The 57,194-nt window shown below is 70.3% G+C and carries 52 protein-coding genes and 1 tRNA gene (2 of these 53 running past the window's edge); 25 read left to right on the top strand and 28 right to left on the bottom strand.

Annotated elements, in window-relative coordinates; translation table 11 throughout:
• Positions 1-266 carry the end of an oxidoreductase gene (locus J7E22_RS13995; protein ID WP_285439911.1) on the top strand. Its footprint begins 604 nt before the window's first position, so 266 of the gene's 870 nt are visible here — the last part of the coding sequence; the start codon falls outside the window, past its left edge; its stop codon occupies positions 264-266.
• A 153-nt stretch (positions 267-419) separates the two neighbouring features.
• A complete protein-coding gene (locus J7E22_RS13990; RefSeq protein WP_214982421.1) occupies positions 420-2,144 on the top strand; it encodes an alkaline phosphatase family protein in 1,725 nt (574 codons plus the stop codon).
• A gap of 92 nt (positions 2,145-2,236) precedes the next feature.
• On the opposite strand, the gene J7E22_RS18300 is transcribed toward J7E22_RS13990, so the two are convergent.
• Entirely contained in the window at positions 2,237-3,118 is an 882-nt protein-coding gene (locus J7E22_RS18300; protein WP_214982420.1) for an EamA family transporter, read from the bottom strand.
• Positions 3,119-3,159: 41 nt separating this feature from the next.
• Between J7E22_RS18300 and J7E22_RS13980 the strand changes: the two genes are divergently transcribed.
• Entirely contained in the window at positions 3,160-3,633 is a 474-nt protein-coding gene (locus tag J7E22_RS13980; RefSeq protein ID WP_214982419.1) for a MarR family winged helix-turn-helix transcriptional regulator, read from the top strand.
• 302 nt (positions 3,634-3,935) lie between these two features.
• On the opposite strand, the gene J7E22_RS13975 is transcribed toward J7E22_RS13980, so the two are convergent.
• From J7E22_RS13975 to J7E22_RS13955, 5 genes are all read right to left on the bottom strand, one after another.
• Positions 3,936-4,220, bottom strand: coding sequence for a hypothetical protein (locus J7E22_RS13975; protein WP_214982418.1), 285 nt, complete (start codon positions 4,218-4,220; stop codon positions 3,936-3,938).
• A gap of 138 nt (positions 4,221-4,358) precedes the next feature.
• A complete protein-coding gene (locus tag J7E22_RS13970) occupies positions 4,359-6,701 on the bottom strand; it encodes a bifunctional UDP-sugar hydrolase/5'-nucleotidase (protein ID WP_214982417.1) in 2,343 nt (780 codons plus the stop codon).
• Positions 6,702-6,821: 120 nt separating this feature from the next.
• Positions 6,822-8,636, bottom strand: coding sequence for a thiamine pyrophosphate-requiring protein (locus J7E22_RS13965; RefSeq protein WP_214982416.1), 1,815 nt, complete (start codon positions 8,634-8,636; stop codon positions 6,822-6,824).
• A 137-nt stretch (positions 8,637-8,773) separates the two neighbouring features.
• A complete protein-coding gene (locus J7E22_RS13960; RefSeq protein WP_214982415.1) occupies positions 8,774-9,700 on the bottom strand; it encodes a sugar phosphate isomerase/epimerase in 927 nt (308 codons plus the stop codon).
• Positions 9,697-10,866 (bottom strand): Gfo/Idh/MocA family protein, encoded by a 1,170-nt coding sequence (locus tag J7E22_RS13955; RefSeq protein ID WP_251009117.1) that lies wholly within the window; start codon positions 10,864-10,866, stop codon positions 9,697-9,699. The genes J7E22_RS13960 and J7E22_RS13955 overlap by 4 nt, the downstream gene beginning before the upstream one ends.
• Before the next feature lie 81 nt (positions 10,867-10,947).
• On the opposite strand from J7E22_RS13955, the gene J7E22_RS13950 reads away from it, so the two are divergent.
• The 5 genes from J7E22_RS13950 (at position 10,948) to J7E22_RS13930 (ending at position 16,179) form a co-directional block, all read left to right on the top strand.
• On the top strand, positions 10,948-12,369 hold the full coding sequence (locus J7E22_RS13950; protein ID WP_214982414.1) for a glucose-6-phosphate dehydrogenase: 1,422 nt from the start codon (positions 10,948-10,950) through the stop codon (positions 12,367-12,369).
• 28 nt (positions 12,370-12,397) lie between these two features.
• Positions 12,398-13,168, top strand: a complete 771-nt coding sequence (locus J7E22_RS13945) for a dienelactone hydrolase family protein (protein ID WP_214982413.1) — start codon at positions 12,398-12,400, stop codon at positions 13,166-13,168.
• Between the two features lie 140 nt (positions 13,169-13,308).
• Positions 13,309-13,381: transfer RNA gene (locus J7E22_RS13940), tRNA-Arg, on the top strand.
• 892 nt (positions 13,382-14,273) lie between these two features.
• Complete coding sequence (locus J7E22_RS13935; protein WP_214982412.1) at positions 14,274-15,371, top strand: Dyp-type peroxidase; 1,098 nt, start codon at positions 14,274-14,276, stop codon at positions 15,369-15,371.
• 4 nt (positions 15,372-15,375) lie between these two features.
• Complete coding sequence (locus J7E22_RS13930; protein ID WP_214982411.1) at positions 15,376-16,179, top strand: family 1 encapsulin nanocompartment shell protein; 804 nt, start codon at positions 15,376-15,378, stop codon at positions 16,177-16,179.
• Positions 16,180-16,263: 84 nt separating this feature from the next.
• Here the strand turns inward: J7E22_RS13930 and J7E22_RS13925 are convergent, their stop codons facing one another.
• The 5 genes from J7E22_RS13925 to J7E22_RS13905 all read right to left on the bottom strand — a co-directional run bounded on the left by J7E22_RS13925 (position 16,264) and on the right by J7E22_RS13905 (position 22,027).
• Positions 16,264-17,349 carry an alkene reductase gene (locus J7E22_RS13925; protein WP_214982410.1) on the bottom strand — a complete coding sequence of 362 codons (1,086 nt, stop codon included), beginning with the start codon at positions 17,347-17,349 and terminating at the stop codon, positions 16,264-16,266.
• Between the two features lie 63 nt (positions 17,350-17,412).
• Positions 17,413-17,625, bottom strand: coding sequence for a hypothetical protein (locus J7E22_RS13920; RefSeq protein WP_214982409.1), 213 nt, complete (start codon positions 17,623-17,625; stop codon positions 17,413-17,415).
• Between the two features lie 256 nt (positions 17,626-17,881).
• Complete coding sequence (locus J7E22_RS13915; RefSeq protein WP_214982408.1) at positions 17,882-18,325, bottom strand: MarR family winged helix-turn-helix transcriptional regulator; 444 nt, start codon at positions 18,323-18,325, stop codon at positions 17,882-17,884.
• A 358-nt stretch (positions 18,326-18,683) separates the two neighbouring features.
• Positions 18,684-21,314: an MMPL family transporter gene (locus J7E22_RS13910; protein ID WP_214982407.1), complete on the bottom strand. Its 2,631-nt coding sequence runs from the start codon at positions 21,312-21,314 to the stop codon at positions 18,684-18,686.
• 77 nt (positions 21,315-21,391) lie between these two features.
• Positions 21,392-22,027, bottom strand: a complete 636-nt coding sequence (locus J7E22_RS13905; RefSeq protein ID WP_214982406.1) for a TetR/AcrR family transcriptional regulator — start codon at positions 22,025-22,027, stop codon at positions 21,392-21,394.
• Positions 22,028-22,160: 133 nt separating this feature from the next.
• Here J7E22_RS13905 and J7E22_RS13900 point away from each other — a divergent pair, with 133 nt between their 5' ends.
• The 6 genes from J7E22_RS13900 (at position 22,161) to J7E22_RS13875 (ending at position 26,831) form a co-directional block, all read left to right on the top strand.
• Positions 22,161-22,859, top strand: coding sequence for a YafY family protein (locus J7E22_RS13900; RefSeq protein ID WP_214982405.1), 699 nt, complete (start codon positions 22,161-22,163; stop codon positions 22,857-22,859).
• A gap of 104 nt (positions 22,860-22,963) precedes the next feature.
• Entirely contained in the window at positions 22,964-23,341 is a 378-nt protein-coding gene (locus J7E22_RS13895; RefSeq protein WP_214982404.1) for a VOC family protein, read from the top strand.
• Between the two features lie 19 nt (positions 23,342-23,360).
• Positions 23,361-24,326, top strand: a complete 966-nt coding sequence (gene bla, locus J7E22_RS13890) for a class A beta-lactamase (RefSeq protein ID WP_214982403.1) — start codon at positions 23,361-23,363, stop codon at positions 24,324-24,326.
• A 28-nt stretch (positions 24,327-24,354) separates the two neighbouring features.
• Positions 24,355-25,731 carry an endo-1,4-beta-xylanase gene (locus J7E22_RS13885; RefSeq protein ID WP_308159260.1) on the top strand — a complete coding sequence of 459 codons (1,377 nt, stop codon included), beginning with the start codon at positions 24,355-24,357 and terminating at the stop codon, positions 25,729-25,731.
• An 82-nt stretch (positions 25,732-25,813) separates the two neighbouring features.
• Positions 25,814-26,575, top strand: coding sequence for an SDR family NAD(P)-dependent oxidoreductase (locus tag J7E22_RS13880; protein ID WP_214982402.1), 762 nt, complete (start codon positions 25,814-25,816; stop codon positions 26,573-26,575).
• A 70-nt stretch (positions 26,576-26,645) separates the two neighbouring features.
• Positions 26,646-26,831, top strand: a complete 186-nt coding sequence (locus tag J7E22_RS13875; RefSeq protein ID WP_214982401.1) for a hypothetical protein — start codon at positions 26,646-26,648, stop codon at positions 26,829-26,831.
• Between the two features lie 17 nt (positions 26,832-26,848).
• Here the strand turns inward: J7E22_RS13875 and J7E22_RS13870 are convergent, their stop codons facing one another.
• Positions 26,849-28,063 carry a PP2C family protein-serine/threonine phosphatase gene (locus tag J7E22_RS13870; RefSeq protein ID WP_214982400.1) on the bottom strand — a complete coding sequence of 405 codons (1,215 nt, stop codon included), beginning with the start codon at positions 28,061-28,063 and terminating at the stop codon, positions 26,849-26,851.
• 131 nt (positions 28,064-28,194) lie between these two features.
• On the opposite strand from J7E22_RS13870, the gene J7E22_RS13865 reads away from it, so the two are divergent.
• Entirely contained in the window at positions 28,195-28,947 is a 753-nt protein-coding gene (locus J7E22_RS13865) for a hypothetical protein (RefSeq protein ID WP_214982399.1), read from the top strand.
• A 62-nt stretch (positions 28,948-29,009) separates the two neighbouring features.
• Here the strand turns inward: J7E22_RS13865 and J7E22_RS13860 are convergent, their stop codons facing one another.
• From J7E22_RS13860 to J7E22_RS13840, 5 genes are all read right to left on the bottom strand, one after another.
• Positions 29,010-29,999, bottom strand: coding sequence for an alpha/beta hydrolase (locus tag J7E22_RS13860; RefSeq protein ID WP_214982398.1), 990 nt, complete (start codon positions 29,997-29,999; stop codon positions 29,010-29,012).
• 117 nt (positions 30,000-30,116) lie between these two features.
• Positions 30,117-31,136 carry an ABC transporter substrate-binding protein gene (locus J7E22_RS13855; RefSeq protein ID WP_214982397.1) on the bottom strand — a complete coding sequence of 340 codons (1,020 nt, stop codon included), beginning with the start codon at positions 31,134-31,136 and terminating at the stop codon, positions 30,117-30,119.
• A gap of 669 nt (positions 31,137-31,805) precedes the next feature.
• Positions 31,806-32,720 carry a carbohydrate ABC transporter permease gene (locus tag J7E22_RS13850; RefSeq protein ID WP_214982396.1) on the bottom strand — a complete coding sequence of 305 codons (915 nt, stop codon included), beginning with the start codon at positions 32,718-32,720 and terminating at the stop codon, positions 31,806-31,808.
• Between the two features lies 1 nt (position 32,721).
• Positions 32,722-33,687, bottom strand: coding sequence for a carbohydrate ABC transporter permease (locus J7E22_RS13845; protein ID WP_214982395.1), 966 nt, complete (start codon positions 33,685-33,687; stop codon positions 32,722-32,724).
• 39 nt (positions 33,688-33,726) lie between these two features.
• Positions 33,727-35,097: an extracellular solute-binding protein gene (locus tag J7E22_RS13840; protein ID WP_214982394.1), complete on the bottom strand. Its 1,371-nt coding sequence runs from the start codon at positions 35,095-35,097 to the stop codon at positions 33,727-33,729.
• Positions 35,098-35,296: 199 nt separating this feature from the next.
• Between J7E22_RS13840 and J7E22_RS13835 the strand changes: the two genes are divergently transcribed.
• Positions 35,297-36,799, top strand: a complete 1,503-nt coding sequence (locus tag J7E22_RS13835) for an alpha-N-arabinofuranosidase (protein ID WP_214982393.1) — start codon at positions 35,297-35,299, stop codon at positions 36,797-36,799.
• A gap of 385 nt (positions 36,800-37,184) precedes the next feature.
• Positions 37,185-38,288 (top strand): acyl-CoA desaturase, encoded by a 1,104-nt coding sequence (locus tag J7E22_RS13830; protein WP_214982392.1) that lies wholly within the window; start codon positions 37,185-37,187, stop codon positions 38,286-38,288.
• Between the two features lie 53 nt (positions 38,289-38,341).
• Here the strand turns inward: J7E22_RS13830 and J7E22_RS13825 are convergent, their stop codons facing one another.
• Positions 38,342-39,334: a LacI family DNA-binding transcriptional regulator gene (locus J7E22_RS13825; RefSeq protein WP_214982478.1), complete on the bottom strand. Its 993-nt coding sequence runs from the start codon at positions 39,332-39,334 to the stop codon at positions 38,342-38,344.
• A gap of 244 nt (positions 39,335-39,578) precedes the next feature.
• On the opposite strand from J7E22_RS13825, the gene J7E22_RS13820 reads away from it, so the two are divergent.
• The 4 genes from J7E22_RS13820 to J7E22_RS13805 all read left to right on the top strand — a co-directional run bounded on the left by J7E22_RS13820 (position 39,579) and on the right by J7E22_RS13805 (position 44,773).
• Complete coding sequence (locus tag J7E22_RS13820; RefSeq protein ID WP_214982391.1) at positions 39,579-40,517, top strand: carbohydrate ABC transporter permease; 939 nt, start codon at positions 39,579-39,581, stop codon at positions 40,515-40,517.
• A complete protein-coding gene (locus tag J7E22_RS13815) occupies positions 40,514-41,485 on the top strand; it encodes a carbohydrate ABC transporter permease (protein ID WP_214982390.1) in 972 nt (323 codons plus the stop codon). The genes J7E22_RS13820 and J7E22_RS13815 overlap by 4 nt, the downstream gene beginning before the upstream one ends.
• 48 nt (positions 41,486-41,533) lie before the next feature.
• Complete coding sequence (locus tag J7E22_RS13810) at positions 41,534-42,868, top strand: sugar ABC transporter substrate-binding protein (RefSeq protein ID WP_214982389.1); 1,335 nt, start codon at positions 41,534-41,536, stop codon at positions 42,866-42,868.
• Between the two features lie 75 nt (positions 42,869-42,943).
• On the top strand, positions 42,944-44,773 hold the full coding sequence (locus tag J7E22_RS13805; protein ID WP_214982388.1) for a beta-galactosidase family protein: 1,830 nt from the start codon (positions 42,944-42,946) through the stop codon (positions 44,771-44,773).
• A 24-nt stretch (positions 44,774-44,797) separates the two neighbouring features.
• Here the strand turns inward: J7E22_RS13805 and J7E22_RS13800 are convergent, their stop codons facing one another.
• From J7E22_RS13800 to J7E22_RS13790, 3 genes are all read right to left on the bottom strand, one after another.
• The gene (locus J7E22_RS13800) at positions 44,798-45,565 is read right to left on the bottom strand and encodes an SGNH/GDSL hydrolase family protein (protein ID WP_214982387.1); all 768 of its coding nucleotides are present in this window, start codon (positions 45,563-45,565) and stop codon (positions 44,798-44,800) included.
• An 88-nt stretch (positions 45,566-45,653) separates the two neighbouring features.
• Positions 45,654-46,103, bottom strand: a complete 450-nt coding sequence (locus J7E22_RS13795; RefSeq protein WP_214982386.1) for a hypothetical protein — start codon at positions 46,101-46,103, stop codon at positions 45,654-45,656.
• Positions 46,100-46,411, bottom strand: a complete 312-nt coding sequence (locus J7E22_RS13790; RefSeq protein ID WP_214982385.1) for a biopolymer transporter Tol — start codon at positions 46,409-46,411, stop codon at positions 46,100-46,102. Before J7E22_RS13790 ends, J7E22_RS13795 begins: the two co-directional genes overlap by 4 nt.
• A gap of 119 nt (positions 46,412-46,530) precedes the next feature.
• Between J7E22_RS13790 and J7E22_RS13785 the strand changes: the two genes are divergently transcribed.
• Together J7E22_RS13785 and J7E22_RS13780 are read left to right on the top strand one after the other, a co-directional pair.
• Positions 46,531-47,124, top strand: a complete 594-nt coding sequence (locus J7E22_RS13785) for a nucleotidyltransferase domain-containing protein (protein ID WP_214982384.1) — start codon at positions 46,531-46,533, stop codon at positions 47,122-47,124.
• Positions 47,124-47,522 (top strand): hypothetical protein, encoded by a 399-nt coding sequence (locus J7E22_RS13780; protein ID WP_214982383.1) that lies wholly within the window; start codon positions 47,124-47,126, stop codon positions 47,520-47,522. Before J7E22_RS13785 ends, J7E22_RS13780 begins: the two co-directional genes overlap by 1 nt.
• Before the next feature lie 20 nt (positions 47,523-47,542).
• Here the strand turns inward: J7E22_RS13780 and J7E22_RS13775 are convergent, their stop codons facing one another.
• A complete protein-coding gene (locus J7E22_RS13775; protein ID WP_214982382.1) occupies positions 47,543-47,941 on the bottom strand; it encodes a DUF3253 domain-containing protein in 399 nt (132 codons plus the stop codon).
• 124 nt (positions 47,942-48,065) lie between these two features.
• Between J7E22_RS13775 and J7E22_RS13770 the strand changes: the two genes are divergently transcribed.
• Positions 48,066-49,361: an alpha-amylase family glycosyl hydrolase gene (locus J7E22_RS13770; RefSeq protein WP_251009171.1), complete on the top strand. Its 1,296-nt coding sequence runs from the start codon at positions 48,066-48,068 to the stop codon at positions 49,359-49,361.
• A 124-nt stretch (positions 49,362-49,485) separates the two neighbouring features.
• Here the strand turns inward: J7E22_RS13770 and mmsB are convergent, their stop codons facing one another.
• From mmsB to chvE, 3 genes are all read right to left on the bottom strand, one after another.
• Entirely contained in the window at positions 49,486-50,667 is a 1,182-nt protein-coding gene (gene mmsB / locus J7E22_RS13765) for a multiple monosaccharide ABC transporter permease (protein WP_214982380.1), read from the bottom strand.
• Complete coding sequence (gene mmsA / locus J7E22_RS13760) at positions 50,654-52,204, bottom strand: multiple monosaccharide ABC transporter ATP-binding protein (protein WP_214982379.1); 1,551 nt, start codon at positions 52,202-52,204, stop codon at positions 50,654-50,656. Before mmsA ends, mmsB begins: the two co-directional genes overlap by 14 nt.
• Before the next feature lie 147 nt (positions 52,205-52,351).
• Positions 52,352-53,482: a multiple monosaccharide ABC transporter substrate-binding protein gene (gene chvE / locus J7E22_RS13755; protein WP_214982378.1), complete on the bottom strand. Its 1,131-nt coding sequence runs from the start codon at positions 53,480-53,482 to the stop codon at positions 52,352-52,354.
• 183 nt (positions 53,483-53,665) lie between these two features.
• Between chvE and J7E22_RS13750 the strand changes: the two genes are divergently transcribed.
• On the top strand, positions 53,666-54,706 hold the full coding sequence (locus tag J7E22_RS13750) for a substrate-binding domain-containing protein (protein WP_214982377.1): 1,041 nt from the start codon (positions 53,666-53,668) through the stop codon (positions 54,704-54,706).
• A gap of 174 nt (positions 54,707-54,880) precedes the next feature.
• Here J7E22_RS13750 and J7E22_RS13745 read toward each other — a convergent pair whose 3' ends face one another.
• From J7E22_RS13745 to J7E22_RS13735, 3 genes are all read right to left on the bottom strand, one after another.
• Complete coding sequence (locus tag J7E22_RS13745; RefSeq protein ID WP_214982376.1) at positions 54,881-55,825, bottom strand: carbohydrate ABC transporter permease; 945 nt, start codon at positions 55,823-55,825, stop codon at positions 54,881-54,883.
• 2 nt (positions 55,826-55,827) lie between these two features.
• Complete coding sequence (locus J7E22_RS13740) at positions 55,828-56,781, bottom strand: carbohydrate ABC transporter permease (RefSeq protein ID WP_214982375.1); 954 nt, start codon at positions 56,779-56,781, stop codon at positions 55,828-55,830.
• A 166-nt stretch (positions 56,782-56,947) separates the two neighbouring features.
• On the bottom strand, positions 56,948-57,194 hold the final stretch of the coding sequence (locus tag J7E22_RS13735; protein WP_214982374.1) for a sugar ABC transporter substrate-binding protein. The gene runs 1,061 nt beyond the window's last position; 247 of the gene's 1,308 nt are visible here — the last part of the coding sequence; the start codon falls outside the window, past its right edge; the stop codon is at positions 56,948-56,950.

Genomic DNA, 57,194 nt, shown 5'->3' with positions numbered 1-57,194 from the left:
ACCTCGCTGACGCGGGGATCGCCTACATCCCGTTCTTCCCCCTCGGCGGGTTCACCCCGCTCCAGTCGGGCGTGCTCTCCGCCGTCGCCGAGCGGCTCGACGCCACACCGATGTCGGTCGCGCTCGCGTGGCTCCTGCACCGGTCGCCGAACATCCTGCTGATCCCGGGCACCAAATCCGTCGCGCACCTCCGGGAGAACATCGCTGGCGCAGCGCTCACCCTGTCGTCCGACGACCTCCGCGAGCTGGACCACCTGGCGGGGTGAGCGGCGCGGCGCCTGGGGGCATTCCTGCCAGATCCCTCATCCGCAGGATCGGGATCGTTGCCCCTCGTTCACGGGGTGGCCACCGACGCGCAACGTAGATCGCGCTGAATCAGACCACCGCTTGCACAGGGGCAAGCGCCAAGGAGGATCTCAGTGAAACGACCGATCATCATCGCCGGTGCCGCCCTCAGCGCAGCCGCGCTCTGTGGCGCGTTCCTGGTCACCCCGGCTTCCGCCACGCCTTCGCGCGGTGGCGACCGGGGCACCGCGAAGCACGTCATCGTCATCTCGGTGGACGGCATGCACCGGAGCGACCTCAGCGCGTTCGTGCGGAGCCACCCGCACTCGACCATGGCCCAGCTCGCCGGCCACGGCACCCAGTACACGAACGCCCAGACGACGTTCCCGTCGGACTCGTTCCCGGGCCTGGTGGCGCAGTTCACCGGCGCGACCCCGGCCGCGAGCGGCGTCTGGTACGACGACACCTACAACCGCGACCTGCTCGCACCCGGCACGCGCGACTGCACCACGGCGACGCCGGGTACCGAGGTCGCACTGACCGAGGCGATCGACCGGTCGCAGTCGCCGATCCAGCTCGACGCCGGCCAGGGTCTGACGGACCCGGCCCTGACGGCGCTGGCGACGAACACGAAGGCGCAGACCCTCGCGAGCGCCGACGCGATCACCAAGGCCATCCTGAAGATGACGCCGACCCCGCAGACGCTCATCAACCAGGACGCGCTGCCCGTCGACCCGGCCACGTGCCTGCCGATCCAGCCCGGTCAGTACCTGAAGACGAACACCGTCTTCGAGGTGGCCCGGTCGCACGGTCTGCGCACCGCGTGGTCCGACAAGCACCCGGCGTACGCGATCCTCGACGGCAAGTCCGGGACCGGTGTCCAGGACCTGTTCACCCCCGAGATCAACTCGGTCGCCGACAACGCCGGTGACGACTGGAGCACCGACAACGCCCTGACGCAGGTCTACGACGCCACGAAGGTCGCCGCCGTCCTCAACGAGATCGACGGGTACGACCACTCGCGGACCCACCACGTGGGGACGCCGGCGGTCTTCGGCATGAACTTCCAGACGCTCAGCACCGCGCAGAAGCTCCCGACGTCCGACGGGCTCAGCGGCGGCTACCAGAGCAACGGCACGCCCGGCCCGCTGGTGTCCCGCGCGCTCGACTCCGTCGACGCCCAGCTCGGCGCGATCGTGCACGAGGTCGTCGCCGACGGTCTCGCCGGGAACACGACGATCATCCTGTCCGCCAAGCACGGGCAGTCGCCGATCGACCCGGCCACGCTCCGCCGCGTGGACGACAGCGCGATCATCGGCTCGATCAACGATGCGTGGAAGAAGACGCACCCGCAGGCACCGGCACTGGTCACGTTCTCGACGGACGACGACGGCATGCTCCTCTGGCTGAGCGACCGCAGCGCCGCCGCCGAGTCCTTCGCGCGCTCCTGGTTGCTCGGTCACACCGCACCGGCGAACACCGCGCAGGACCCCAAGGGCGTGTTCTCCACGACGGTGGGTCACTCCGGCCTGAGCGCCGTGTACACCGGGGGCGCCGCGAAGGCGTACGTCGGTGCCGCCGGCTCCGACGACCGGGTGCCGGACCTCATCGGTGTCGCGCAGTCCGGTGTGGTCTTCACGGGTGGCGTGAAGAAGATCGCCGAGCACGGGGGCGCGTCCGTGGCGGACCGCAACGTGCCGCTCGTGGTCGCCTCGCTGCGCGATCGTCACGCGCAGGTCGTGAAGACGACGGTCCAGACGACGCAGATCGCCCCGACGATCCTGCACGAGCTCGGCATCAACCCGTCGGAGCTCCGCGCCGTCCGAGAGCAGCACGTGAGCACGCTGCCCGTGCGGTGAGCACGAGCTGACGGAGCAACGACGTCGTCCCGCCGCGGTTGCGCGGCGGGACGACGTCGTTCCTCCCGCTCCCGAGTGCCGAAGACCAGACGTCACCCCGGACGGTGATCGCCCGGCGCAGGTTCAGCACGGCGGAGGACGGTGGAGCCGACGGCCCCGACGACCAACGTGACGCCGAGACCTTGGATCGCCGTCAGGTGCTCACCGGCGGCGACGAGCCCGATGGTCAAGGCGACGACCGGACTCAGGAGCCCCAGGAACGCCGGGATGCGGGCGGGCAGGACCGCCAGCCCGCGGAACCAGACGAAGTAGGCGAAGGCAGTTCCCGCGACGGCGAGGTAGACGAAGCCAACGACCTCGGTCACGTCTGGGTGCGCTCGTGGCAACGGCTCTGCGACGAGTGTGAGGACGGCGAGGAGGATGCCGCCCGCGATGAGCTGCCACGACGTGGTCACGAGCGGAGGGACCTCGTCGGCCCAGCGCTTCGAGAGCACGATCCCGATGGCCATCGACATCGCACCGAGGAGCGCAGCACCGACGCCCACCGGATCGAGCGCCGCGGAGGCGCGCAGGACCACGAGTGCCACCCCGACGACGCCGACCGTGCCGCTGACGATCGTTCGCGTCGTCAGTTCCTCGCGGATGAGCTTGGACGCGAGGACCGCGACCAAGAGCGGCTGGATCCCGCCGGTCACTGCCGCGACGCCGCCCGGAAGTCGATCGGCCGCGATGAACAGGAACGCGAAGAACGCGGCGATGTTGAGGGAGCCGAGCACGGCGGAGCGCCACCACCACGACCCCCGCGGAAGGCGGCGACCCAGCGCGAGGAGGACGATGCCGGCCGGGAGTGCCCGCAGCGTCGCGATGAGGAGCGGGTGTCCCGTCGGGAGGAATGCCGTCGAGGTGATGTAGGTCGTCCCCCACAGCGCGGGAGCGAGCGCGGTCACGGCGACGATGCGGAGGTTGTCTGGCACGACGCCAAGATACCTTAGCGCTAAGCGATTATGCTGATCGCATGGACCACGTCGATCGCATCCTCGAACAGTGGCGGGCCGAGCGGCCGGACGTCGACCCGGCGCCGATGGCGGTGATCGGCCGGCTCAGCCGAGTGGCCGCCAAGACCGACGCGGTCCTGGCGAGCACGTTCGCCCGGCACGGTGTGGACGCTTCGGCCTTCGACGTGCTCGCAACACTCCGTCGACAGGGTCGCCCGTACCGGCTCACACCCGCGGGACTCGCCGTCGACGCGATGATCACGTCCGGCGCTGTCGCACAGCGACTCAACCGACTCGAACTCGCGGGCTTGATCCGCCGATTGCCGAACCCGGATGACGGCCGTGGCAAGCTCGTCGAGCTGACCGCGGCCGGGATGACCCTCGTTGACCGCGTCCTCCCCGAGCACCTCGCAGCCGAACGCCGTCTGCTGGCGCCGCTCGACGACGCGGAACGTGCCACCCTGGCCGCGTTGCTCGCACGGCTCGACGCCTGATCGCCGAGCCGTTCTCCGTCGTCGACGAGGGCGTCGACGTCTGGGTGGGGGTCGTCAGATCGCACCGAGGAGCGCAGCGACGACGAGCCCGACGCCGACCACAGCCGCGATGCCCCCGCCGACGATGGTGACCAGACGCTGCTTCTCCCTCGTGTCCATGCCGTCAGCCTGGCACCGGCCCGACCTCGCTGTCCGCGAGCTGACCGCAGAACGAGGGGACGCGTGCGCGCGTCCCGCACGCGACATCACCGAGCACCGCTTCTGCCCCTGCCCCCTCGGAAGGGATTCGCGAACCGCCGGCGTCAGCGATCGCCCACGGGCAGCGCAGGATCCGTTCGCTCGCTCTCCGGTGCACGCCCGGCGTACCGCCCGCGGCCGTGTCGGTGATCCCACCGTGCCACCAGCAGCGACGCCAGACCGAGGGCGAGCCACGCCACCCCGGCGATCCAGCGCCAAAGGTGCCCGTCACCCGTGACGGCGAGCACGAGCCAGACCAGCCCGAGGCCGATCATGCCGACGCCCTGCCACCGGTACGGGCGCCCGACCAGGAACCGCCAGGTGTCCTCCGTGCGCTGCGTCTCCGTCATGGCGGCAGGCTACGCGCCGGCACGAGCTGCCGGAAGGCTCGTCGCACACCATGCTGAACCGGTGACGGGCCGCCCCATCCGGTCGGGGCGGCCCGTCATGGTGTCCCGGCACCGTGTCGACGGGCCGGGAGGCACGCATCAGTCCGTCAGGACCGTCGCGTCACGCGCGGCGCGCTTCCGGCGCACGAGGAGCAGCGTGGTGAACCCGGCGAGCAGCAGGAGCCCGGCGGCGATGCCGGGGGCGACCAGGTCTGCGCCCGTGAACGCGAGCGCACCGGTCGGAGCCGTGTCGGCGGGGTCACCGGCGGCTCCGGGGACATCCGAACCGTTCCCGGTGCCCGGCCCCGTGCCCCCGACGCCCGGTGTCGGGTTGGTCCCGGGGTCGGTACCCGGGCCGTTCCCCGGTCCGGTGCCCGGCCCGTTCCCCGGGTCGACCGCGGCCGCCACCGGGATCGTCACGCCGAGGGTGATGGTCTGCCCGTTGGACAGCGTGAGGACGAGCGGCTCGTTCGTCACGGCAGCGGGAGCGACCGCCGAGACCGCAGCGGCCCGTGCGGTGGGGGCGCCCGGAGCAACCGTCGCGCTCGGCACCGTGAACCGCAGCGTCGCCCGCCCCTGCTCGTCGGTCTTGTCGATGATCGTCGGGTCGACGTCGGCCGTCGCGAGCACCCGGTCGCCGGCACGCACCGAGACGGTCCCGGCCGCAGCGGGGTCGGCACTGCTGAACACGAGCGAGGAGAGTCCGATCGACACCTCGTCGCCCGGCTGGAACCCGCCCGCGGGGGTCGGTGTGATCGTGACCCCCACCGCGCGCTGGTCGGTCGGCGGCGTCACGGTCGGGTGCGCGAGGAACGAGTCCACCTGCGCCTGCAGGTCGACCACGCCGGAGTCGGCCTTGTTCGTCCCGGTGGCGAAGGCGGCGAAGTTGTCCCCACCGGTCGACAGGAACGAGTTCACCGTGACGGTCAGGCTGTCCGTGAGTGCGATCGGCTTGCCGTCGAGGGACATCGACGTGATGCGCTCGCCACGCCCGCGGGTCGGGTCGTACGTGTAGGCGAAGCCGTCGGAGACGCCGAGCTTCAGGAACGGACGCTCCAGGCCGTCGGGCTGCCACTGCTGTTCGAGGGCGTCCTTGATCTGCTTGCCGGTCATGTCCTCGGTGACCAGGGTGTTCGCGAACGGCTGGACGAGCGCGGCTTCCTTGTAGGAGACGGAGCCGTCCGGGTCGCCGGGGCCGCTCGACGCGTAGAGCAGGTCGGTCCGGAGTCCGCCCGGGTTCATGAAGGCGACCTGCGACCCCTTGCGTGCCGTCGCCCAGCGCTGCACCTCGGCGATGTCGTTCCCGAGCACGGACTCGCCACCGCGGTTCTCGGCCTTGCGGTCGGACTGCACGGCGCGACGGAGGTCACCGGTGATCTGCCCGAGCTTCTTGCTGCCCTCGACGTCGGCGACGGCCTTGGCGGCGGTCACGATGCCGGTGACGGCCTGGACGGACGACCGGTCGACGGGCACCCGGGTCTCGGCGTTGACCGACTTCACCTCGCTCGTGATGCCCGTCAGGCGCTTGTCGGCCCCGACCGTGAGCTGCAGGTGCCCGAAGTTGACGCCGTAGGAGCCGGTCTGGATGACCGGACGCCTGGTCCCGTCCGGGCCCGCGATCGAGTGGTTGTACGTGGCGTGCGTGTGTGCGGAGACGATCGCCGAGACCTTCGACGAGACACCCGCGGTGATCTTCCCGAAGGCGCCGGTGCCGGTCGCGTCGGCGATGGCGCCGGTGGTCGCGCCCTCGTGCACGAGCAGGACCAGGACGTCGGCCTCGCCGTTCGCGGCGTTGCCGTCGGTCAGCTGGTCCGCGTACCGGTTCACCTGGCTGACGATCGGGGCCATCGCGAGGCCCTCGACGCCGCCGGGGCTGACGAGTCCGGGGATGAGGTCCTCGGTGGTCGCGCCGATGAAGCCGACCTTCACGCCACCCTTCTCGACGATCGAGTACGGGGTGAACGCGGGGTCGGTCGTGCCCTTCCGCACGATGTTCGCTGAGATGTACGGCCAGTCCGCACGCTGGTCGATGCGGCCGGTCAGGTCCGCCTGGCCCTTGTCGAGCTCGTGGTTGCCGATCGCGCTGACGTCGAGGTGCATCGCGTTCAACGCGTCGATCGTCGGGGCGTCCTGCTGGATCAACGAGGTGAACGTCGAGGCCCCGACGTTGTCACCGGCGCTGGCGAAGATCGTGTTCGGGTTGGCCTCGCGGTAGGACTGCACCACGGCGGCGAGCTTCGCGGCACCGGCGGCCTTGTCGGCAGCCGTCCCCTCGGACTCGATGCGACCGTGGAAGTCGTTGACGTCGAGGATGTCGATCGTGGTGTCGCCGTCGGCCGCGAAGGCGGCGGACGGGACGGACAGGGCGACCAGGACCCCGGCCGTGGCGAGGGCCGCGGCGCCGGTGAACCGTCGTGAGCGTGTGGTGGTGTGCGCGTTCATCACGCTCGAACCTATGCAGACCCACAGGTGCCACGCCAGTGTGCGCCGCAACACGTCACGCGCTGTTCACACGGAGTCCGGGTCGCACGACCCCGACGTCGCCCGCGGGCCTGCCTCCGGTCAGTCGCGACCGAACGCTCCCCGCACGCGCTCGACGGCCTCGGCGGCCATCGCCTTCGCGGAGTCCTTGACCACGCCGGCCTCGACCGGGTCGCCCTTCAACAGGCTCTTCGCGGTGTTGATCGCGTACTCGGCACTGATGTGCGGCGGCAGCGGCGGCACGTTCCGGCTGACGTACGCGTCGATGACGGTGACGCCCGGGTTCGCGAACGCCCGCTCGACGGCCGCTTCGACCTCGTCGTCCCCGTGCACCGCGATGCCGGTGAACCCGAGCAGCTCCGCGTACCCGGCGTAGTCCATCGTCTCGACGTCCTGCGACCCGCGCCACATCGGGTTGCCGTCCTCGGTCCGCATCTCCCAGGAGACCTGGCCGAGGTCGTCGTTGTGCATGATCACGATGACGAGCTGCTTGTTCTCCCACCCGCCCATGTACTTCTTCACGGTGATGAGCTCGTTCATCCCGAGCATCTGGAACGCCCCATCGCCGATGGTGCAGACGGCGGGCCGGTCCGGGAAGGCGAACTTCGCGGTGACGGCGTACGGCATCGCCGCGAGCATCGTCGCCAGGCGCCCGGACATGTCGCCGCGCATCCCGCGACGCAGCCGGATGTGGTGGCCGTACCAGTCCGCGGTGGTGCCCGCGTCGCACGTCACCGTGACGCCCTCGGGCAGGTGCTGGTTCACCGCGTGGATCACCCGGCGCGGGTTCACGCCGTCGTCGTACCGGACCGCTGCCTGGCGGGCCATCTCGGCTTCCCACTCGCGCATCTCGCCCGCGAGCTTCTCCTGCCAGCTCGTGTCGGTCGTCTGCTCGAGCAGGGGCAGCAGAGCGTCGAGCGTCGCGCCGACGTCACCCCACAGGTTCAGTTCGTTCGGGTACCGCAGCCCGAGCTGCTCCGGACGGATGTCCACCTGGACGCCGCGGGCCTGACCGGTGGCGGGCAAGTACTCGCCGTACGGGTAGTTCGTCCCGAGGAGCACGATCGTGTCGCAGTGCTTCATCTGCGTGAGGCTCGCGCGGGACCCCAGGAGCCCGACCTGCTGGGTGTGGTACGGCACGTCCGAGGGGATGACGTCCTTGCCACGGAGCGCCGTGATGATGCCGGCGCCGGACTTCTCGGCGGCCGCGAGCACCTGGTCGGTGGCACCGCGGGCGCCGGCGCCGACCAGGAACGTCACGCGCTCACCGGCGTTGATGATCTCCGCCATGCGTGCGATCTCGTCGGCGGGCGGTGTGATGCGGGTCGACGCGGCGACCGCGCTCGAGCGCGAGACCCAGTGCTCGGCACCGGGCTCCTCGTACTTCAGGGACTGCACGTCGTGGGGCAAGATCACGACCGCGGGCTGCTTGTGGAGCATCGCCGTGCGGAACGCCGTGTCGATCACGACGCCGACTGCGTCCGGGGACGCCACCGTCTCGACGTAGCAGGCGACGTCCGCGAACACCCGCTCGAGGTTCGACTCCTGCTGCGTGAACGACCCCATCGCGGCCAGGCCCTGCTGCCCGAGGATCGCCACGACGGGCTGGTTGTCCATCTGCGCGTCGTACAGACCGTTGAGCATGTGGAAGGCGCCCGGGCTGGAGGTCGCGATGCAGACGCCGACCTCGCCGGTGAACTTCGCGTGCGCGGTCGCCATCAGCGCCGCGATCTCCTCGTGCGTGGGACGGACGTACTCCAACCCCTCGCCCTTCCGCTCTGCCTTGCCCAGGGCGCCGTCGAACGCGCCGATGCCGTCCCCCGGGTAGCCGAACACGCGGGAGACGCCCCACGCCTGGATGCGGTCGATGACGAAGTCGCTCACGGTCCTGCTCATGCGTCCAGCGTGCCCCGCCCGCAGGTGCGGTCTCCCAGACTGGAGGCCCGGATCACGCGACCGACGTCGGTGACGTGATCCGCGCCTCCAGTCCGGCGATGCGCCGGCCGGCGATCAGCCTGCGGGTGGCGAGCAGATCAGGGCTCGATCGCGATGAGCGGTCGGAGCGTCCGGTGCGCGATCCGCAGGCCCTCCAGGACCTTCTCGTCCGTACCGCCCCAGAGCGGGTCCTCGTGCTCGACGCTCAGCGTGCCGTCGAATCCAGCTTCGTACAGCCGGTCGACCACGTGCGGCCAGTCCACGACACCGCGACCGGGCACCCGGAAGCGCCACCAGCCCATGTCCCACGGGTCGTCGCCCTTGTCGACCTTGCCGAAGAAGCCGTACCGGTTCCGGTCCCGGGGGAACAGCTCCAGGTCCTTCGCCTGCGCGTGCACGATGTGCTCCGCGAACGGCAGGATCGTCTCGAGCGGGTCGATCCCGATCCACGTCAGGTGCGACGGGTCCCAGTTCAGGCCGAAGCCGAGCCCGGTCACCCAGTCCCAGAGTTCGGGCGAGTACGCGATGTTGCCCGGGTAGCCGTCGGGGTGCCAGCCCTCCATCACGCAGTTCTCGATGATCAGCTGCACGCCGCGCTCGCCGGCGTAGTCGACGAGTTCCGGCAGCACCCGGTCACCCTCGCGCATGTTGTCGCGCACCGACTTGGTGTTGTCGCGGCCGATGAAGGTGCCGACGTACGGCACGCCGAGTCGCTGAGCGGCGTCGACGGCGTGGAACAGGTGCGTGCGGACCTCGGCGCGGCGGTCGAGGTCCTGGTGCAGGTTGTTCTCGTAGTACGCCAGCGCGCTGATCTCCAGGCCGTGCTCGTCGAGGAGCGCCCGGGTCGCCTGGGCGTCCCCATCGGTGAAGGTGGCGACCGGCAGGTGCGCCGCCTCGAAGTCCCGACCGCCGGTGCCGGGCCACACCGCGACCTCGAGCCGCTCGTAGCCCTGACCGGCCGCGAACTCCGCGATCCGCGCCAGGTCCCACCCGGGCAGGCACGCCGTCAGCATCCCCAACTTCATCGGATACCCCTCCACGCGCCGTCGGCGGCGCTGCCGATCACGGCGTCGATGATGTTCGCGGCCCGGGCGCCGTCCGCGAAGGTCGGCAGCCCGTCCGGCCAGCCCGACGGGTCGCCACCGATGCGGACGGCCGCGTGGGTGTCCGCGACGAACGCGACGAAGGCGTCGAGGTACCCCTGCGGGTGTCCCGCCGGCACGATCGCCAGACGTCGCTGGTCCGGGCTGCCCTGCGACGGGTCCCGCACGATGATCTGCGCCCCACGTTCGTTCCCGAACCACGCGGACTCCGGCTGCTCTTGGTCGAACGCGGCGGACCCCAGGCTGCCGTCGACCTCGAACCAGAGTCGGTTCTTCCGGCCGGCCGAGACCTGCGAGATGACGACGTTCCCGATCCGGCCGGTGCTGGTGCGGAAGGTCGCGACCGCGGTGTCCTCGGTCGTCACCGCCGCCCGCTCGGCCGCGTCGGCGAGGGGATCGGGGTCGGGAGAGCCGGAGAACGAGGGGCCGGACGCTGCCGGTCGCGTCGGGTACACGATGTCGGTCACGGCGGAGACGGACGCGAACCGGTCGCCCGTCACGAACTCGACCAGGTCGCACCAGTGCGAGCCGATGTCGGCGAACGCGCGCGACAGGCCGCTCGCGGTCGGGTCGACCCGCCACGACGAGGCGTCCTCGTCGAGCATCCAGTCCTGCAGGTAGTGGCCGTGCACGGCGAGCACGCGGCCCAGGTCGCCCTCGGCGATGCGGGCCCGGATCTCGCGGACGACCGGGTGGTACCGGTACACGAAGGGGACGGTCGCGACGACGCCCGCGCGCGCTGCCGCCTCGACGAGCTCGTCCGCCTGCGCCGGGTCGAGCGCGAGGGGCTTCTCGCAGACGACGTGGATGCCGGCCGCGATCACCGCCATCGCCTGGGGGTGGTGCTGGCCGTTCGGGGTGCAGATGTGCACGACGTCCGGGGCGTCCGCGATGACCTCGTCGAGCGAGCCGTAGCCGCGCGGGACGTCGAGCTGGGCCGCGACCTGCCGGGAGCGCTCCGGGGTCCGACCGAGGATGCCGAGGACGTCCGCTCCCGCGGCCCGCGCTGCACGGACGTGGACGCCGGCGATCATGCCGGTCCCGACCACGGCGACGCGCAGACGTCGTCCCTCGTACCCACTGCTCATGGTGCTCCCTCGCGCCGGACTGCCACCACCGTAGTGGCGAGACCCGGCCACGTGTCGGAACGGCTGAGTACGTTCTGGGGCATGTCGAGCCTCCAGACCACCCTGCTCATCCTCGGAGCCAGTGGCGACCTGTCCAAGCGCCTGCTCCTGCCCGGCCTCGCGACCCTCCTCGAGGTCAAGGCGGACTGGGACATCCAGCTCGTCGGAGCCGGCGCCGAGGACCTCGACGACGCCGCGTGGAAGCAGCTCGTGCACGATGCCTTCGAAGACGCGCAGGCGTCGAAGAACGAGGAGGACGAGGGCGCGTCCGGCCACGCGACGCTCAGTGAGCGGCTGCAGCGCGTCGTCGACGCGTCGCACTACCGGAAGGCCGACGTCACGAGCGCCGACGACCTGACGACCCTGCTCGGCGAGTGCGACCACGACCCGGCGATCTACTTCGCCCTGCCGCCGGCCGTCACCGAGAAGAGCTGCGAACAGCTCGCCCACCTGGACCTGCCGGCGACCACCCGCCTCGCGCTCGAGAAGCCGTTCGGCACCGACGCCGCCAGCGCCGAGCACCTCAACGACCTGCTGCACTCGTTCATCCCCGAGGAGCGCATCCACCGCGTCGACCACTTCCTCGGCCGCTCGACGGTGCTCAACCTGCTCGGCCTCCGCTTCGCCAATCGGGTCATCGAACCGCTGCTGTCCTCCCAGCACGTCGAGCGCGTCGACATCGTCTACGACGAGACCCTCGGGCTCGAGAACCGCGCGCGCTACTACGACAAGGCCGGCGCGCTCACCGACATGATCCAGAGCCACCTGCTGCAGGTGCTCGCGGTCGTCGCGATGGAGGCCCCGGCGTCGATCGAGGCCGACGACCTGCGCTCGCAGAAGGAACTCGTGCTGCGGGCCGTCCGTCCCTGGAAGGGCGACGTCATCGCCTCGGGCAAGCGTGCGCGGTACACGGCCGGCACGATCGACGGCCGATCGCTGCCGTCCTACGTCGACGAGGACGGGGTCGACCCCTCGCTCGGCACCGAGACCCTCGCGCAGCTGACCCTCGAGATCGCGAACTGGCGCTGGGCGGGCGTGCCGTTCACCCTGCGCTCCGGCAAGGCCCTCGGGAAGCAGCGTCGGGAGATCCTCATCACGTTCAAGGACTCGCCGCACCTGCCGGTCGGGCTGAGCGGCGCCGAGCGCCCCGACCGCCTCCGCATCTGGATCGCGCCCGACGAGATGCAGCTCGAGATCAACGTGAACGGCGCGGGCGACCCGTACACGATCGACCACACCACCCTGTCGACCACGCTCAACCCCGGGCGGCTCAGTGCGTACGGGGAGGTGCTGGCCGGCGTGCTCGAGGGCGACGCGACGCTCTCGGTCCGCGGTGACAGCGCCGTGCAGGGCTGGAAGATCGTCGAGCCCTTCCTCACTGCCTGGCGATCGGGGGACGCGCCGCTCGACGAGTACCCCGCCGGGTCGGAAGGGCCTGAGAACTGGGACAACATCGAGGCATGAGCGTCGTCGCGGCGTAGCGTCCGATGACGTGAACACGATCGACGACGTCCTCCAGACCGTTCCCGAACCCGCCGGCGCCGACATCCGCGTCGACACCGTCACCTACGACCACGAGGGCACCGCCCTCGAAGGCGTCCTCGCGAAGGACGCCGCCATCAGCGGACCCCGCCCGGCGGTGCTCGTCGTGCACGACTGGCACGGCGTGAACGAGCACGTCGAGGCCCGCGTCACGATGCTCGCCCGACTCGGCTACGTCGCGTTCGGTGCGGACATCTACGGCGCCGGCATCCGACCCGGCGACGACACCGCCGGCCAGGTCGCCGGCGGTTTCTACCAGGACCTGCCCCTGCTGCGTGCGCGCGCGACGGCGGGCCTCGACCGGCTCCGGGCCGACCCGGACGTCGACCCCGCGCGGATCGTCGTGATGGGCTACTGCTTCGGCGGGTCGACCGCGCTCGAGCTCGCCCGGACCGGCGCCGAGCTCGTCGGTGCGGTCTCCTTCCACGGTGGCCTCATCGCGCACGAGCCGGCCGACGTCTCGTCGATCACCGCGAAGCTCCTCGTGCTCACCGGCGGCGCGGACCCCGTCGTGCCGGACTCCGCGGTGCAGGCGTGGCAGGACGAGATGCGCACCGTGCCCTCGATCGACTGGGAGGTCGTGACCTACTCGGGCGCGATGCACGCGTTCGCGGTGCCGGGGACTGACTCGCCCGACCACGGGGCGCAGTACCAGGAGCGGGCGGACCGTCGGTCGTGGCGGGCGCTCGAGGCGTTCCTGGACGAGGTCTTCGCGGCCTGACACCTGGGTCACTTCGCCCTCCGCCCGCTCGGCTCGGCCCTCCGCCCGCTCGGCGACACGCCGGGTCGGGCGGGTCGGGCGGCTCGATTGGCATTGCGGGCGCGACCTGCTGTAGAGTCTTCCACGGCTCGCAAGGCCACGCGCTCGTAGCTCAATGGATAGAGCATCTGACTACGGATCAGAAGGTTGGGGGTTCGAGTCCCTTCGAGCGCACAGTGTCGGTCCCGGGTCACCGGAGCCCGTCGCAGAACACCGAACAGACGAAGGCCCCGCTGCAGTGCAGCGGGGCCTTCGTCGTGCGTGGGGAGCGGTGGGTCGGGCGGAACGGGGGCGTGCGGGCAGGCCGGCCGCGAGACGCCCGCGTCTGCGTGGGACGCCGCCAGGTCGTCGAGACGCCGCCGAATAGGGCACCGTCTCGCTGACACCGCGGCGTCGCCCGTGGACGGGCCCGTCTCGGCGTCGGGCCGCGGGCAGGCCGCGAGACGCCGGCGTCTTCGTGAGACGCCGCCAAGTCGCCGAGACGCCGCCGGACACGGCTCCGTCTCGCTGACACCGCGGCGTCTCCCGGAGGCGGGCCCGTCTCGGCGTCGGGCGGCGGGTCGGCTGCGAGACGCCGGCGTCTGCGTGAGACGACGGCGTCTTCGTGAGACGCCGCCAGGTCGTCGAGGCGCCGCCGGATACGGCTCCGTCTCGCTGATACCGCGGCGTCTCCCGGAGACGGGCCCGTCTCGGCGTCGGGCCCGCCGCGACACGGCCGCGTCTGCGTGAGACGGCGGCGTCTGCGTGGGACGCCGCGAGGTCGTAGAGACGCCGCCGGATACGGCTCCGTCTCGCTGATACCGCGGTGTCTCCCGGAGACGGGCCCGTCTCGACGTCAGGCGTCGGGCGGCGGACCGGCCGCGAGACGCGGGCGTCTTCGTGAGACGGGGGCGTCTCGAGCGCACGGGGGCGTCCCGGCGTCCCGAGCCCCCACCTCCGCCCCGGGACCCTGAGGGTCTGTGCGGGGGTCTCCCACGGCACGCCACTGCCAGGGCATCCTGGACACACGCAGCGACAGGGGCACCCACCCCGCCGCACCGCGGACCCACCACCCGGAAGGACACCGATGCGCCCGACGACCGGGGACCGCGTCCCCATCGACGCCCAGAGCGTCCTCGCCCCGCTCACCCGCTCCGCCGTGTTCCTCACGATGACGATCGGCCCGGACCCGGAGGACCTCGCGACCGTCCTCGACGTCGTCACCGAGATCGACGACCTCATCAAGACGGTCGGCTTCCGGTTCCTCGCCGGTCACCTGACGTGCGTGGTCGGGATCGGCGCGGAGGCGTGGGCCCGGATCTCCCCGTCGGCCCGCCCCGCGGAACTCCACCCGTTCACCCCCGTGGTCGGGCCCGCGCACACCGCGCCGTCCACCCCCGGCGACCTGCTGTTCCACATCCGTGCGGACCGCGAGGACCTCTGCTTCGAGTTCGAGCGGCTGCTCCTCGACGCGCTCGGGACCAACGCAGCCGTCGTCGACGAGGTCGCCGGCTTCCGGTACTTCGACACGCGTGACCTGCTCGGGTTCGTCGACGGCACCGCGAACCCCGTCGAGCAGGAGCTCGCGGGCGCAGCGCTCATCGGTGACGACGACCCGGACTGGGCCGGCGGCAGCTACGTCGTCGTGCAGAAGTACCTGCACGACCTCGGCGCGTGGGGAACCCTGACGACCGACCAGCAGGAGGCGATCATCGGTCGCTCGAAGGCCGACAACGTCGAACGTGACAGCGAGACCGAGGCCCGGCCGTCGCACAAGAGCCTCGCGACCGTCGTCGACGACGCCGGGGTCGAGCACGACATCCTCCGCGACAACATGCCGTTCGGTCGCCCGGGTCACGGTGAGTACGGCACGTACTTCATCGGCTACACGGGGCACCTCTGGGTGCTGGAGCGGATGCTCGAGCGGATGTTCGTCGGGGATCCTCCCGGCCGCTACGACCGGATGCTCGACTTCTCGACCGCGACGACCGGAACCACGTTCTTCGCACCGTCCCGTTCCCAGCTCGCCGCCCTCGCCGATGCGCCGCCGACCCCCGACTCGTCCGAGACAGAACACACTCCCGACACCGCGAACAACACCGCCCCCTCGGACACCACCACCCCCACACCCAGCACTGACGGGACCGGCCTCGGCCTCGGGTCCCTCCGACCCGGAAGGGCATGACGCCATGGACCACCTGCTCCGCCACCTCGCCCCGTTCGACCCCGCCGCCTGGGAGATGCTCGACCAGGAGGCCCGCGCGCGCCTCACGACCGCGCTCAGTGCCCGTCGGATCGTCGACTTCGACGGCCCCCTCGGCTGGCAGCGATCGTCCGTCGACCTCGGGCGCACCGAACCCGTCAGCGCGACCGTGACCGGCATCGCCGCGCGCCGTCGCCGGGTGCTCCCGCTCGCCGAGGTCCGCGCGGACTTCACGATCCCGCTGGCCGAACTCGTCGACTTCTCCCGCGGCGCGGACGACGTCGACGTCAGCACCCTCGACGCCGCAGCCCTCACGGTGGCGGCGTTCGAGAACCGCGTCGTCTTCGAGGGCTGGGACGCCGCGGGCATCGTCGGCGTCGTGCCGTCCTCCACGCACCAGGGCCAGGACCACGACGGCACGCCGGCGTCGTTCCGGATGGCGGTCACGGCTGCGGTCGCCTCCCTCCGCAGCGCGGGCGTCGCCGGGCCCTACGTGTTGGCGGCGGGCCCGGAGGACTGGGTCGACATCGTGCAGACCGAGGACGCGGGCTCGTCGCTCCTCGGGCAACTCGAGGCGATCCTCGGCGGCCGCGTCGAGTGGACGCCCGGCATCAGTGGCTCGGTGGTCCTCAGTGCTCGCGGCGGCGACTTCTCGCTCACCGTCGGGCAGGACCTGGCCCTCGGCTACACGGCCCACGACGCCCAGGACGTGCACCTCTACGTCGAGGAATCGCTCACGTTCCGGGTGGTGACGCCGGAGGCGGCCGTCCCGCTCCGCACCCTGCTGTAGCGCAGACGGACGGGAGGCCCGGTGCCAGCTGGCACCGGGCCTCCCGTCCGCGTGGTGGTCGCGGAATGCGACCGGCGCGACCGCTTACGCGGCGCGCGACTCGGAGAGCGTGGGGTAGTCGACGTAGCCCTCACCGGTGTTGCCGTAGAACAGCTCCGGACGCGGCTCGTTGAGCTCGGCGTCCTGCTCCCATCGCTCGGCGAGGTCCGGGTTCGCGATCACCGGTCGACCGACGGCGACGGCGTCCGCGTGACCGGCGTCGAGCAGAGCGATGGCCTCGTCACGCGTGGTCATCGACGCGAAGCCGGAGTTCACCACGAACGGTGCGCCGGCCGTGCGGCGGATGTGCTGCACGAGGTCGCCCGCGACGTCGGCGTTGAGGACGTCGACGAACGCGAGTCCGAGCGGTGCGAGTCCCTCGGCGAGCGCGGTGTAGGTCGCGAGGACGTCGGCGTCGTCCTCTTCCAGGACGCCCTGGATGTTGTGCTGCGGGGACAGGCGGATGCCCGTGCGGTCGGCACCGATGGCCTCGGCGACGGCGGTCGCGACCTCGATCGCGAAGCGTGCGCGGTTCTCCGGGGTGCCGCCGTAGACGTCATCGCGGACGTTCGACACGGGGGAGAGGAACTCGTGTACTAGGTAGCCGTTGGCGCCGTGGATCTCGACTCCGTCGAGCCCGGCGGCGATCGCGTTCCGGGCGGCCTGGACGAACCCCTGCACGGTGTCGCGGACCTCGTCCGTGGTGAGCGCGTGCGGGACGGGCATGGCTGCCTTGCCGGTCGCGGTGTGGGTCTCGCCGGGGGCCGCGATGGCGGAGGGGGCGACGATGCGCGGGGTCTGCGAGATGTCGGTGTGCGAGACGCGACCGCCGTGCATGAGCTGCATCACGATGGTGCCGCCGCGCTCGTGCACGGCGTCGGTGACGCGGCGCCAGCCGGCGATCTGCTCGTCGGTCTCGATGCCGGGTTGCCCGGGGTAGGAGCGGCCTTCCTGCACGGGCCAGGTGCCCTCGGTGATGATCATGCCGAGGGAGGCACGCTGGGCGTAGTGCTCGACGAGCAGGTCGTTCGGGATCCCGCGTTCGCCGGCGCGCGTGCGGGTGAGCGGCGCCATGACGATGCGGTTACGAAGGTGGAGTGCGCCGAGGTCGGCGGGTTCGAAGAGCTTCACGCTTCGATCGAACACCGTGTTGCTCGGTGCAATTCCGCCGTGGTGTCGATCTGGAGGAGATCTTCAGTCGCGCGGGCACACCAGCGTCGAGGAGCGGACCTGGCCCTCGGGGCGGATGACGGTGTGCAGCGAGAGGGGCTTGCCGCAGATCGGGCAGCCGCGGTCGACGGAGCGGTCGTCGATCCCCTCGGGGTGGCCGGCGCCGATCTGGGACGGGCCCATCTTGGCGATGAGGGTGTTGTTCCACCGCTCGTACCAACTGCCGGAGCGTCGCATGATTCGTCCTTTCGTTCGTGCACCAATGATTATGGCACGAATGACTGCGGAGCGCACCCGGTGCAGGTGCGAGACGGCGGCGTGAGTGCGAGACGGCGGCGTTCGTGCGGGACGGTCGCGCATGTCCCCGGCGTGACACGGCGGCGTCGGTGCGAGACGGCGGCGTGAGTGCGAGACGCCGGCTCAGCCGCGAGACGGCCCCGATCGCAGCGGCGTCTCGCGGAGATGGTGGTGTCTCACGAGGACACCGGCGTCCTCACACCTCGTCGACGAGTTCGAGCAGGGCCGTGAGCTCGTCCTTCAGGGCTTCGAGTCGCGCCAGCGGCCACCCCAGGCGATCGGCAACGGCGAGGGGGACGGCCCGGGCCCGCTCGCGGAGTGCTCGGCCCGCGGTGGTGAGTGAGACCTCGAGTTGGCGTTCGTCCGCGGTGCTGCGGGTGCGTCGGACGTACCCGGAGGCCTCGAGTCGTTTGAGCAGCGGGCTGAGGGTCGCCGAGTCGAGCCGGAGTTCGCGGGCGATCTCGCGGACCGATCGAGGGTCCTGCTCCCACAGCGCGAGCATCACGAGGTACTGCGGGTGTGTGAGGCCGAGGGGGTCGAGCAGGTCGCGGTAGAGCCCGATGACGCTCCGGCTCGTCGCCGCGAGCGCAAAGCAGAGCTGCCGGTCGAGGGCCAGGGGGTCGAGGTCGGTCTCGTGCATCCGCCCATCATACCGTTCGTGCACGAAGGGTGTGGGGAGGAGTGCGGTGGGCACCGCGGGCTTCGGCTGGCCGGCGCCGGTCGCGGTGCTTGCGTGCGCATGCATCGACCGATCACCCGTCGTTCGGCGAGTGCGTCGTCGGAACATGCACCCGCATCCGCTGCGTGGGCATGTTCCGACGAACCACGAGTCGATCGACACGTGGTTCGTCGGAGGATGCGGGGCAATGTTCCGGCCGGCGGACTGCGGGTCGAGCGAGTGGCGAGCGACGCGGCGCGCCGCGACGGCCGGGAGGCCCGGTGCCGGTCCCAGGGACCAGCACCGGGCCTCCCGGCCACGCGACCGAGCAGCGCGCCCGCTACGCGCGGTGCGCCGGCGCGTGCCCCTCGTGCGGGTGCGCGTCCGGCTCCACGGGAGCGGCGTGCGAACCGTGGTGCTCGTCCCCGTGGCCGGCCGGGTGCGTCCGCTCGAGCTGGGCGCCCTCGACGTCGACGTCCGGCAGGATCCGGTCGAGCCACTTCGGGATCCACCAGGCGCTCCGGCCGAGCAGGTGCATCACCGCGGGGATGAGCAGCATGCGGACGACGAACGCGTCGAGCAGGACGCCGAACGCCAGCCCGAACCCGATCGGCTTGATCGTGGACGAGTCCGAGAAGATGAACCCGGCGAACACCGAGATCATGATGATCGCGGCCGCCGTGACCACCGCTCGACCGGCGTGCAGACCGCGCTGGACCGCGACCTTGGCCGAGGCGCCGTGGGCGTAGGCCTCCCGCATGCCGGACACCAGGAACAGCTGGTAGTCCATCGCGAGGCCGAACAGGATGCCGATCTCGATGATGGGCAGGAAGCTCAGGATCGGCGCCGGGTCGTGCACGCCGAACACGGAGCCGAACCAGCCCCACTGGTAGATCGCCGTCAGGCCACCGAACGAGGCGAGCACCGACAGGATGAAGCCCGCCGTCGCGGTGATCGGGACGAGGAACGAGCGGAACACGATGATCAGGATGATGAGCGACAGTCCGACCACCACCGCCAGGTAGAGCGGCAGCACGTTCGAGAGCTTCTCGGACACGTCGATGTTCGCGCTCGCGTTGCCCGCGACGCCGAGCGTCACCGTGCCGTCCGAGGTGGTCACGGTCTGCGCACGCAGGTCCCGGACGAGGGTCTCGGTGGAGATGCTGTCCGGCCCGCCCGAGGGCTTGATCTGGAACGCGATGATGCTGCGGTCGTTCGAGGCGCCGATGGGCAGCACGGCCTTGACGTCGTGGTTCTTCGCCAAGGCCTGGCCGATCGTGACCTCCCTCGCGAGGACGTCGTCCTTGCTGATCGACTTCGGCAGGTCGGCGACGACCAGGAGCGGACCGTTCTGACCGGCGCCGAAGTCCTTGTCGAGCGTCTTGTACGCCTTGTACTGCGCGGAGTCGGTGGCCTCGGACGAGCCGCTCGGCAGGCCGAGACGCATCTGCGTCGCCGGCAGCGCGATGGTGCCGAGGACGGCGACACCGAGCACGAGCGTCACGACCGCACGGAGGGTCGACATCGGCTTGTTCGGCACCCGGGTGGAGCCGGTGTTGCCGATGCGCTCGCGCTCCTTGCGGCGCAGGATCCGCATGCCGATCACGGACAGCAGCGCCGGGGTGAACGACGTGGCGATGAGGATCGCGAACAGGACCGCGACGGCGCCGACGGTGCCCATCAGGCCGAGGAACGGGATGCCCGTGATGTTCAGCGCGAGCAGGGCGACGATGACCGTCGTGCCCGCGAAGACCACCGCGTTGCCGGACGTGCCGTTCGCGAGCCCGATGGACTCGTGCACGCTCATGCCTTGGCGCAGCTGTGTCCGGTGTCGGTTCAGGATGAACAGCGAGTAGTCGATGCCGACCGCCAACCCGAGCATCACCCCCAGCACGGGCGTGACCGAGATGAACTCGACCAGGCTCGAGAACGACAGGGACGCCAGGGTGGCGACGCCGACGCCGAGGACTGCCGAGAGGAGCGGGATCGCGGCGCCGATGACGGTGCGGAGCATCAGGAACAGCACGAGCGCGGCGACGATGACACCGATGATCTCGCCGGGGCCGAGGATCGACGGCACACCCTGCGCGATGTCGTTCGACACGTAGACGTCGACGCCCGAGATGTCGGCGTGGTCGGCCCGGTCCGAGATCGCCTGCTTCGTGGACTGCGGGACCTCGTACGTGGACTTCGTGAACTGCACGGTGCCGATCGCGGCGGCCCCGTTCGACGAGACGAAGCGGATGTCCTTCGACAGGTCGAGGAGCTTCGAGCCCTGTTCGAGCTGTCGCGCCTGGTCGTCGATCTTCGCGGTGTTCGCGGTGATCGTCTGCTGCGCCGCTGCGAGCTGGGCCTCCGCAGCGGTGATCGGCTGCTGCTGCGCATCGATCTGCGCCTGGGCCGCGGCGAGTTGCGCCTGGGCTGCGGCTGCCGCGGCGGGACCGGCGGACTGCACCTGGGCCTTCTTGGCGTCGAGCTGCTGCTGGGCGGCGGCGATCTGGGCCTTGCCCGCGGTCAGCTTCGCCTTCTGCGCGTCGAGCTGCTGCTGTCCGCTCGCGATCTTCGCGCGGGCGTCGCTGAGCTGCTTGCGGCCGTCGACCACCTTCTGCCGCTGGGCGTCCAGCGTGGCCTGCGTGGTGAACCCGTCGGTGGAGCCCTTGACGCCCTGCAGGTCCTCGGTGTTCTTGAGGAACGTCTTGACCTCGGACTTCTGGGCGTCGGTGAACACCTTGCCGTCGCTCGTCCGGAACACGATCGTCCCGTTGCCGCCGTTCGCCGACGGGAACTTCTTCGCGAGCTGGTCCTGCACCTGGCTGGTCTTGGTGCCGGGGATGCTGATCGACGACGAGATCGTGCCCGCGAACAGGCTGTACGTCAGCCCGGCGATGCCCATGATCACGATCCAGGCGATGATCACGAGCCAGTGGCGCCGGGCGGAGAATCGCCCGAGTCGGTAGAGGAGGCCGGCCATGCGGTTGCCCCGTTCCTTTCGTCGTCAGTGCAGTGGAGAGGTGCGGGGTGCGCCGGTGGACCCCTGGGGAGGGAAGATCAGTCGGTCGGCAGGTAGCCGGAGCGGACGCTGTGCACGAGTCTGCTCAGCAGCGCATCCCAGTCGTCCAAGGCGGCCTGGTCGAGGCTCGAGCCGTGCTGGTCGAGCCAGTACTCGGCGATCACGACGATGCCGCTCATGAGCGACTCGACCAGGAGCGCGGCGTCGAGGGCGTCCGCGGCGGGGTGTCGACGAGCGACCTCGGCACGCAGCCGTTCCGTGACCCGGCCGAATGCGGTCTGCGTGAGCACCGCCGCCTTCGGGTCGTCCTTGCCGGGGGCGCCGAGGATCCGGTACATGCCGGCGATCGCCGGCGCCAGGTCGGCTCCGCGGGCCGCGGACTCGAGCTCGTCGAACATCGACGAGCGGCTGCCGTCGCCCACCGGCGTCCGGGCCATGTCGGCGAGGAACCGGTCGATGATCACCGACAGTTCCTCGTCGCAGACGGCCAGCAGGACCTCGTCCAGCGACGCGAAGTGGTTGAACACGGTTCGTCGCGCGACGTCGGCCCGTGCGGCGAGGTCGTCGACGCTGAACCCGCGACCGCGGTCCTGGATCAGGTCGCGTGCCGCCTGCAGGATCGCAGCACGGTGCTTCGCCTTGAGGGCGGCGCGTCGATCGACGGACAGGGTCACGAACAGGACACTAGGTGCATCGATGCACTCGGTGCAACGACTAGGAGAGCATGTTCAGGTTCGTCCCCCGTCGGCGGACGGGAGGCGCGGTGTGGGGCCGCCCCGCGCCTCCCGTCTGCCGTATGGTCACCTCGTGAACCGGACCGATCGGCTGTACGCGCTCGTCGAGGAGCTTCGCGCCGTCGCGCCCGCTCGGCGGAGCGCGCGACGGCTCGCCGAGCACTTCGGCGTCAGCGTCCGCACCGCGGAACGCGACCTGCGCTCCCTGCAGGAGGCCGGCGTCCCGATCTGGGCGGAGCCCGGACGCACCGGCGGGTACACGATCGACGCCCGGGCGACGCTGCCACCGCTCGGGTTCTCGGTGGACGAGGCGCTCGCCGTCGCGATCGGGCTGGCCATGCTGGGACGGAGCCCGTTCCGCGGCGCGGCGCACACGGCGGCCCGCAAGGTGACGGCGGTGCTGCACGACGACGACGCCCGACGCGCGGCACGGCTGGCGAGCCGCGTGCACCTGCTGGAGTCGGGCGACCGGCCGCCGGGGCCGACCGCGCTCGCGCAGGCGCTCACCCACGGACGGGTCGTGCGGATGCGGTACCGCGATGCCGCCGGTCGCGACACGGACCGCACCGTGGAGCCGCTCGGGTACATCGGCAAGGGCGAGGACTGGTACCTCGTCGCGTGGTGCCGGCTGCGTGACGGGGTGCGGGCGTTCCGGGGCGACCGGGTGATCGCGGTCGAGGAGACGGACGAGGTCGCACCGCAGCGCGTGGTGCACCTCGACGAGCTGGACATCCCGCACGGGGTGCTCCGGCCGGTCCTCGGTGGCGACTGAACCCCCCCGCCTGGTCGATCTCGGCGAAACCCCGACACAGGGCTGTCGCGCGGACGGGCGATCCTGATCGGGTCGGCCACGGCGGTCGGCGAGAGAGGATCACCATGCAGTTCGCATCCGTCCGCGTCATCACCGACGACCTCGACGGCATGACCGCGTTCTACGAGCGGCTCACCCGCACTGAAGCCCGGCGACCGGCGCCCGTGTTCGCCGAGATCGTGACCGGCGGGATCGTCCTGGCCCTCGCGGCGCCGGTGACCGTGGCGTCCCTGGGTGACGGCGCCCCGAGTCCCCGCGCCGCGGGCAGTGCGATCGTCGAGTTCCTGGTCGACGACGTCGATGCCGAGTTCGAGCGGCTCCAGCCGGCGGCGGAGGCGGTCGTCCTGCCGCCGACGACGATGCCGTGGGGGAACCGGTCGACGATCCTGCGCGACCCGGACGGCAACCTGGTGAACCTGTTCAGCCGCCCGGCTCCGGAGTGACGCGGTGCATGCTTGAACCATGCGCGGGGTGATCGTGGTGGGGGCAGTGGTGACGGCCGTCGTGCTCGGGGTGACCGGCTGCAGCGGGACGGCGCCGTCGGGCACCGCGTCCCCCGGTCACGTCGGGTCCCCGAGCGGGCACGCGGCGAGCGCTGCGCCCGCGACCGGTCAGCCGACCCCGTCGGCTGACGTTGCTGCCACCCGGCGCTTCGCCGCGCTCGAACAGCACTACGGCGCGCGCCTCGGCGTCACAGCGGTGGACACGGGCAGCGGCAACACCATCGAGTACCGAGCGGGGGAGCGGTTCCCGTTCGCGTCCACCAACAAGGTGTTCATCGCCGCAGCGGTCCTGCGCGCCTCGAGCGCGGCAGACCTCGACACGGTCGTCCACTTCGGCCGGAGCGACCTGCTCGAGTACGCACCGATCACGAGCCAGCACGTCGACAGCGGGATGACCGTCCGAGCGCTCATCGATGCCGCACTCCGGTACAGCGACAACACCGCGGCGAATCTCCTGGTCGTGCGGCTCGGCGGCGTCAGCGCGGTCGAGCGGTACCTGCGGAGCATCGGTGATCGGACGACGAACGTCGACCGTGTCGAGCCCGATCTCAACCAGTCGACCCCGGGCGACCCGCGCGACACCTCGACACCGGCGCAGTTCGCGGCCGATCTGCGCGCGGTGGTGCTGGGGACTGCTCTCGACCCCGCTAACCGGCAGGTGCTGCGGGGCGCGATGCTGCAGAACACGACCGGCGGAGCGACGATCCGGGCCGGGGTCGACGCTGGCTGGCCCGTCGCCGACAAGACCGGCACGGGGTCGTACGGTGTCCGGAACGACATCGCCGTGGTGTACCCGCCCGGTCGGGAGCCGATCGTCGTCGTCGTGATGACGCGGCGGGACGTGCAGGGCGCCGAAGGGTCGGACGCACTGGTCGCTGCGACGGCGAAGGCAGCCGTTGGACAGTTGCTCGGCACCGCGAAGTGACGGTCTTCCGTCGGCGAAGGCACTCCACGTGCGAGATCGGACACGCATCCACGCCGCCCGTCGCGATGGTGTTATGTTCGGCGCAGCAACAAATAGCGCCGCCCACCCCGACAACGCCGTCCGGAAAGCCGAGCCACCCGTGCACACGATCTCCACCAGTCCCGCCGCTCCCGCCCATCGTCTCGGTGAGGCCGTCCTCACGGTCGTCGACGAGGCCGGCGCACCCATTCCAGGCGTGCCGGTCACCGTCGAACAGACCCGGCACGCCTTCACGTTCGGGAACATCGGCTTCGACTTCATCCCGCTCGCGAACGGCGAAGCAGGCGCAGACGGCGAACCCGACCCGATCGGGACCGAGGCGCTCGCCGACCTGTACGCCGACGTCTTCACCACCGCGACCCTCCCGTTCTACTGGGGACGCTTCGAGCCGCAGCGCGGCGCTCCCGACACCACGCGCCTCCAGGCCACCGCCCGGTGGCTCCGCGCACGCGGGATCGACCTGAAGGGCCACCCACTCGTCTGGCACACCGTGCAGCCGGACTGGCTGCTCGACCTGCCGCTCGACGAGATCGAGCGCCTGCAGCGCGAACGCATCCGCCGGGAGGTCGCCGACTTCGCGGGGCTCATCGACACGTGGGACGCGATCAACGAGGTCGTCATCATGCCGGTGTTCGCGAACGGCGACAACGGCATCACACGGCTGGCGGCCGACCGCGGCCGACTGCACATGATCCGGTTGGCCTTCGAGGAGGCCCGCGCCACGAACCCCCGAGCACGCCTGCTGCTGAACGACTTCGACCTGTCGAGCGACTACGAGCGGCTCATCGAGCAGGTGCTCGAGGCCGGCATCCAACTCGACGCGATCGGCCTGCAGACGCACATGCACCAGGGCTACTGGGGCGAGGACACGATGCTCGCGATGGTCGACCGCTTCGCGCGGTTCGGTCTGCCGCTGCACATGACGGAGACCTCCCTGGTGTCCGGGGACCTCATGCCGCCGGAGATCGTCGACCTGAACGACTACCAGGTCACGTCCTGGCCCTCGACGCCCGAGGGGGAGGCACGCCAGGCCGACGAACTCGAGCGGCACTACCGGAGCCTGGTGGGCCACCCGGCGATCGAGGCGATCACCTACTGGGGCATCACCGACGCGGGCGCGTGGCTCGGGGCGCCGATCGGGCTGGTCCGCGCCGACGGCTCGCCGAAGCCCGCGTACGACGCACTCCGTCGCCTGGTCAAGGAAGCGTGGTGGATCGCGCCGACGACGGTGGCCACGGACGACCAGGGGCAGGTCCGGGTGCGTGGGTTCCGTGGTCAGTACGCTGCGACGGTCGCGGGCGCCACGACGGCGTTCGCCGTCGCTGGACCCGAGGAACGGGTCCAGCTGGTATCACCGGGACGGTGACGGCCTGGAGGCACGGTGCCGGTCCGACAAGCGCCTCGCCGCCCGGCGGGCGCCGTTCCACACACACACGACAGGACATGCCATGGACACCACGCCACTGACCGGCTCGGTCGCACTCGTCACTGCGGCGTCGCGGGGGATCGGCCGATCGATCGCGCTCGACCTGGCTGCCAACGGCGCCGACGTCGCGCTCGGGGTGCGGGACCCGGAGGCGGCCGGAGCGCTCGCCGACGAGATCCGTGCGCTCGGGCGCCGCGTGACGACCGTCGCGATGGACGTCACGGACCTGGCGGCGTGCCGGCGGGCGGTCGACGCGGTCATCGAGGAACTCGGCACGATCGACGTCCTGGTGAACAACGCCGGCGGGGGCATCGACGAGCCTGCGTTCGACGTGACGGAGGAGCACTTCGACGCGGTGTGGGCCCTGAACACGAAGTCGACGTTCTTCATATCACAGCACGTCGCCCGCCACATGCGGACCGCCGGTGGGGGGTCGATCGTGAACATCGCCTCCCAGGCCGGCCTGGTCGCGCTCCCCGGCGAGGTCTCGTACTGCACGAGCAAGGCCGCCGTGATCCACCTCACGAAGTGCCTCGCCGTCGAGTGGGGGCAGGACGGCATCCGGGTCAACGCCGTTGCACCGACGTTCATCGAGACGGAGGGCACCGCGCCCGCCCTGTCCGACCGGGCGTTCCGCGAGGACACCGTGGAGCGGATCGCCGCCCTGCACCGCATCGGCGAGCCGCAGGAGGTCGCGGCTGCCGTCACCTTCCTGGCCGGGCCGGGGGCGTCGTTGATCACCGGGACGGCGCTGCCGATCGACGGGGGGTGGACTGCCCGCTGATCGCGGGGGCGGGGTGGCCAGCGCGCGCGAACGCTGGTGCGACGCGCAGCTCGTGTCCTACTCTCGTCCCGTGGACCAGACCGACCCGCAGGGGCACGACGAGCCGAGCGGCCTCACCCCAGCGACTGCCGCGGCCTTCGACGCCGACGTGCCCGGTGTCGCCATCGCGCCCGGCGGTGAGTTCCTGCCGGATGCCGAGGTGCCCCCGGCGGTCGTCCACGCCGGGGGCGGCGACGACGTGATGTTCGACGCGTAGCAGTCCGGCCGGATCGCTCAGGCCGAGTTCATCGGCGAATCGGCCCGCGCCAGGACCACGACGGTGACGTCGTCCTCCGCGCGCTCCGCCGCCCGGAGCCGCACGGTCTCCAGGAAGGCCTCGATGCTCGACGCGCGCCGCAGCGTCTCGCCGAGGTCGGCGAGGGTGTCGATGGTCCCGTCGCCGAGGTCGAGCGCGCCGTCGCTCGTCAGGATGAGCGCATCGCCCGGTTCGAGGACGACCGAGCTCCCGCGGCGCGGACCGCTCTCGGGCGGTCGCAGGCCGATGGGGAGGTCGTGGGATCGGAGGACGCCACCGCCTCCGCTGGCACGGAGGTGCAGGACGAGCCCGTGACCGGCGTCGACGTACTCCACGCGGCCGTTGGCCCGGTCGAGTCGGCCGTGGAAGAGGGTGCCGAACGCTGACGCCCGGAGCAGGTCTTCGCAGATGCGGGGCTCCATCGCGGCGACCGCGTCGACCGGCTCGAGCCGATCGTGCTGCCGGAGCGCCGCACGGAGCCCGGCCGCCAGCAGCGCTGCCGGCTGTTCCTTGCCCATGATGTCCGCGAGGCTCACCGTGATGCCGGTCTCGTCCGCGGTCCAGTCGTAGACGTCCCCGCTCAGGTCGCCGTACGGCACGCTCAGGCCCGTGATCCGGTACCCGGCGGCGTCCAGCGGCTGTGGTGTGAGGGCGGCGACGACCTCGAGCAGCCGGTCCTGCTGGAGGCCGTGGGCCAGCACGACCTCGGCCCACCGCCCGAGGTCCATGAGCGCGGCCTCGTCCTGCAAGGTGAACTCGCGCGGCTCGGTGTCGATCAGGCAGAGGCTCCCGATGCGGATCCCGCCCGGCATGGTCAGCGGCACGCCCGCGTAGAAGCGGATCCCCCGGTGGCTCACGCCGGGGAGCTCGGCCGTGCGCGGGTCCAGGAGGGTGTCAGGGACGATGGTCGGCTCGGCCTGCTCGATCGTCAACTGGCAGAACGACCACTCGATCGGACCCGAGGTCGGCTCGTTGGGCACGTTCTGCGTCAGCGTGTGCAGCAGCGTGTCGTCGAGCACGTTGACGTACGAGAACGGCACGTTGAAGAGCTCGCGAGCGATGCGCACGATCCGCTGGAACCGTTCCGAGGGCGCGGCGACGACCACGTCGAGCGCAGCGACCAGGGCGGCCCGAGCCGCCCGCGCACCATCGAAGTCCATCCATGCCCCCTGACCGAGCTCCCCGTCGATCATGCCACCACCACCCATGACGTCCGCCGAACCCGCCACCATCGATGTCCGTGCGTCGGCGGGCGGATGTGTCCCGGGACACAGCGCCGCTCGTCCGGTCGTTGCGCCCGGTGACCACCACGAGACTGGGCGGCATGCGCATCCGGGGATCGATCGTCGTGCTCGCCGCGCTCTGCACCGGACTGCTCACGGGCTGCGCTCCGGCGGAGGGCCTGGCGCGGAGCCTCGCGCACCAGGACGGCGCGAGCGAGAGCGCACCGTGCCCTGCCGATCCCGAGAGCACGTCGGAGTCGCCCACCTCGCACCCGGCGCCGTCCCTCGACCCGACCGTCGCGGGCGAGGTCCGCGATGCACTGCGGGCGGTGCGCAGCCTTCCGGGTGTCGAGCACGCGGACGAGACGACCACGAACGGGACGAGCGCGGTGCCCGACCCGGCGTGCCCCACCCGCCTCGTGACCGCGAACCACTTCGCCTCGGCGTTCGTGGTCACCACCACACCGCAGGCCACGCCCGAGCAGGCCGGTGCCGTCCCCGCTACCATGTCCGAGCACCTGTCCTGGACCGGTGTCGACCTGACCCTGACCGTCCCGGCGGGGGAAGGGCACGTCGCGACCTCCGTGGCGTACCGGGGCACGTTCGACCAGCAGATCCCCGAGGCGACGTCCACCGCCGTCGCGCGTGGGCTGGCCACGCTCGCGGCCACCCCGCACGTCGCCGGGCTGAACGCCGAGATCCCGATGACCATGCGCGTGGACTACGGCTCGCTCACGATCGGCGTCGACAGTCGAGACGAGGGCGTCCTCGCGGGTGTGCGCGCCGTCATCGACCGCACGGTCTTCGCCCACACGACCCTCCACGGCTCGTTCGGGAACGGCGCGAAGCCCTGACCCCACGGGGTCCTGACCGCGGGCACCGCCCGCACCGGGCCGCACCGCACGCCCCGTCGGGATCAGCGCGGCAGCGTCGCCGCCCACCGCCCGATCGCGTCGTACGCCTGGTCGCGCACCTCCGGGACCGACAGCACCACGTCGTGCAACGCACCGTGCAACCGCCGGACGGTGACCTCGTCGCCGAGCGACAGCGCCCGGTGCGCGACCACGTCGACGTTGAGCGCGACGTCCGCCCGTGTCATGCCGTCGTCCCACCGGGGCTGCAGCATGCTCTTGTCGCTCAGCATCACGAGCGTCGGCACCTCGATGTCGAGGCCCCGCTCGACACGGGCCTGGCCGTCGAACACCGCGGCGAGCCAACCGGGGTGCAGCGGGAACCCGCGCTCGGGCCGCCAGCGCTGGTCGTAGGTCCACGACCCCTCGCCCGCGGCCGAGACGGTCCGCGTGTAGAAGCCGGGGTCGACGGCGGGCATCGGGGCCAGCGGGTTCCGCCGTGCACCGAGCTTGATCACCGGCGCGACGAGCGCGCGGCCGACAGCGCTCGCCTGGAACTCCAGCCAGGGGCTGTTCAGGATGAGGCCGTGCACCAGCTCGGGGTGGCGCGCTGCCCAGAGGGACAGGGTCAGCCCGCCCGTGGAGTGCCCCATCGGCACGAGCAGGCGGCCGCCGGCGTGGTGCTCGGTCGACATCGCGTCGAGTGCGGCGGCGATGTCCTCGTCGTAGGTCGCGAGGTCGTCGATGTTGCCCGGCGTCTGGTGGGGGAGCAGGCTCCGCCCGTACTTCCGGAGGTCGAGGGCGTGGAACCGGGCGCCCAACCGCTCGATGCGCTCGGCGAGTTCCACCTGGAAGAAGTAGTCGGACCACCCGTGCACGTACAGGACGTCGACGTTGTGCAACGGTCCCCGGCCCTGCAGGAGCAGGTCGGTCGGCGTGTGCCGTCGGCGGACCAGTGTCGCGACGATCGGTCCCTCGGCATCCGACCCGAGTGGCAGGGTCAGCTGCTCGAAGGGTGCCCCGAGCACGTCCTCACGCCACCCCGCGTCCGCCATCACCCGAGCGTATCCGTCGCGCCTGTCCGGCGGCGCTCGCGTGCGTCGCGACCCGGTGTCGGACGGGAGGCGCGTGGCGGACCCGCCACGCGCCTCCCGTCCGACGTCCGGTCCGTCCTAGGACAGCTTCTTGCTGTCGTCGAGCCAGCCCGCCAGCTTCGTCATGTACGCGGCCTGTGACGCGTAGTCGAGCGCGGGGAACGTCCAGCTGTGCACCTGCCCGGCCGTGAGGGCCGGGTTGTCCGCGAAGGTCGGCTGCTGCTCGAGGTCGGCGACCTGGTACCCCTGCTGCGAGAGCAGGATCACGTCACCGGTGACCTGGCCGGCGTTCTCCCACGAGGAGATGCCCCAGTAGAAGCCCTTCGGCTTCGGGTCCACGAAGTCGACCCCGAAGGACGAGTACATCTGCAGCGTGGGCTCGTCGCTCGGTCGCGTGACGTACACGCCGTCGCCGTCGGCGTACATCGACACCACGGACAGGTCGTTCCGCTTCGCGGCCTTCGTCAGGGTGGCGTGCGCGGTGTCGAAGCGGTGCTCGGCGGCCTCGACCGTCGACTCCTTCGCGCCGAGCGACTCGGCGAGGTCCGCGATGTGCTCGATGACGTCCTCGCCCTTGCCGCCCCACTTGACCTGGGCGACGGGGGCGATCGCCTCGATCTGCCGCTCCTGCTCGAGGTCCTTGAAGCCGTAGCCCGGCTGCTTCGTGTCGAGGGTTCCCTGGGCGTCCTTCGGGTAGATCGACGTCACGACGAGGTCGGGGCGCAGGGCGGCGAGGCGCTCGAGGTCGATCTCGCCGTAGGACTGCCCCAACTGGGTGATGCCGTTCGTGTCGAGGCCCCGGAAGCGCGCGTCCTTGGCCATCGGCAGCTGGCCGAACGTGCCGACCGGCTTGAGGCCGTACTCGATGAACGAGATCGCGATGTCGTTCAGGACGACGACGCGCTTCGGGGTGTGGTCGACCCGGACGGTCGTGCCGGTGGCGTCCTGGTACGACCACGGGCCGTTGGTCGCGGTCGTCCCCGTGGCGGCCTTGTCGTCGGTCGTTCCGCCGCCCGAGCAGCCGGTGAGCAGCAGTGCCGAGGCGGCGATGGTCGTCACGATGGCGGCGCGCAGGGAGCCGGGGCGGGGAGGGGGCACGTCGGGAGAGGCTAATCGGACGACCTGTCACTCACCAGGGGTGGTCGACGACGGGTGGTCGACGACGGGCGTTCGACGACGGGTGTCGGGCTGCTGGTGGTCCGTCAGTCGACCGTGCCGACCTTCCAACCGGGGCGGACGCTCATGCTGTCCCACTTCGCCCGGCCGGACCGCTCCGTGGTGGATGGTCGGAGCGCCACGCCGGATCCCTTCGGGACGACGATGCGGAGGCGACCGGGTGCCGGACAGGAGGTGCGCTGAAACGCGCACCGAGCCTCCAGTGCGCGTTTCTTCCCATAACGGGTGCGAGGCAAAGCGTTTCCGCGCGTGCTTGCCCTGCCAGACCCGTCGGCTACGCGCGATCCCGTCAGGTACGCGCGATCCCGGTCCGCGGGGTCGGGCGGCAACGGACGGACGGCGCGCTGCCAACGCGCGGGGCGCCTCCCGTGCGCGTTTCATCCCATGGCCGGTGCGATGCAAAGCATTTTCGCGCGTAGCTGGTGCGGTGGTTTCGAGCGGTACGCGCGAATTGGGTGAGTACGCGCGGATTCGCCGTCCCGCGGCCGCCCGCAGCCGGCCGCCCCGCCCGCCGCCCCGCCACACACACACACACACACGGGAGGCGCGGAGCCCGCTGGCACCGCGCCTCCCGTCCGGGGTGTGGTGGCATCAGCCCTTGAGGCCGGAGCCGGTCACACCCTCGACGATCTGCCGCTGGAAGATCAGGTACAGGATGATCAGCGGCAGCGCCGCCAGGATCGCCCCGGCCTGGATGTCCGCGTAGCGCTGGCCGAAGCTGCCCTGGACCGTGGCGAGCCCGACCGGGATCGTCATGAGGTCCGGGTTCGACAGCACGAACAGCGGCAGCAGCAGGTTGTTCCACACCCCGACGAACGTCAGGATCGTCACTGCCGCGATCACGGGACGCGACAGCGGAAGGATGACCGACCAGTACACCCGCCAGATGCCGGCGCCGTCGATGCGCGCGGCCTCCTCGAGTTCCTTCGGGATGCCGTCGAAGAACTGCTTGAAGATGAACACCGCGATCACCGCGGGGACCTGCGGGAAGATCACCGACCAGTAGGTGTTCAGCAGGTTGACGGAGTTGAGCTCCTGGAAGATCGGGATGATCAGGACCTGCGTCGGGATCATGATGCCCAGGATGATGAGCAGGAACGCGATGTTCCGGCCGCGGAACACCAGCCGGGACAGCGCGAACGCCGCCATCGACGCGAAGAACACCGTCAGGATGGCCGTGACCACGCTGGTGATGCCGCTCGCGAGGTACCAGTTCCAGATGTCGCCGGACTGGAACAGGGACGCGTAGGAGTGCAGCGTCGGGTTCCAGTTCGACAGGATGGCGTTCGCGCCCAGGGCCGCGACGCCGTTGTCGGACAGCGAGGTCTTCAGGGCGAACAGGCTCGGGATGAGCCAGATGATCGCGAACACCGTCAGGATGATCGCGGCGACCGTGTTGAAGCCCCTGCCGGAGACGCCGATCTTCGCAGCGCTCGTGGGGGCGGCCGACGAGACGCCGGTGCGGAGCTTGCCGCGGCCGGTGGTGATGCTCTCGGTGGCGGTCATGTCAGGCACCGATCTCTCGCTTGGCGGCAGCGCGCTCGACGAGCTGCCGGATGACTGCGATCGCGACGATCACGATGAACAGGAGCACCGACGCGGCCGATGCGGCGCCGAGTCGGTTGTCGGTGAAGCCGACGCCCGTGATGAGCTGCAGCGAGACCTGGGTGGAGATGCCCGGGCCGCCGTTCGTCATCAGGTAGACCTGGTCGAAGATCTTCAGGCTCGCGATGATCTGCAGCAGGATCACCAGGGTGGTGGTCCGGCCGAGCAGCGGGAGCGTGATCGACTTGATCTGCTGCCAGCTCGACGCCCCGTCGACGGCGGCTGCTTCGTACAGTTCGCGCGGGATCTCCTGCAGGCCGGCCAGGTAGAGCACGAAGTTGAAGCCGAGCGTCCACCACACGGTGGCGATCGCGACACCGATCATCGCGGTGTTCGGGCTCGACAGCATGCCGGAACCCGGGGTCATGCCGAGCAGGGACTGCAGGCTGGCCCAGAGCCCCGTCGCCGGGGTGAAGATGAACACCCAGATCAGCGAGATCGTCGCCGACGGCAGGATGAACGGCAGGAAGAACGCCAGACGGAAGAACCACTGGCCCTTGTTCATCCGGTTCGTCAGCACGGCGAAGAAGAACGCCAGGATGACGAGCGGCGGCGTCGTGTACAGCGTGAACTGCAGGGTGTGCCAGAGCGACGACCAGAAGTCGGGCCGCCCCAGCATCTCCGCGTAGTTCGCGAACCCGGCGAAGCTGCCGAGCCCGGTGCGGACGGTCGAGGTGTTGAAGAAGCTCGTGACCAGCATCCAGATGGTCGGGCCGAGCAGGAAGGCCACGTAGAACAGGCCGAACGGGGCGAGGAACAGCCAGCCGCTGCGGCCCTGGCTGCGGCCGAGTGCACCCGAGGAGGAGCGGAGCCGACGCGGCGCCAGGGTGGCGTCCGTCGGACGGGTCAGGACTGGTGAAGCGGTCACGTCATCGTGCCTTTCGCGCGGTGTTCACGTTCAGCCCGCTCACAGTGGGCTCGGGGTGTTGAGGTAGGTCGCCAATTGACTCTTCATCGAGTTGAGCGCCTGGGCGGGGGTGGAACTGCCCTGCTGCACGAGGGCGAGTTGCGCGCCCACGATGCCCTCGAAGGTCGAGCCGGAACCGCCGTACCAGGCCGCGTCGTCGAACACCGCCGTCTCGGCAGCGGCCGCGTAGTTCGACTGCGGCTTGAGGTTCTTGTACGCGGTGCTGTGGAACGTCGGCATGTAGGCCGGCACGTGGCCGCCCTCCGCCCACGTCATGCTCTGCTCGAGCATCTGCTTGATGAAGAGCATCGCCTGCTTGCGCTGCGCCGGCGTCCGGTCCTTGCGGGGGAGCACGAACGTGTGCGAGTCGGCCTGGGTGGCGGGCTTGTCGTAGAGCTGCGGGATCGGCGCCATGCCGAACTTCAGCCCCTTGATCGACTGCGCCGTGCTGATCTCCCACTCGCCCTGCATGAAGAAGCCGACCTTGCCGGTGAACATCAGCGACTCCGCCGTGGCGTAGTCGAGGGCCTTGTTGAGCCAGCCCTGCTTCACCCACTTCTGCGTGCGGTTCGTGACCTCGTTGTAGGCGTCCTCGTTGACGGTGAGCTTGCCGCCGCCGCCACTGATGAACGGCGTCGCACCGTTGATCTGGTTGTACAGCGTCCAGAAGAAGCGCCAGGGGGTCGCGGTCTCCGGCACGACGTTCGCGACGTTGATGGCGTTCCCGCCGGTGACCTTCGACACCGCGGCGAGGGCCCGTTCGAAGTTGTCCATGCCGGACAGGTCCTTGAGCTGGCCGTCGCTGTCGAGCAAGCCCGCCTTCTGGCAGACGTCAACGTTGTAGAAGAGGACGAAGGGGTGGGTGTCGAGCGGGATCGCGATGTTCTTCCCGCTCGTCTTCTGCGCCGCCCAGGCCTTCTGGTTGAAGTCCGCCGCGCTCAACCCGACGCTCGCCAGGTCTTCGGACGTGATCGGGTCGAGCAGGTCGCCGTCCCAGAGCGGCTTCGCCCGGGTCAGGTGTGCGATGGCGACGTCCGGCGGCTTGTTCCCGACGGTGGCCAGTGTCAGCTTCGAGTAGTACGGGTTGCCCCACGCGAACGTGGTGGCCTGCAGGGAACTGGAGCCGCCGTGCTGCTTCGCGTAGCCGGCCTCCATCGCCTGCATGCGGGCACCGTCACCACCGCCGAACAGGTTCCAGAAGACCAGGGTCTCCGGGTTGAGGGCGGCCCCGGCGAGCCCGGCGGCAACCGGACTCGAGCAGGCTGCGAGGGGCAGGACCGTGGCGGCCGCGGCTCCGGCGGCGAGCAGACTCCGCCGGGTGAAGGCACCGCCTCGGGGGGTCGAAGCGGGTAGGGCTGATCGGATCGGCATGGCATCACTCCATCGGGACGGCCGAGTTTCGGGGCAGGGTCGGTGCTCCGTGAGCGCTCACATTAGCGCTCGCCCCCATCATCCGCCACCCCTTCCGCGCCGGTTCGAAAGCCGGTAGCGTTTCTGATGGGTGAGCGCTCACTTTGCGTGACGCGACACTCGCCCGCGGCACCTGCCCAAGCACGATCGAAGGAGATCCATGCCCCGCACACACCTGGTCCTCGACGCCGCGTTCACCGTGGGGCCGGTGCGACGTCGCCTGTTCGGCGGGTTCGTCGAGCACCTCGGACGCCACGTCTACGACGGCATCCACGAGCCCGCCCACGAGACCGCCGACGAGAACGGTTTCCGCAAGGACGTCATCGACCTCGTCAAGGAGCTCGGCGTCACCACCATCCGCTACCCCGGCGGCAACTTCGTCTCCGGGTACAAGTGGGAAGACGGTGTCGGCCCGGTCGAGGAGCGCCCGCGTCGGCTCGACCTCGCGTGGCACTCCACCGAGACGAACGAGGTCGGCCTGCACGAGTTCCAGCAGTGGCTCGACCAGGTCGGCTCCGAGCTCATGCTCGCCGTGAACCTCGGCACCCGCGGCACCGCCGAGGCCATCGAACTGCTCGAGTACGCGAACATCAGCGGCGGCACCGCCCTGTCCGATGCGCGCAAGACGAACGGTCGAGACGAGCCCTTCGGCGTCACGATGTGGTGCCTCGGCAACGAGATGGACGGCCCGTGGCAGCTCGGCCACAAGAACGCCGAGGACTACGGCAAGCTCGCCGCGATGACCGCCAAGGCCATGCGGCAGATCCAGCCCGACCTCGAGCTCGTGGCCTGCGGCTCCTCGGGGGCGTCGATGCCGACGTTCGGCGAGTGGGAGCGCACCGTCCTCGAGCACGCCTACGAGGACGTGGACTACATCTCGGCCCACGCCTACTACGAGGAGGGCGACGACCTCGCCTCCTTCCTCGCGGCCGGCGTGAACATGGACCACTTCATCAAGACCGTCACCACCGCGGCCGACCACGTGCAGGCGCACAAGGGGTCGGACAAGCGGATCGACATCTCGTTCGACGAGTGGAACGTCTGGTCCATCACGAAGTGGGAGGCCCAGGCGAAGACCTTCACGCTCGACGAGTGGCCGGTCGCCCCGCGCCTGCTCGAGGACGTCTACACAGTCGCCGACGCGGTCGTCGTCGGGGGACTCCTCATCTCGCTGCTCCGCCACGCGGACCGGGTCGCCTCGGCGTCGCTCGCGCAGCTCGTCAACGTGATCGGCCCGATCATGACCGAGCCCGGTGGGCCGGCCTGGCGCCAGACCACCTTCTTCCCCTTCTCGCTCACGTCGAAGCTCGCGCACGGCACGTCGCTGCAGGTCAAGTCGAGCGGTGACACCGTCGACGGCGGCAAGTACGGCGAGGTCCCGGTCGTGGACTCGGCGGCCACGGTCTCCGACGACGGTGCAGCCGTGTTCCTGGTGAACCGCCACACCACCGAGAGCACCACCGTCACGATCGACCTCGCCGGCCTGACCGTCGACGGGGACGTCCGTGCCGAGGGCGTGTGGGAGGACGACATCCACCTGGTGAACGACCTGTCCGGCACCGAGCGCGTCGGCCTGCGGGTCAACGACACGGTCCGCCGCGAGGGTGACACCATCACCATCGAGCTCCCGCCGGTCTCCTGGACCGCGGTCTCGATCGGCTGATGGGAAGATGAGACGCCTCGGCGCACACTCCGGTGGGTGTCGAGTGAGCACAGAGGACGTCGGGGCGCTCGCGCCCCGGCGTCCTCTGCCGTCCCGCCAGACCGCACCAGCAGCCGACGCGACCAGCGGTCGGACGGGAGGCACGGTGCGGACCCGTCCCGCGCCTCCCGTCCGGTGGACGGTGGACCGGGTGTTGTCCCCCGGCCACGTGTTCGGGATGCCGAGATCCGCGCTCCGCGCGGCCGGATCTGCCAACCCGCCCACAGTCAGCCGTGCGCTCGCCGGGCCGTTCGTCGCGCGGGACGCCCTCGCGTACGCTCGCCACAATCGCGAATGCGGGAACTCGACGTTCGGCCGAAGGGCTGTTCCGCACGGAAGCAGCCGCATGGCGAATTCGTCCACCCTGTACCGCCCGACGGTCGCCCGCCAGCCGGGTGTCCGCTCCGGCACCTCGACCTACAAGGACCTGTTGCAGCAGGTCAAGGACGCCGGCCTGCTCCAGCGCCGGACGGGCTTCTACTGGACCGTCTTCGCGGTGCTGATCGCCGTCGGCGCCCTCGCCTTCACGGCGACAGCGTTCCTCGGGCACAGCTGGTTCGCGCTCATCCCGGCCGCTGTCCTCGGCGTCGTCTTCACCCAGTTCGCGTTCCTGTCGCACGAGGCCGCGCACCGGCAGATCTTCGCCTCGCACCGCTGGAACGACCACGCGGGCCGCTTCGTCGGGGTCTTCCTCGTCGGCATGTCGTACTCGTGGTGGATGAACAAGCACACCCGGCACCACGGCAACCCGAACACCATCGGCAAGGACCCGGACATCGCGCAGGACACGGTGTCGTTCCTGGAAGAGGACGCCGCGCGCCGCACCGGCCTGCTGCGGCTCCTGACCCGGGTGCAGGGGTGGGCGTTCTTCCCGCTGCTGACGATGGAGGGCTTCAACCTGCACTGGCTGTCGATCCGCGCCGTCGTGACGGGCGAGCACGTGAAGGGGACCTCACGCGACCGTGCGGTCGAGGCCGTGCTGTTCGTCGCCCGGTTCGCGCTCTACTTCTGGGCCGTGTTCACGTTCCTGCCCGTCGGCATCGGGTTCGCGTTCGTCGGCGTGCAGCTCGCGGTCTTCGGTGTGATGATGGGCGCCTCGTTCGCGCCGAACCACAAGGGCATGCCGGTCATCGCCGAGAACGCCCGCATCGATTTCTTCTCGCGGCAGGTCCGCACGTCGCGGAACATCGTCGGCGGCAAGTGGGTCGACCACCTGCTCGGTGGGCTGAACCACCAGGCCGAGCACCACCTGTTCCCGAGCATGGCGCGGCCGAACCTGCGTCTCGTGAAGCCCCTCGTGAAGGCGCACTGCGAGACGCTCGGAGTGCCCTACACCGAGACGACGCTGCTGCGGTCGTACGGGATCGTGGTCGCGCACCTCAACAAGGTCGGCCTCGCCGCGCGGGACCCGTTCGCCTGCCCGATGGTCACGTCGATGCGGCTGCACTGAGCCTGTTCGGGCTGCGCTGAGGTCGTCCGGACTGGGCTGGGCCTGCTCGCGGGTCAGCCCCGCGTCGGCGCGGGCCCCGTGCTCGCACGCACGACCAGGCGCACCGGCACCAGGTCCGGCGCGGACGGCGGCGTCTCGCCGTCGATCTGCGCGAGCAGGTTCGCCACCGCCAGCCGTCCGACCTCGTCGAAGGACTGGTGCACGGTCGTCAGCGGCGGCCAGAACGAGTCGGACTCGGGGGAGTCGTCGAACCCCACCACGCTCAGTGTCTCGGGGACCGGCCGGCCGAGTTCGTGCGCCGCACGCAGGACACCGAGCGCCGTCTGGTCGTTCGCGGCGAACACCGCGGTGATGTCCGGGCGGCCGGCGATCTCGAGCCCCGCCTGGTAGCCCGACTCGCTGCTCCACTCGCCGTGGAACACCGGCGGCACCGGGCGGCCGGCGCGTTCGAGCGTCGCCTGCCAGGCCGCCAGGCGCCGAGCCGCCGAGTACGACGACGCGGGGCCGGCGACGTGCCACACCGTCTCGTGCCCGAGGTCGAGCAGGTGCTGCGTGGCCTGACGGGCGCCGTCGGCCTGGTCGGTGTCGATCGCCGGGTGGTCGGTGGTGCCCGTCGAGTCGACGATGATCATCGGGACGCCGTCCGGCAGCACGACCTCGGCCGTGTCGATGATGTGTGACTCGATGATGATGACCACGCCGTCGACGGCCTGTTCGTTCAGTCGCGAGAAGGCGGAGCGCACGCCCTCTTCGGTGCGGGACGCCATCGGCAGCAGCGTGATCGTGAAGTCCGCGGCTCCGGCGGCCTCGGCGATGGCCTCGAGCGTCCGCATGTTGCCGAACGACGCGAGCGTGAACATGATCACGCCGATGGTCCGGAACCGTCCGGAGCGCAGGGCCCTGGCCGCCCGGTTCGGGCGGTACCCGAGGGCGTCCATCGCACGCTGCACGCGGTCGCGGGTGTCGGGGCTGACGTTGTCGAAGCCCCGCGCCACGCGGGAGACCGTCTGCATCGAGACGCCGGCGGCTTCGGCCACGGCGGCCATCGAGGGGGCCCGACGTGCGGCGGGCGACAGCTCGGTCGTCACGACGGCTCCTTCGGGTCCAGCGGAGCAGGAACGCCCCCACCGCCCGAACGCTAGCGCATGTTGACGTTGCCATGCTATCGTCGCGACGTTCGATGTTGACGTCAACATCTCGATGCCTCTCCAGGCCGCAACACCGCTGACGCGGACGACTCGAACCCAGCACGACCCGAAGCAGCAGCACGCAGCCCGACGAAGGAGTCACATGAGCACGCTCGCAGCGCGCCCGGCCGAGGCGGCCACCCCCGCCCCGAGCCCCGCCCGCCGACGCCTGAGAGCGCGGGGGCGCTGGACCGGCTGGCTCTTCGTCGGCCCGTTCGTCGTCGTCCTCGTCGCGATGCTCATCGTGCCGATCGGCTACGCCCTGTGGCTCAGCCTGTTCCGCGACCAGCTCATCGGCGGCAACCAGTTCGTCTGGTTCGCCAACTACGTGCAGCTCTTCCAGGACACCAAGTTCTGGGCCGGGTTCGGCCGGGTGGCGGTGTTCCTGCTCATCCAGGTGCCGATCATGCTCGGCCTCGCCCTGGTGGCCGCCCTCGCGCTGGACAGCGCTCGGCTGTGGGGAACGAGCTTCTTCCGCATCGCGGTGTTCCTGCCGTACGCGGTCCCCGGTGTCGTGGCCGCGCTGATCTGGGGCTTCATCTACGGCAACCAGTTCGGCCTGACCGGGGCGGCGAACCACGCGCTCGGCATCGACCTGCTGCAGCCGTTCAGCCCGACGTGGGTCCTGACCTCGATCGGGAACGTGGTCACGTGGGAGTTCCTCGGCTACAACATGCTGATCTTCTACGCCGCACTCCGCACCGTGCCCGGTGACCTGTACGAGGCCGCCGAGCTCGACGGCGCCGGCCCGATGCGCACCGTCTTCTCGATCAAGCTCCCCGCCCTCCGCGGCCCGATGGTGATCGCGACGATCTTCTCGATCATCGGCAGCTTCCAGCTCTTCAACGAGCCGAACCTGCTGAAGACCCTCGCCCCGAACGTCATCGGCAGCGCCTTCACCCCGAACATGTACGCCTACTCGCTGTCCTTCAGCGGGCAGCAGTTCAACTACTCCGCCACGGTCGCGATCGTCATGGGTGTCATCACCGCCGTGATCGCCTACGTCGTCCAGGTCCGCGGAACCCGCCAGGAGAACCGATGAGCGCCCTGCAGACCCCCGCACGCGCCACCGTGACGGAGGCGACCACGACGTTCGGCGACGCGCGCACCCGCTCGGGCCGCGCCTCCCGGCCGACCCGACGCGTCCGCAACGCCGAGGGCGGACGCCGGATCAAGCGGTCCGGACTGCTGACGGCGGTCATGGTCGTGTTCGTCGTGTACTCGTTCGCACCGCTGTTCTACCTGCTCGTGAACAGCACGAAGACGCAGTCGTCGTTGCTGTCGACCTTCGGTCTGTGGTTCGGCGGCCACTTCAACCTGTGGCAGAACATCGTCGACACGCTGACCTACAACGACGGCATCTTCCTGCAGTGGTTCGGGAACACGCTGCTCTACGTCGTGGTCGGCGCGGGCGGTGCGACCCTGCTCGCCACGGTCGCGGGGTACGGCATGGCGAAGTTCCAGTTCCCCGGCCGTCGCGCCGTCTTCGCCGTCGTGCTCGGTGCGATCGCGGTACCCGGGACCGCCCTCGCCGTCCCGACGTTCCTGCTCTTCTCGCAGGTCGGGCTGACGAACACCCCGTGGGCGATCATCCTGCCGTCGCTCATCAGCCCGTTCGGGATGTACCTGATCTGGACCTACGCGGTGGACGCGATCCCGGCGGAGCTCCTCGAGGCCGCCCGCATGGACGGCGCGGGGGAGTTCCGGATCTTCTTCACCATCGCGCTCCGCCTGCTCGCCCCCGGTGTCGTCACGGTCCTGCTGTTCGCCGTCGTCGCCACCTGGAACAACTACTTCCTGCCGCTCATCATGCTGAGCGACCCGAAGTGGTACCCGCTCACCGTCGGGCTCAACCAGTGGAACGCGCAGGCCACCGGTTCCGGGGCGCAGCCGATCTACAACCTCGTCGTCACCGGATCGCTCCTCACGATCATCCCGATCGTGGTCGCGTTCCTCTTCCTCCAGCGCTTCTGGCAGTCCGGCCTCGCGGCCGGGTCCGTCAAGGCCTGACCACCCGCAGCAGCACGAACCCAACACGAAGAAGTGAAAGGCACACCCATGCACCAGCGTCTCCGGCGGGGCCTCAGCGCCCTGGCCATCGGCGTCACCGCCACCATCGCCCTCGCCGCCTGCGCGTCCGGCGGATCGTCCTCGGGCGGGTCGTCGTCCGACATCGACAAGGCCCTCGCCAAGGGCGGCACGCTCACGTACTGGTCGTGGACGCCGTCCGCGAAGGACCAGGTCGCCGCGTTCGAGAAGCAGTACCCGAAGGTCACCGTCAAGCTGGTCAACGCCGGCACCGGGTCGGACCAGTACACGAAGCTGCAGAACACCGTGAAGGCCGGCTCGGGGGCTCCCGACGTCGCCCAGGTCGAGTACTACGCGCTGCCGCAGTTCGCCCTGTCCGACTCCCTGCTCGACCTGTCGTCGTACGGCTTCGGTGACCTGAAGAGCAAGTTCGCCGCCAGCACGTGGAACTCGGTCGCGATGAACGGCAAGATCTACGGTCTGCCGCAGGACTCCGGCCCCATGGCGCTGTTCTACAACAAGAAGGTGTTCGACAAGGACGGCATCGCGGTGCCGAAGACGTGGGACGAGTACGTCGCCGCCGCCAAGAAGCTGCACCAGGCCGACCCGAACAGCTACATCGCGGCGGACTCCGGCGACGCCGGCTTCACCACGAGCATGATCGCCCAGGCCGGTGGCACGCCGTTCACCACCAAGGGCGACAAGGTGACGGTCAACCTCGCCGACGCCGGCACCAAGAAGTGGACGAGCACCTGGAACCAGCTCGTCGAGCAGGGCCTGCTGTCGAAGACCGTCGGGTGGACCGACGACTGGTACAAGCAGCTCGGCAACGGCCAGATCGCCACGCTGATCACCGGCGCCTGGATGCCCGGGAACCTCGAGGCGAGCGTCGCCGCCGCCGAGGGCGACTGGCGCGTCGCGCCGATGCCGACGTACGACGGCAGCACCGCGCAGACCGCGAACAACGGGGGCAGCTCCGAGGTCGTCATGAAGCAGTCGAAGAACCAGGCACTCGCCGCGGGCTTCCTGAAGTGGCTCAACTCGTCGAAGGAGTCCACGAAGGTCTTCATGCAGTCCGGCGGGTTCCCGTCGGCCACCGCTGACCTGAACTCCTCGGCGTTCCAGGAGCAGAAGCCGGCCTACTTCGGCGGCCAGCAGATCAACAAGGTCCTGGTCGACGCGTCGAAGTCCTCGGACAACGGCTTCACGTACCTGCCGTACCAGGTCTACGCGAACAGCGTCTACGCGGACACCGTCGGGCAGTCCTACGAGAAGGGCACGTCGCTCGAGTCCGGTCTCAAGGCCTGGCAGGACGCCCTGGTCAAGTACGGCAAGCAGCAGGGCTTCACGGTCTCGACCAAGTAGTTCCCTGCCTCCTGCCTGAACCCGGGGCCGTGCGGACACCCTCCGCACGGCCCCGCTCCCTGAAAGAGTCACCCCATGCGCTTCGCGATCGGCGACACCGACTTCCTGCTCGACGGCGAGCCGCACCGGATCCTGTCCGGTGCGATCCACTACTTCCGTGTGCACCCCGACCTGTGGGCGGACCGCATCCGCAAGGCCAAGCTCATGGGCCTGAACACGATCGAGACCTACGTCGCCTGGAACGCGCACGCGCCGGCTCCCGACGTCTTCGACCTGACCGGGGGCCTGGACCTCGGACGGTTCCTCGACCTCGTCGCCGCGGAGGGCATGCACGCCATCGTCCGCCCCGGCCCCTACATCTGTGCCGAGTGGAGCAACGGCGGCCTGCCGTACTGGCTCTTCGCCGACGGCGCCGTGGGGGTCCGGCGGAACGAGCCCCAGTTCCTGGGCGCGGTGTCGCGGTACCTCGACCAGCTCGCGCCCGTGCTCGTGCCGCGGCAGATCGACCACGGCGGCCCGATCGTGCTCGTCCAGGTCGAGAACGAGTACGGCGCGTACGGCTCGGACCCGGAGTACCTGCGTGCGCTCGAGCAGATGCACCGGGACATCGGTCTCACGGTGCCCTTCACGAGCGTCGACCAGCCGATGGGCACCATGCTCGAGGACGGTTCGCTGCCGTCCCTGCACAAGACCGGCTCGTTCGGATCCCGGTCGGTCGCACGGCTGGCCCGCCTGCGCGAGGCGCAGCCGACCGGGCCACTGATGTGCTCGGAGTTCTGGGACGGCTGGTTCGACAGCTGGGGTGAGCACCACCACACGACGTCCGCAGCGGACAGCGCGTCGGACCTCGACGACCTGCTCGCAGCTGGTGGCTCCGTGAACGTCTACATGTTCCACGGCGGCACGAACTTCGGCTTCACGAACGGCGCGAACGACAAGGGCGTGTACCGGCCGATCGCGACGTCGTACGACTACGACGCACCGCTGGACGAGGCGGGGCGGCCCACCGCGAAGTTCCACGCCTTCCGGTCGGTCATCGCCCGCTACGCGGCCGTGCCGCCGCTGCCGGCACCCATGGAGCCGGGTGGGTCGGGAACGCTTGAAGGGTATGCCTATTTCGGTGACGGCCTGGAGGCGCCCCTGGCGCCCGCCACGGACCTCCCGGTCCGTCTCGACCGCGTCGCGTCGCTGGCCGCCCTGTTACCAGCGGTGACGGACTGGACCACGCACCACGAGCCTCCGACCTTCGACGCCCTCGGGGCGGCCTCGGGCTTCGTGCTCTACCGCACCGAGGTCGCGTTGCCGTCGGGCGGCGTGCTCACGATCGGCACCGAGGTCCGGGACCGTGCGGTCGTGTCGTTCGACGGCGTCGTCGTCGGGGTGCTCGAACGGGAACACCACGACCGCGCCATCACTCTCCCGGCCGGCTCCGGCGCGCTCGAGCTGCTCGTCGAAGACCAGGGACGGGTCGACTACGGGCCACGCATCGGCGAGCCGAAGGGGCTGATCGGCGGCGTGTCCATCGACGGTGTGCCCCTGGGCCGTTGGAGCGCCTCGCCGCTCGCCCTCGACCCGGTGTCGACCGGTGCGCTCGAGGTGCTCGGCGCGATCGAGCCCGTGCCGGGTGACACCCTGGCCGGCCCCGCCTTCGCGGCCGGGACGTTCGGGCTGACCTCGACCGACGACCGCTTCCTGTCGCTGGACGGCTTCCGGAAGGGCGTCGCGTGGGTGAACGGGTTCTGCCTCGGCCGGTACTGGTCCCGGGGGCCGCAGGAGACCCTGGCGATCCCCGGCCCCGTGCTGCGCGTCGGGCAGAACGAACTCGTCGTGTTCGAGCTGCACGCGTCGGCATCGCGCACGGCGTGCCTGCGCACCCGGCCGGACCTCGGGCACACCGAGGGCTGACCGGGGCTCCCGGCTCGGTGGGCCTCAGGACACGGGCGTCCACGTCGGGTACGGGGCAGTCCGTCCGTCGCCGGAGGACCGGCGGGTGATCCGTCGCCCGAGCCACGGCACGACGTACTCCCGGTAGTACCGGAGCTCGTCCGCGAGCCGCGTGCGCGCGGCACCGGGCGCCGCTGCCTCGTCCGGGCCGGGACCGTCCGCGATCGCGCGGAGCGCCAGGGCCGCGACCCGTCGGTGTCCGAGCGCGTTCATGTGCAGGCGGTCGGTGGACCAGAACTCGGCCTGCCCGAGCTGCGTGTCGCGCGAGACGTCCACGAAGGGCAGACCCCGGTCCGTGGCGAGCTCGGCCAGCGCGGTCGCCCAGGCGTCCCCGCGACGGTTGATCAGGCGACCCAGGGGGAGTCGTGCACTCGGGTCGGCGGGGCTCACCAGCGCGAGGCGGATCCCGCGGTCCCGGAACCGATCCGCGGCGGCGCCGAGGCGCCCGATGAGGGTCGGGATGTCGAAGGACGGCCGGAGCAGGTCGTTGCCGCCCGCGCAGAAGGTGGCGAGCGTGGGCTCCGGATCGAGGGCGAGTGCCTGGTCCACCTGCTCGCCGAGCACCCCGTCGAGCAACCGTCCGCGGATGGCGAGGTTCGCGAACGAGACCGGGCGCCCCGAGGTCGCGGCCAGTGCCGAGGCGAGTCGCCCGGTCCACCCGAGCAGCGCCGCCGGCCCCTCGTCGCCGACGCCCTCGGAGAAGCTGTCGCCCAGGGCGACGTAGCGGATCGGGGCGTCCTCGGGGATGGTCACCCGTCCATCGTAGGCACGCGGGCGGACAGGGCGTCGAGCGCGGACGCGGGCGTCCTCGTCAGCCCGCCGCCGCCGAGGCGTACCGCGGTCAGACCGCGCGTGCGCCCGCCCACTCGCGCACTGCGAGCAGCGCCTCCCGTCGCCAGCGCCAGATCGGGGCGAACCTGGTGCCGTCGTCCTCCCACGCCTGCGTCAGCAGCCACAGCTGTCGACGGTGCTCCACGCCGGACCCGTCCCGCCACTCGACGGTCGCGTCGTCGAGGACGACCGTGATGCCGTCGCGGGGCGCCTGCCACGACAGCAAGTAGCCGTCGTACCGGAGCGTCGTGTCCGACAACCGCACGGCGACTCCGCGCCACCGGAGGACCATGGCGATCCCCGGCAGGCCGACGAGGGCACCCACCGTCACCATGACGGCCCCTGCGCCCCCGTCCTCCGAGCGACCAGCGAGCCCGAGGCCGATCCCCATGACGGTGAGCAGCGCGGAGACCCCCAGCTCGAGACGGCGCTGCCAACGGGGCGCACGGATCGTCCTCACGGCGCGGTGTCGAGCGCGTCGAGGTCGGACAAGGCCTGTCGTGCATCGGCGATGCGGTCGGCCTCGGGGCGGGTCCACCACTCCGGCCCGCGCTCACCCAGACCGTGCTTCGCGAGACCGTTCCGGTGTCGGGCAGCCGCGAGGGCCGTGTCGTCGCCGTTCCGCTTCGCCTGCTTCACCCCGTTCCGACCGCGTCCGAGGTGCGACCGGAGCGCCGCCGCGAGGTCCTCGGGCAGCGCCGGGTCCGTGCGGCGCCAACGCCGGCCGTCGACCACGAAGAAGTGGTCGTCGGGTTCCCCAGCAGGCATGGTGCGAGTCTGCCAGGTCGTGTCGGCTGGCCCGCGCTGTCTTGCCTCGACGAGTAACCGGTGTGCACAAAAGCAGTACACGTGTACCGGAAATCGGTACACTCCTTGCGGAGGTACTCGTGCAACTCGCTCAACCACTTGCGACCCTGCTGGGGTCCACCCAAGCCGACGCGCTCCGCGTGCTCGCGCGGACGGACACCGGGATGACCGGCCGACAGGTCGCCCGGGTGGCGGGCGCCAACCAGCACACGGGCATCAAGCGTGCGCTCGACAAGTTGGAGCAGGTCGGCCTCGTCTGCGTCGAACGCGGACTCCAGCACTCCTCCTACCGGGCAAATCGCGAGCATGTCCTGTGGCCGGCCGTCGAGCTCGGACTCGGCGCCGGCAACGAACTCGAGCGCAGGATCGCCGAGTTCGTACAGCGCGAGGACCTCGACGTCCTGTCCGCATCGCTCTTCGGGTCCGTTGCCCGAGGCGACGCCACCGAGACGTCCGACGTCGATCTGCTGGTCGTGTTCGCTGAAGCGGTCGACGTCGATGCGGTGACGCAACTCGGCGAGCTCGTCGAACGGTGGACCGGCAATGAGTGTCAGGTGTTCGACGTGACGCGAGCGGACCTCCTGCGGTTCGTCCGTGAAGGCGATCCGCTCGTGGGTTCCTGGCGCGAGGAAGCGCGCACTGTCTACGGTTCGGACATCAGGACCCTGCTCTGATGCCAGCGCGAGTCCGCGCCATGGACTCCGTCGCTGTTCGTCGGCGCGGCGAGGAGGCACGGTCGTACCTCGAACTCGCGAAGATGTGCACGGATTCCACCGAACACGCCGAGTGGAAGGCGGCCGGGGCGAACGCGGTCCTGGGTGGCATCGCGGCCTCGGACGCGATCTGCGGAGCAGTGTTGGGCCACCACCACGTCGGTGAGGACCATGCTGCTGCACGGAGGCTCCTCGACACGGCGTGCGCGCCGGACCGGCGACCTGGCTTGCACCTCAAGCGACTGACTGACGAGAAGACCAACTTCCAGTACTCGTCGTCACGCGTCACCCAGGAGCAGGCCCGCCGACTCGTGAGGGCTCTGGAGCGATTGCTCGGAACGCTCGACGAACTGCTGTGACCCGCGGGGGCCGTCGTCGGTCAGCGCGGTCGACGGATCCGGATGGGGCCCTTGGCGGTCGAGGGGTCGACGACACTGCCGCCCTGCGTGATCTCGACCTCACCGCGCGCCATCATCCGGCGGGCAGCGCGACGAGCAGGCTCCATCAGCGGCCGCCAGTCGTCGGGCTCGAGCGACCGCGCGACCTCGGACGGGCAGATGCTCGACGTGCGGGCGCGCGCGTCCAGGAGCTCGTCGATCCGCTGCTCGAGCGCGCGGTCGGTGTCGTCGAGACCATGGCGGCGGCACGCAGCCGAGCACCACTTGGTGTCCGGGCCGGCGGCGTCCGGCATCCGTCGACCGCACGACGCGCACGTGCGCTCGGCCTGCTCCGCCTCGAGTCGGCGGGCGTCGTCCTCGGTGCGGATGGCTCGTCCCATGTCATCCATCCTCCGCCGACCGTGGACGTGCACGCACAGCGGAGGTGCAGGTGGCACGATCGGACCGGTGACTCCTGAAGCCGCTGTCTCCCGTCCGAACGAGCCCGAGTGGGTCACCCACGTCATGTGGTGGCACGTCTACCCGCTCGGCTTCGTCGGCGCCGAGGTCCGTCCGAGCACTCCCGTGGGGGAGCGACCCGTCGAACACCGCCTCGACCGCATCGCCGGATGGCTCGACCACGTCGTGGCCCTCGGGCTGAACGGACTCATGCTCGGTCCGGTGTTCGAGTCGTCGTCGCACGGGTACGACACCACCGACCACTTCCGGATCGACCCGCGACTCGGCGACGAAGCGGACTTCGACCGGCTGGTCTCCGCCGCGCACGACCGGGGCGTCCAGGTCCTGCTCGACGGGGTGTTCAACCACGTCGGGCGGGAGCACCCGGCGTTCCGCGCGCTCGGCGCCGAGGGCCCCGATGCACCGACGGCGGAACTGTTCCGGGTCGACTGGGACGGCTGGCACCCGGGCGAGCGAGTGCGGTCCGAGCTGTTCGAGGGGCACGACATCCTGGTCGCCCTCGACCACACCCGTCCCGCGGTGGAGGACCTGGTCGTCGAGGTGATGACGTACTGGCTCGGCAGGGGAGTGGACGGGTGGCGACTCGACGCCGCCTACGCGGTGCCCCCGGCGTTCTGGGCGCGGGTGCTCCCGCGGGTGCGGGAACGGTTCCCGGACGCGTGGTTCAGCGGCGAGGTCATCCACGGTGACGGCGCGGCGATCGTGCGCGCCTCGACGATGGACTCGCTGACGCAGTACGAGCTCTGGCAGGGCATCTGGCACGGGATCGCCGACCGGAACTGCCACGAGCTGGCCCACGCGATCGAGCGCCACGACGAGTTGCTCGCCACCTTCGTGCCGAGCACCTTCATCGGCAACCACGACGTCACCCGGATCGCCAGTGCGGTCGGCACGGAGTTCGTCGGTCACGCCGCCGCCGTCCTGTTCACGGTCGCCGGCACTCCGTCGGTGTGGGCGGGCGACGAGTTCGGGTGGCTGGGTGTGAAGGAGGCGCGGGAGGGCGGCGACGACGCGGTCCGTCCGGAGTTCCCGGAGGACCCGGCGTCTGCGCGTGCTGGCGCCGATGACGACCTGTTCCACGCGCACGAGGCGCTCGTCGCCCTGCGCCGCCGGCACCCCTGGCTGCACCGGGCCCACACCGACGTCGTGCACCTGGAGAACACCGCGATCGTCCTGCGGACGGCGACGGACTCCGCCGCCGTGGTGACCGCCCTGAACCTCGGACCGGATCCGGTCGACCTGCCCGCGGCCGACGCGACGCGGGTGGAGGCGGGCGGAGCCGACCTGCGGGACGGGACCCTGCGCCTCCCGGCCGGCGGGTGGGCCGTCCTGACGGCCTGAGACCCGCGCCGAACGCAACGAGACTCGGGCTGGGCGACTGCCCTCGGGCCTGGAGGCACGTGGTACGTCGCTCAGCCCGAGTCTCGGGCTTCGGGGGCGAGCCGGGCGGGGCCGGCCGGGCCGGCTACTTGCGGGCGGAAGCCGCTCGGCGCTTGTTGAACACGTCGAACGCGACGGCGGCGAGCAGCACCAGGCCCTTGATCAGGGACTGGAACTCGGTGCCGACACCGAGGATCGACATGCCGTTGTTCAGCAGACCGATGATGAGACCACCGACGATGGCGCCGGGGACCGTCCCGATGCCGCCGGTGACGGCAGCGCCACCGATGAACACGGCCGCGATGGCGTCGAGCTCGAAGCCGTTGCCCGCGCTCGGCGAGGCGAGGTTGAGCTGGCCGGTGAACACCACGCCGGCGAGGGCGGAGATGACGCCCATGTTGACGAAGAGCAGGAACGTGACGCGCTTCGTCTTGACGCCGGAGAGCTGCGCCGCGAGGGCGTTGCCACCGATGGCGTAGATGTGCCGACCGAACACGGCGCTCCGCATGATCACCGAGTAGACGACGACGAGCAGACCGAGGATCACGAGGACGATCGGCGTGCCGTTGTAGCTCGCCAGCAGCAGCGCGACGTAGATCACGAGCGCGACGCCGAACGCCAGCTTCACGATGAACCAGGCGAAGGGCTCGCTCTCGAGCTGGTACTTGCGACGCGTGGCACGACCACGGAACGCGACGACGGCCATCACGGCGGCCGCGGCGAACCCGAGGATCATCGTCAGCGGCTCGTAGCCCGAGGACCCGAAGGTCGGCAGGAAGCCCGAACCGAGCGAGCGGAACCCGTCCGGGAACGGCGAGATCTGCTGGTTCTGCAGGGCGATCTGGGCTGCACCACGGAAGGCGAGCATGCCCGCCAGGGTGACGATGAACGCCGGGATCCCGAAGTACGCGATCCAGAAGCCCTGCCACGCACCGACGAGGGCGCCGATGACCAGGCAGAGCAGCACGGCGATCGGCCACGGCACGTGCCACTGGGTGATCATCACGCCGGCCATGGCGCCGGTGAAGGCGACGACCGACCCGACGGACAGGTCGATGTGGCCGGCGATGATGACCATGACCATGCCGATGGCGAGGATCAGGATGTAGCTGTTCTGGACGATCAGGTTCGAGACGTTGATCGGCGCGAGGGTGATCCCGCCGGTCGTGGCCTGGAAGAAGATCACGATGACGATCAGCGCGATAAACAGGCCGATCTGTCGGAGCTGCCCGGTGAGGTAGCTGGCGGCGGACTTAAGCGCGTTCATTGACTGGTGTCTCCCGTTCCTGGGTCATGTACTGCATGAGGACCTCGGGCGTCGCCTCGGAGCGGGGGACGTCCGCGGTGATGCGGCCCTCGGAGAGGGTGTAGATGCGGTCGCAGATGCCGAGCAGCTCGGGCAGCTCGGAGGAGATCACGATGATCGCTTTCCCCTGGTCTGCGAGCGCGTTGATGATCGTGTAGATCTCGTACTTCGCACCGACGTCGATGCCACGGGTCGGCTCGTCGAGGATGAGCACGTCGGGGTCGGCGTACATCCACTTCGACAGGACGACCTTCTGCTGGTTGCCGCCGGAGAGCTTGCCCGTGATGGCGTTGACCGTCGGGGCCTTGATGTTCATGTTCTTGAGGAACTGGCGGGCGACCGTCGTCTCCTCGGAGCTGTTCACGAAGCCCCAGTTGGCGAGCTTGCCGAGCGCCGACCCGGAGATGTTCCGCTTGATGTCGTCGATCAGGTTCAGGCCGTAGCGCTTCCGGTCCTCGGTGGCGTAGGCGATGCCGTTGTCGATCGCGGCCGAGACCGTGTTCGTCTTGATCGGCACGCCGCGCTTGTACACGGTGCCGCTGATGCCCGTGCCGTACGAGTGCCCGAAGACGCTCATCGCCAGCTCGGTGCGACCAGCGCCCATCAGACCCGCGATGCCGACGATCTCGCCGGCGCGGACGTTCAGGTTGGCCTGGTGGATGATCTCGCGAGACGCGTCGAGCGGGTGGTGGACGGTCCAGTCCTCGATGCGGAGGAGTTCCTCGCCGATGTTCGACTCGTGTTCCGGGTACCGGTTGGACAGGTCGCGGCCGACCATGCCGCGGATGATCCGGTCCTCGGTGACCTCGCCGGCATGCATGTCGAGGGTCTCGATGGTCTGGCCGTCGCGGATGATCGTGACCTTGTCGGCGATCGCCTTGATCTCGTTGAGCTTGTGGCTGATGATGATCGCCGTCATGCCCTCGGCTTGCAGCGTGCGGATCAGCTCGAGCAGGTGCGCCGAGTCGTCGTCGTTCAGCGCGGCGGTCGGCTCGTCGAGGATGAGGAGCTTGACCTCCTTCGAGAGCGCCTTCGCGATCTCGACGAGCTGCTGCTTGCCGACGCCGATGTCCACGATCTTCGTGATCGGGTTGTCCTTGAGCCCGACGCGCTTGAGCAGCGCCGCCGCCTCGAGGTTCGTCTGGTTCCAGTCGATCAAGCCGCCCTTGGCGCGCTCGTTGCCGAGGAAGATGTTCTCGGCGATCGACAGGAACGGGCTGAGGGCCAGCTCCTGGTGGATGATGACGACGCCCGAGGCCTCGGAGTCGTTGATGTCCGAGAACTTCACGGGCGTGCCGTCGAGCAGGATCTCGCCCTCGAAGGTGCCGTGCGGGTACACGCCCGACAGCACCTTCATGAGCGTGGACTTGCCCGCGCCGTTCTCGCCGCAGATCGCGTGGACCTGACCGCGTTCGACCTCGATCGTGACGTCCTGCAGCGCCTTGACGCCGGGGAACGTCTTCGTGATGTCGCGCATCTCGAGGATGGTGTCCGCCACGGGACCGCCTTCCGTTGGGCGCCGGAACGGCGCGCTGATGGCGGGCGACGCGAGAGCGTCGCCAGCGAATGGGTGATCAGGGGACTGACGGACTGGAGGCGCGGTGCGGGGTGGCACCGCGCCTCCAGTCCGTCAGGGGGTTGCGACCTACTTGAGGTCGGACTCCTTGTAGTAGCCGGAGTCGACGAGGACCTTCTTGTAGTTGTCCTTCGTCACGACCGTCGGCTGGAACAGGTAGGTCGGGACGACCTTGACCTTGTTGTTGTAGCTCTTCGTGTCGTTGACCGACGGCTTCTTGCCCGTCAGCAGGTCATCGGCCATCGTGACGGACTCGGTCGCGAGCTGGCGCGTGTCCTTGTAGATGGTCGAGTACTGCTGGCCCGCGATGATCGACTTGACCGACGCGGCCTCGGCGTCCTGACCGGTCACGGTCGGGAGCGGACGCGACGAGGTGCCGTAGCCGGCGCCCTGCAGGGCCGAGATGATGCCGATCGACATGCCGTCGTACGGGGAGAGCACGCCGTTCAGCGTGGTGCCACCGGAGTACGACTTCGCGACGAGGTTCTGCATGCGGGCCTTGGCGGTCGCCGGGTCCCACTGCAGCGTGGCGGCCTGCGTGAAGCCGTTCTGGCCGGAGCCGATCTTGATGGTGCCGTCGGCCAGGTACGGCTTCAGGGTGTCCATCGCGCCGTTGAAGAAGAACGTGGCGTTGTTGTCGTCGGGCGAGCCGGCGAACACCTCGATGTTGAACGGACCCTTCTTGCCGGTCTTCTTGCCGTTCGCGTCGAGGATGCCGAGGCCGGTCAGCAGGGAGTTCGCCTGGTCGACGCCCACCTTGTAGTTGTCGAACGACACGTAGTAGTCGACGTTCTTGTTGCCCGTGAGCAGACGGTCGTACGAGATGACCTTGATGCCGGCCTTCGCGGCGGAGTCGAGCTGGTCGGACAGCGAACCACCGTCGATGGACGCGACGATGAGGACCTTCGCGCCCTTCGTGATCATGTTGCTGACCTGCTGGACCTGCTGCGGGATCTTGTTGTCGGCGTACTCGAGGTCGACCTTGTAGCCCTTGGCCTCCAGGTCGCTCTTGACGGCGTTGCCGTCCTTGATCCACCGCTCGGAGACCTTGGTCGGCATCGCGACGCCGATCAGGGCGCCCTTGTTGTCCGTGCTGCTGCCGCCACCGCTGGTGGAGGCGCGGCCACCGCCGGAGCAGGCGGCGAGGGAGATGGCGAGGCCGAGGGCGGCGACGCCCACGACGATCTTGCGCTTCATCATCGAAGTTCCTCTTGTTCCTCGCGCGTCGACACCGACGCGCTGGGGTGCTGGGGCTGCTGTGCCCCGGGGGGATGGTGCTCAAGTGAGCGCTCACATCTTGTGGGTTCCATGACGGCGTGTCAACTCGTCGTGACCGAATCGGGATGTTGCTGCGGGATCGCGCGTGGGAGGTACGGTTGCGACGTGACGACCACGACGGCCCGCGGGGGCAAGGGCCGCAAGGCACCCACGATCTTCGACGTGGCCGAACGCGCGGGGGTCTCGCACCAGACCGTGTCGCGGGTGATCAACGGCGACCCGACGGTGCGGGAGCAGTACCGCGCGCAGGTGACCGACGCCGTCGCGGCGCTCGGGTACCGGCCGCGCGCCGCCGCCCGGGCACTCGCTGGTGGCCGCAGCAAGGCCCTCGGCCTGGTCACCACCGGCGATGCGCTGTACGGCCCGTCGAGCACTGCGATCGGGTTCGAACGCGCCGCCCGGACCGCCGGCTACCACGTGCTGCTGTCGACGCTTCCCGACGACCCGAGCCCGGCTGACCTGTCGAGCGGCCTCACGTCGCTGCTCGCGCAGGACGTCGCCGCGGTCGTCCTGGTGGCTGCCGACAACCGGGTCCTCGACGCCCTCGCGTCCTTGACCGTCCCCGTCACCGTGCCCGTGGTCGTGTCGAACGCCGTGCAGCGCGACGCCGCGCGGGCGCCCGTCGCGCCGAAGGTCGCGGCCGTCGCGATCGACCAGGCCGCCGGTGCCACGCTGGCGATGCGGCACCTGTTCGACCGCGGGCACCGACGGATCGTGCACATCGCCGGACCGCACGTGTCGCAGGAGTCCGAGGTGCGCCGTGCCACCTACGTGCGACTCATGCACGAGGCCGGTCTCGAACCGGTCGTGCTCGAGGGCGACTGGACCCCGTCGAGCGGGTTCGCGGCGGCGCGCTCCATCGACGTCTCGGTGGTGGACGCCGTGTTCGCCGGGAACGACCAGATGGCGCTCGGGGTGCTGCACGCGTTCACCGACGAAGGGCTCCGGGTACCGGACGACATCGCGGTCGTGGGCTTCGACGACATCCCGGAGGCCGCGCACTTCACGCCGCCGCTCACCACCGTGCGGCAGGACTTCATGGCGATGGGGGAGCGGGTGCTCGCGTCGGCGCGGGCGTTGGTCGAGGGTGCTCCGCTCGACGACTCGCTCCTGCAGCCCGAGCTGGTGGTCCGCCGCTCCGCGTGAGCCGCGCTGCGCCGCGCGCCCCGGCCGCGCGGCGCCCGCCGCGCTGCGGCCTGTCGGCCGCGGGTGCCTGGTGCGAGGTTGATCGGCTGGTGCGGGTCCGTGACCGCGCACCGAGCGATCAACCCCGCACGGGCTGGAGGACCCCGCACCGTGCGTCGCGTGCGCCGCGGCGGGTCAGCCCTTCAGCGCGCCCGACGAGAGCCCGGCCACGTAGAACCGCTGCAGCCCGACGTAGAGCGCGATGCACGGGATCATCGCCACGACGGACCCCGCGACGAGGTTGCCGTACGACACCTGCCCGTACGCACCGGTCTGCAGGTTGAGCAGTGCCACCGGCAGCGTGTACAGCGAGTCCTTCGTGAGGAACGTCAGCGCCCCGAGGAACTCCGTCCACGACGCCAGGAACGCGTAGAGCGCCGCGGTCGCGACCCCCGGCAGGAGCAGCGGGCGGAGCACCGACACGACGACCCGGAAGCGCGAGGCGCCGTCGACGAACGCGGAGTCCTCGAGCTCGGTGGGGATCGACTCGAACGCGTTCCGCATCACGAACACCCCGAACGGCAGGTTGACCGTCGTGTAGAACAGCACGAGCCCGACGAGCGAGTTCGTGAGCTTCATGGCGTTCATCTCGAGGTACAGCGGCGTCAGGATCGCCTGGAACGGCACCATCATCGTCAGCAGCACCAAGCCGAACACCAGCCCGGAACCACGGAACCGGAACCGGGCGAACCCGTAGCCGGCCATCGTGGCGATCACCGCGGTGAGGACGGCGGTGGACACCGACACGATGATCGAGTTGAACAGACCGGTGAGCAGGTGCGACGACTGGCTGAACACCGCGGCGAAGTTCTGCCACCCGAGCTGGAAGAACGTCGCGGGGTCGGGCGCCGCGGTGATCACGGCCTCGGACTGGAACGCCCGCAGGATCGACCAGATCAGCGGGACCGCGAACACGACCACCCCGCCGACGCCGGCGACCACGTACAGGGTGCGCTTGACGGCGGTGTCGCGCGGATGCCGGACGCTGCCCTGGTGGTGGCGGCGCTTCCCGCCGCCGGTCGTCACGGCGCGGGTGGTCAGGTCCGGCGCGAGGCCCGCGCGGGTCGTCGTGGTGCTCATGCTCAGTCCTTCTCTCGCAGTGCCCAGAACTGGAACACCGTGACGGCGGCGATGACGATGACGAGGGCGATCGACTCCGCGGTGGCGGCGCCGAGCTGCAGGTTCACGAACCCGCGGTTGTAGATGGCGTTGACGATGGTGGTGGTCTCGGTACCCGGGCCACCCTGGGTCAGGATGTAGAACTGGTTGAACGCCAGCAGGGACCCGATCACCGAGATGATCACGCTCAGCGCCACCGTCGACCGGATCATCGGGAACGTGATCATCCGCTCCGTCTGCCACCACGAGGCACCCTCGAGCTGCGCGGACTCGTAGACCTCGTCCGGCACGCCCTGCATCGCGGACATGAGCAGCACCATCGTCAGACCGGACACGGCCCAGACCACCAGGACGCAGATCAGCAACGTCGCGAGCGGCCCGTTGACGAGCCACGCCGTGCTGCCGTCGGTGATGCCGAGCCCCTTGAGGAGGATGTTCACGGCGCCGGAGTTCGGCTGCGCTTCGAGCACCAGCATGAACGACAGCGTCGTCAGCCCGACGACGTACGGCAGGAAGAACACCGTCCGCAGCAGGGTGCTCCCACGCCGACGGGCCCGGACGAGCACCGCCAGGAAGTACCCGAGCACCAGGATCGGCAGCGTCACGATCGCCGTGTACAGCAGCGTGTACCCGATGGCGTGCACGAACGTCGGGTCCTGGAACAGGGTCAGGTAGTTCTGCAGCCCGATGAACCGGTACGGGCCGATCAGGGGCCAGTTCGTGAACGAGATGTAGAGCGCGAACACCAGCGGGGCCAGGACGAACACCGCGACGAACAGGATCGCCGGGGTGACGAGCAGCGCGCCCGTGCGGGGTGGGTGCGTGAGCGAGTTGCGGGGCGGGGCCGAGCGGCCGAGGGGCCGCCGTCCTGCGCCGGTCCGGCTGGGGGCCGGGCGCCGGGTGGAGATGGTCGACATGCGTGCACCTCTCTGTGCAACGAGCTGGGCAACGAGTTGGGCAACGGGTTGGGAGACGAGCCGGGCAACGAGCCGGGCAACGGGCTGGGCGACGAGCCTGGCGACGAGCCGGGCGATGGTCTGCGTCGCGACGGCGCTGCGGACGGACGACGGTGGAGCGGGAGGATCAGGCCTGGACCTGGTCGAGGATGCGCGCGTAGTCCGCCTGGGCGGTCTGCATCGCGGCCTTCGTGCCCGAGCCGTACACGGCCTCGCGGAACATCGCGAAGTACGGCGACGAGGGCTGGTTGACGAGCAGGTTGTACGCCAGGGTCTGCGGCGCGTAGCCCTTGTCGAGCGCGTCGAGGGGACCGAACGCGAGCGGGTACTTCTTCCGGTATGCCGGCGTGGCCGCGTCGGACCGGGTGGGGAAG

This window comes from Curtobacterium sp. ISL-83 (genome assembly GCF_018613895.1).
In the GTDB taxonomy this organism is placed as follows: domain Bacteria; phylum Actinomycetota; class Actinomycetes; order Actinomycetales; family Microbacteriaceae; genus Curtobacterium.
The sequence above is the reverse complement of the archived record's forward strand: the minus strand, read 5'-3'. Positions and strand labels throughout refer to the sequence as shown.

Bases quoted from the DNA above. Each gene is read 5' to 3' on its own strand.
- J7E22_RS13980 (WP_214982419.1), top strand. From the start codon at position 3,160: ATGGACCACGTCGATCGCATCCTCGAACAGTGGCGGGCCGAGCGGCCG.
- J7E22_RS13975 (WP_214982418.1), bottom strand. From the start codon at position 4,220: ATGACGGAGACGCAGCGCACGGAGGACACCTGGCGGTTCCTGGTCGGG.
- J7E22_RS13970 (WP_214982417.1), bottom strand. From the start codon at position 6,701: ATGAACGCGCACACCACCACACGCTCACGACGGTTCACCGGCGCCGCG.
- J7E22_RS13965 (WP_214982416.1), bottom strand. From the start codon at position 8,636: ATGAGCAGGACCGTGAGCGACTTCGTCATCGACCGCATCCAGGCGTGG.
- J7E22_RS13960 (WP_214982415.1), bottom strand. From the start codon at position 9,700: ATGAAGTTGGGGATGCTGACGGCGTGCCTGCCCGGGTGGGACCTGGCG.
- J7E22_RS13955 (WP_251009117.1), bottom strand. From the start codon at position 10,866: ATGAGCAGTGGGTACGAGGGACGACGTCTGCGCGTCGCCGTGGTCGGG.
- J7E22_RS13950 (WP_214982414.1), top strand. From the start codon at position 10,948: ATGTCGAGCCTCCAGACCACCCTGCTCATCCTCGGAGCCAGTGGCGAC.
- J7E22_RS13935 (WP_214982412.1), top strand. From the start codon at position 14,274: ATGCGCCCGACGACCGGGGACCGCGTCCCCATCGACGCCCAGAGCGTC.
- J7E22_RS13930 (WP_214982411.1), top strand. From the start codon at position 15,376: ATGGACCACCTGCTCCGCCACCTCGCCCCGTTCGACCCCGCCGCCTGG.
- J7E22_RS13920 (WP_214982409.1), bottom strand. From the start codon at position 17,625: ATGCGACGCTCCGGCAGTTGGTACGAGCGGTGGAACAACACCCTCATC.
- J7E22_RS13915 (WP_214982408.1), bottom strand. From the start codon at position 18,325: ATGCACGAGACCGACCTCGACCCCCTGGCCCTCGACCGGCAGCTCTGC.
- J7E22_RS13910 (WP_214982407.1), bottom strand. From the start codon at position 21,314: ATGGCCGGCCTCCTCTACCGACTCGGGCGATTCTCCGCCCGGCGCCAC.
- J7E22_RS13895 (WP_214982404.1), top strand. From the start codon at position 22,964: ATGCAGTTCGCATCCGTCCGCGTCATCACCGACGACCTCGACGGCATG.
- bla (WP_214982403.1), top strand. From the start codon at position 23,361: ATGCGCGGGGTGATCGTGGTGGGGGCAGTGGTGACGGCCGTCGTGCTC.
- J7E22_RS13880 (WP_214982402.1), top strand. From the start codon at position 25,814: ATGGACACCACGCCACTGACCGGCTCGGTCGCACTCGTCACTGCGGCG.
- J7E22_RS13870 (WP_214982400.1), bottom strand. From the start codon at position 28,063: ATGATCGACGGGGAGCTCGGTCAGGGGGCATGGATGGACTTCGATGGT.
- J7E22_RS13865 (WP_214982399.1), top strand. From the start codon at position 28,195: ATGCGCATCCGGGGATCGATCGTCGTGCTCGCCGCGCTCTGCACCGGA.
- J7E22_RS13860 (WP_214982398.1), bottom strand. From the start codon at position 29,999: ATGGCGGACGCGGGGTGGCGTGAGGACGTGCTCGGGGCACCCTTCGAG.
- J7E22_RS13850 (WP_214982396.1), bottom strand. From the start codon at position 32,720: ATGACCGCCACCGAGAGCATCACCACCGGCCGCGGCAAGCTCCGCACC.
- J7E22_RS13840 (WP_214982394.1), bottom strand. From the start codon at position 35,097: ATGCCGATCCGATCAGCCCTACCCGCTTCGACCCCCCGAGGCGGTGCC.
- J7E22_RS13835 (WP_214982393.1), top strand. From the start codon at position 35,297: ATGCCCCGCACACACCTGGTCCTCGACGCCGCGTTCACCGTGGGGCCG.
- J7E22_RS13830 (WP_214982392.1), top strand. From the start codon at position 37,185: ATGGCGAATTCGTCCACCCTGTACCGCCCGACGGTCGCCCGCCAGCCG.
- J7E22_RS13825 (WP_214982478.1), bottom strand. From the start codon at position 39,334: ATGGCCGCCGTGGCCGAAGCCGCCGGCGTCTCGATGCAGACGGTCTCC.
- J7E22_RS13820 (WP_214982391.1), top strand. From the start codon at position 39,579: ATGAGCACGCTCGCAGCGCGCCCGGCCGAGGCGGCCACCCCCGCCCCG.
- J7E22_RS13815 (WP_214982390.1), top strand. From the start codon at position 40,514: ATGAGCGCCCTGCAGACCCCCGCACGCGCCACCGTGACGGAGGCGACC.
- J7E22_RS13810 (WP_214982389.1), top strand. From the start codon at position 41,534: ATGCACCAGCGTCTCCGGCGGGGCCTCAGCGCCCTGGCCATCGGCGTC.
- J7E22_RS13805 (WP_214982388.1), top strand. From the start codon at position 42,944: ATGCGCTTCGCGATCGGCGACACCGACTTCCTGCTCGACGGCGAGCCG.
- J7E22_RS13790 (WP_214982385.1), bottom strand. From the start codon at position 46,411: ATGCCTGCTGGGGAACCCGACGACCACTTCTTCGTGGTCGACGGCCGG.
- J7E22_RS13780 (WP_214982383.1), top strand. From the start codon at position 47,124: ATGCCAGCGCGAGTCCGCGCCATGGACTCCGTCGCTGTTCGTCGGCGC.
- J7E22_RS13775 (WP_214982382.1), bottom strand. From the start codon at position 47,941: ATGGGACGAGCCATCCGCACCGAGGACGACGCCCGCCGACTCGAGGCG.
- J7E22_RS13770 (WP_251009171.1), top strand. From the start codon at position 48,066: ATGTGGTGGCACGTCTACCCGCTCGGCTTCGTCGGCGCCGAGGTCCGT.
- mmsB (WP_214982380.1), bottom strand. From the start codon at position 50,667: ATGAACGCGCTTAAGTCCGCCGCCAGCTACCTCACCGGGCAGCTCCGA.
- chvE (WP_214982378.1), bottom strand. From the start codon at position 53,482: ATGATGAAGCGCAAGATCGTCGTGGGCGTCGCCGCCCTCGGCCTCGCC.
- J7E22_RS13745 (WP_214982376.1), bottom strand. From the start codon at position 55,825: ATGAGCACCACGACGACCCGCGCGGGCCTCGCGCCGGACCTGACCACC.
- J7E22_RS13740 (WP_214982375.1), bottom strand. From the start codon at position 56,781: ATGTCGACCATCTCCACCCGGCGCCCGGCCCCCAGCCGGACCGGCGCA.